This is a genomic window from Proteus sp. G4415 (assembly GCF_963896075.1).
GTDB lineage: Bacteria > Pseudomonadota > Gammaproteobacteria > Enterobacterales > Enterobacteriaceae > Proteus > Proteus mirabilis.
This window is the reverse complement of record NZ_CAWQOK010000104.1, coordinates 1-57,671: the sequence shown is the minus strand read 5'-3', so window position 1 is coordinate 57,671 and position 57,671 is coordinate 1. Positions and strand designations below refer to the sequence as shown.

Below are 57,671 nucleotides of genomic sequence, written 5' to 3'. Positions count from 1 at the left end.
AAATACTGTGCTACCCGCCACCAAAATAGGTAACGGGAACGCTGACAGAAAAATACTCGATGAAATAGTCTTAACCAACTAAAGGTTTTTTTATCACCAATATATTCAGCCTGTAAGCAATCTTTTAGTTCAGCAAGGGTAACCTTAGCTTGGGCATGCATAGTTAAATACCATCACCACACTCAAAGCCGGGTACAACACCATTAAAATGTTGATCCATATCGAATGACGGTTTTTCACTATCAGGACGACCGACAATGCGGGCAGGCACCCCCGCCACCGTAGTATGAGCCGGTACTTCATGTAATACTACCGAGCCAGCACCAATTTTAGCACCACGACCAATCTCGATATTACCAAGAATTTTAGCTCCTGCGCCAATCATTACCCCTTCACGCACTTTCGGGTGACGATCGCCCCCTGTTTTACCTGTTCCCCCTAAGGTCACAGATTGTAAAATGGAGACATCATTTTCAACCACCGCCGTTTCACCAATTACAATACCTGTCGCATGGTCGAGCATAATACCGTGTCCAATACGTGCCGCTGGGTGGATATCCACCCCAAAGGTGACTGATATTTGGTTTTGTAGATAAATGGCTAGCGCTTGGCGATTTTGTTGCCATAGCCAATGGGCAATACGGTAGGCTTGTAGTGCATGAAACCCTTTTAAATAAAGCAATGGGGTTGAATATTTATCTACCGCGGGATCACGTAGACGTACCGCGGAGAGATCACAAGCGGCCGACTCAATCATTGAGCTATCGTGACGATAAGCCTCTTCAACAATTTCGCGTACTGCAATGGCTGGCATAGTCTGAGTTGCCAGCTTATTGGCCAGCATATAGCTTAATGCACTACCTAAATTTTCGTGTTTGAGAAGTGTCGCATGAAAGAAACTGGCTAACATTGGCTCACAATCTGCCAATGCACGCGCTTCGCTTTTAATATGATCCCAGACTCTTGTTAGTTCTTCTAGCGACATACTCACTCTCATTTTTTACACGAAAGCCTAAGTAAATACTTAGGCTTTGAATTTTCAAACAAATGGATAGTTAAAACAGATACCCTAAGAATATTATTTAAAATAAACTGACTACAGGCTACTGTCTATCTCATCTTTGGTTGCTCGCCCTAATAAAGCCAATGCAGCCTCTTTTACATCTTTATGTTGATATAAAATTTGGTAAATCTGTTCGGTGATTGGCATTTCTACACCCACTTGTTCGGCTAATGCGCGAACTTCTTTGGTGTTACGATAACCTTCGACTACCTGGCCAATTTTCTCTTGGGCTGTATCAACATCTAAACCTTGACCTAGCATCATACCAAAGCGACGATTACGTGATTGATTGTCTGTACAGGTTAAAACCAAATCACCCAAACCAGCCATGCCCATAAAAGTTGCCGCATCTGCACCTAAGGCTTTACCTAAGCGGCTCATTTCGGCTAGACCTCGGGTAATCAGTGCGGTACGCGCATTAGCGCCAAATCCCATACCATCAGACATACCCGCACCAATAGCAATCACGTTTTTAACAGCGCCACCCAGTTGCACACCGATAAAATCAGGGTTTTTATAAACTCGGAAACTTTTACCACAATGAAATAGCTGTTGTAACTGCTCTAAAAAGAGATTATCCGTCGAGGCTACTGCAATCGCGGTGGGCAAACCCGCGGCAAGCTCTTTAGCAAAAGTAGGGCCAGATAATACTGCGAGCGGGATTTCATTACCTAATACTTCACGGGCAACATCTTGTAATAAGCGACCAGTATGTGCTTCAAGACCTTTTGTCGCCCAAACAACACGTGCATCCTGACGTAAAAAGGGTTTGATTTGTTGCAGTACTTCACCAAACACATGGCTTGGGATCACCACAAGAATATTACGGCTCGCTTCAATCGCTTTTTGCAAAGAAGCTTCCATATATAAACTATCAGGAAAGGAAACATCGGGCAGAAAGGCTTGATTACAGCGCGCTTGTTCTAATGCCGCAACGTGCTTGGGATCATGCCCCCACAGCACAACATCGTGCCCATTACGCGCTAAGGTAATCGCTAAAGCGGTGCCGTATGAACCGGCACCGATAACTGTCATAGAAGCGTTCATTAAGCTTCTTCAACTCCTGAGTTTGCTGCATCCTGTTGCTGTTGTTGCTGTAAATAGTTCATAAACAACGCATCAAAGTTAACAGGTGCTAAGTTTAATTGTGGGAAAGTACCACGACCTACTAAGTTGGTGATACATTCACGTGCATAAGGGAATAGTACGTTCGGGCAGTATGCACCTAAGCAATGTGCTAATTGTGTACCTTCGATACCTTCAACAGTAAAGATACCTGCTTGTTGTACTTCACACAGGAAAGCGGTTTCTTCTTCCATTGTTGCCGTAACAGTGACACGTAAGATAACTTCATATACATTTTCAGCTAGCGTATTAGAAGAAGTATCTAAATCTAATTTAACTTCTGGTTGCCACTCTTTTTGGAAAACTTGTGGGGCATTTGGCGCTTCGAAAGAGATATCTTTTGTGTAGATACGTTGAATTTGAAAAGTCATCTCTTGGTTTTGCTGTTCTGACATAATAATCTTACCTTTTTATATCCTTATTAAATTGAATAGCAGTAAGTATAGAACTCAATCTGCCCGCTCGTTACTTTTTACCTTTTGCCAGTGGTAAATTCTCACCACTCCAACCTGAAAGACCATCTTTTAAAATAAAGACTTTTTCAAAACCTAATTTGATAAGACTTTCAGCAGGTTTTGCACCCTCAATACCTGATGGTGATACCACAATCACCGGCTGTGATTTATATTTCTCCAGCTCAGCAATATTGTTACTTTTGATCTCAGAAGGCGTTAAATTGATAGAATCGATGATGTGTCCTTTACGGAACTCATCACGGCTACGGATATCAACACAAACCGCATTCTCTTTGTTTATCAAAGAAATCGCTTCTGTACGGGAAATATTTTTCGTTTTAGAAAAAAGGCCTTTAAAGGTCAATACAATGACCGCCACCAGCAGCGCAATCCAGATAAAACTTAACAGGGTGTGCCGGCTAAAAAATTGCATTACTTCTTGCAGCATAGGATGCAATCACTCTCGTTAGTTAAAAATAGTATTAAAGAGCCAAAGTATACCTTTGTCATGGCGCAATTACAGCCTATTCCTTCGTTTCTCTTTCAGTTTTTGCGGAAAGTTTCTCAACAATCATTTTTTTTATTGACGGATTTATGTACCATTAGCGCCGAAAAATCCTGTAAAACAGCGTTTAAAAGAGTCTCTCTTTTCACTTTACCGGATCTCTCTTCAGGTAAGCTATTAAGAAATCAGCATTCATCATCAAAGCCTGTGACAAAAATAGTCACTCGTACGTAGAATTTCACACCTGTCTGAGATACAACCACTATTTGTTATTTATTAAAAGTATTGAGAACACGAGCATGTCGCAAACAAATCAAGTGCCTAAAATTGGATTCGTTTCTTTAGGTTGTCCTAAAAATTTAGTGGACTCTGAACGTATCCTCACCGAACTGCGTACAGAAGGTTATCAAGTTGTTCCTACCTATGATGATGCTGATTTAGTCATCGTCAATACCTGTGGCTTTATTGATAGCGCAGTACAAGAATCTCTTGAAGCCATTGGCGAAGCACTCGATGAAAACGGTAAAGTTATCGTCACCGGTTGTTTAGGTGCCAAAGAAAATCAAATCCGTGAAGTTCACCCAAAAGTGCTGGAAATCACCGGCCCTCATAGTTATGAACAAGTGTTATCACATATTCATCACTATGTTCCCAAACCTTCCCATAACCCATTTACCAGCTTGGTTCCCGAGCAGGGCGTTAAATTAACCCCTCGTCATTACGCTTATCTAAAAATTTCTGAAGGTTGTAATCACCGTTGTACTTTTTGCATTATTCCTTCAATGCGAGGTGATTTAGACAGTCGCCCAATTGGTGAAGTGTTAAATGAAGCGAAAAGATTAGTCAATGCTGGGGTGAAAGAGTTACTGGTTATCTCACAAGATACTTCCGCTTATGGAGTTGATACCAAACATCAAACCGGTTTTTGGGATGGTATGCCCGTTAAAACCAGTATGGTCAGTTTATGTGAACAACTGGCAAAATTAGGGATTTGGGTACGTTTACATTATGTTTACCCTTATCCACATGTGGATGAGGTTATTCCATTAATGGCAGAAGGCAAAATTTTGCCTTATTTAGATATTCCGCTACAACACGCTAGCCCGAAAGTGCTGAAATTAATGAAGCGCCCAGGCTCTGTTGAGCGTACTTTAGAGCGTGTAAAACGTTGGCGAGAAATTTGTCCTGAATTAACGTTACGTTCAACCTTTATTGTCGGTTTCCCGGGAGAAACAGAAGAAGATTTCCAAATGCTATTGGATTTCTTGACTGAAGCTCGTTTAGATCGCGTGGGTTGTTTTAAGTATAGCCCCGTTGAAGGTGCGAAAGCGAATGAATTACCCGACCAAGTTCCTGAAGAGGTAAAAGAAGAGCGTTACCATCGTTTTATGCAACTACAGCAGCAAATTTCCACCGAGCGTCTGCAAGAGAAAATAGGTAAAGTTTTACTGGTTATCATTGATGAAGTGGATGAAGAAGGTGCTATTGGCCGTAGTATGGCAGATGCACCGGAAATTGATGGTGCTGTGTACCTTAATGAGCAGTTTGATGTCGAGCCAGGACAGATTGTACGTGTGCTGATTGAGCATGCCGATGAATATGATCTGTGGGGTACCATCGTCGAACAATAACTTATCCTGTGTACAGCGTGATAGCTATTCTATTGCGCTGTTACACATTGTGCTGCTTTTTTCCTCTTTCCGACTATTATTGCTTTATTATCATCTCTGAGTTCATTAGATTAACTGTTAGGTATTATCTGAAATTACGACTTTATTTCCTGTTAACTGGTCAGTTGATTAGCGACATGAAATAATCTTATAAACTGTTATTAAAGGTACTTTGGTCAGATGGCAGAGAAAAAGGATCTTCAGAACACAACACACCGTACTTACCGTGTATTTTCTTTACCGTTAATCACGCTACTGATTAGCACATCTCTGTTTTCTGCAACCAGCGCTTTTGCCAATACATTAACGGATAATCGTAGTCAGTTAAAAGATCTGCAAACCACCATTGCTGAAAAAGAAAAGCGCGTTCAAGAGCAACAAAAACAGCGCACGGCTTTACTTGGACAACTCAAATCACAAGAGACGCAAATCGCTAATGCCAGCCGCTCTGTGCATGAGACGCAAAACCGCTTACAAACCTTAGCTAAAGAGATCAAAACCATCACAGCAAATATTGCCCGATTGCAAAAGCAATATAACGAGCAACAAGCACTGCTAGCACGCCAACTCGATGCGGCTTACCGACAAGGGAAACATCAAGGTATTGAGTTACTGTTTCGCGGTGAAGAAGGTCAGCGAGAAGAGCGGATCTTAGCCTATTACAGTTATATAAATGAAGCGCGTAAACAGTCAATGGAGCAATTGGCTCAAACTTCCAAAGAGCTACAGGCAGAAAAAGACGCCCAACAAGCGAAACAGAACGAGCAAAAGCAGGTACTCACCAAACAGCAACAAGAGAAACAAAAACTAGATAATGCGCTAGCTGCACGTCAAAAAACATTAACGCAACTAGAATCAACCTTAAAAGAAGATCAACGCAATTTAGCCACCATGCGTGCTAATGAAACACGCTTAAGAAATAAAATTGCTCAAGCAGAGCGTGAAGCCAAAGCGCGAGCTGAGCGTGAAGCACGGGAAGCTGCTCGTATTGCCGCCAAGCAACGTGAAGCGCAACAGCGTGGTTCGACCTATAAACCCACCGCCGAAGAACGCTCTTTAATGTCCCGTACTGGCGGATTGGGTAAACCTGCAGGTCAGGCTATTTGGCCTATTAGAGGCAGTTTATTACACCGCTTTGGTGAGTCTATTTCCGGCTCGGGTGAATTACGTTGGAAAGGAATTGTGATCCCCGCGGCACAAGGCACTGAAGTAAAAGCGATTGCGGATGGTCGGGTGCTGTTAGCCGACTGGCTACAAGGGTATGGTTTAGTGGTCGTCGTTGAGCACGGTAAAGGGGATATGAGCCTTTATGGCTATAACCAAAGTGCGTTAGTCAATGTTGGTCAACAAGTCAAAGCTGGACAACCTATCGCCTTGGTAGGAAACAGTGGTGGACAAGAGCGCTCAGCGCTCTATTTTGAAATTAGACGCCAAGGAAAAGCAGTCAACCCAGTTCCTTGGCTTGGGAGGTAGTTTTGCATTTACTTGGCACATTACAACGAAATATCGCGCTAACACTTAGTTTAATGTTGCTAAGTTTTCTATTCAGTGCACCTGCTTTTTCGGCAAAGTTGGCCATTGTTATTGATGATTTTGGTTATCGAAAAAAAGAAGATAACCAAATCTTACAACTGCCAACAGCCGTTTCTATTGCCATCTTACCCAACTCGCCCCATGGTAAAGAGATGGCAACAAAAGCCCATGCCCAAGGACGAGAGATTCTTATTCATATGCCAATGGCACCCATTAGCAAACAACCATTAGAAAAAGATACCTTAAAGCCTTCCATGGATCAGGCTGAAATTAATCGCATTATTCAAAATGCAATTAATCGTGTGCCTTATGCTGTGGGTATGAATAATCATATGGGGAGTGCGATGACATCGGATAGGCAAGCGATGGATAGAGTGATCAAAGCCCTTAATCATTCTGATCTCTATTTTCTTGATAGTGTCACCATTGGCAATACGCAAGCGGCCACAGCAGCCAAAGCGGCTGGCGTTCCTTCTTTACGCCGGCATGTATTTTTAGATAATGTGCAAACAGAAGCAGAAACCCGACAACAGCTTAATCGTGCTATTAATTTAGCGCGTAAAAATGGTTTTGCCATTGCTATTGGTCACCCCCACCCTTCAACCGTAAGGGCATTACAACAGCAGTTGCCACTACTACCTGCCGATATTCAGCTAGTCGCACCCAGTGGTTTGTTAACCCCTTCACCAGACAGCCCAATGGTACAAGAGCCACCCGCTGTTATACCGCCAACAGAACAATCTAAAGAGCCAAAACCTGCAACATGGTTAAAACCAGCACAACAAGCCATTATTTCGATGAAAAAAAGTACTCTTATGAAAGTACTTACTAAAAAATTAATGACCTTCGAACAAGATAAGCAATCCCCTTCCCAGCATTTAGAAAGCAACAAAGATAAAGTCGAATAAATAAAAATATTTAGTGGAAAATATTCAGATCAAATTAGGTTACTTGAAGAAAAAGAAGATGATATTAATTTCTATTTTTTGAGAGGACTAGGCTAATTGTTTTGTTTATTATATCCCCAAAAGACAAATCCCAAGGTCTGCTAACTAAAGCTCGCCTCGGGACTCTAAGTAGATTGTTTAAGGGCGCATAACAACACAAGTTGCCAGTGGGGCCAAAAAACTGCTCTGAAAGGGATTATAGAAAAACATGGCGGAAAGTCAACAACCTTACCCATATACAGAAATAGTTAACTTAAAACAAAAAGCACAATGGATTGAAACAAGCCTATCTATTGAAAGACTGCTTCCTTATATGAGGAGCGCTGGTTATGATTACGAAAAAGCATTTCATCAATATCTATATAATGCTAGATTATCAAAATCTCTGTTGTTTCCATTACATATATTAGAAGTAACTTTACGAAATCGCATACAGTGGGTACTAAAAGAAGCATTCAATCGTGATGATTGGCATGAAGATCCTAACTTTATTGATATGCTCAAACCCAAAAGCAAAGATAGCCTACAAAAAGCAAAGTCAAACGCAAAATCAAACTCTATCGACGATGTAGTCGCTAGTAGCACATTTGAGTTTTGGACATTCCTACTTCACGCTGATTACAATAAATTTTGGCGAACTAATTTCTCTAAATTTAGCTATAGTAACCTATCCCTATCTCGAGGTGAATTTTTTGCTCTTATAAAGAAAATCAATGATTTTAGGAATCGAATCGCTCATTATGAGCCAATTTTAGACCAACCTTATAATGCACGCTATCAAGATATTTTAAAGGCTATAGGTTATATCAATAATGAAGTTCAAATTTGGGTGAAATCACATTCAACCGTTGAGTTAGTTATTGCATCGCAACCAGCACCATCTGGACAACCTAAACCCCTATTAAAAGATAAAGCGGATATCGATTTTACTATTGTCCAAAGTTCAGATGCCTTATTACCAATTCCTAAAAGCCGCTTTATCTATTGTGAAGACAAAGAGCTCATCGTAGATCTACGAGAAATTGCTCAATACTTCCTTTCCGCTGTTGATAAAGATAAAACTCTTATGATGGATCTTAGTACATTAACTATTGGTGACATCGTTACTAATAGAAGAATTAAAAAGAATATTGCTATTTTTGGTGATTCTGAAAGTTTTCTTCATGCAAAGAAAATATTTCAAAGTAAAAAAATAAAATATCTAGTTGTTACAAATTCAAATAATCTTGTTAGAGGAATAATAGAAAAACCTCATCGACAAATATAATACAAATCTATTTTACCCTCAATATAGGTATTTATTTAAAAGAGGTAGCGCCCTTTCACCGTTCAGGGCGCTTTATAACTCCTACTGCCAATCTAAAATTACTTTGCCCGATTGACCTGAACGCATAATATCAAAGCCTTTTTGGAATTCATCGATAGGAAATTGATGAGTAATAATCGGTGAGAGATCAAGACCCGACTGGATCAGCGCCGCCATCTTATACCATGTTTCAAACATCTCACGACCATAAATACCTTTAATAAATAATCCTTTAAAAATGACTTGTCCCCAATCAATAGCCATATCTGAGGGAGGAATACCCAGTAAAGCAATACGACCACCATGATTCATCGTACTAAGCATGGTGCGAAAAGCCGGTGGCGCACCGGACATTTCTAATCCAACATCAAAGCCTTCGGTCATACCTAATTCTTTCATCACATCTGTTAGATTTTCTTTGCTAACATTGACTGCTCGGGTGACACCCATTTTTTTAGCCAGATCAAGGCGGTATTCATTAACATCGGTGATCACCACATGGCGTGCCCCCACATGTTTACAGATTGCTGCCGCCATAATACCAATGGGTCCCGCACCTGAAACCAGTACATCTTCCCCCACTAAATCAAAAGATAACGCCGTGTGTACTGCGTTACCAAAGGGATCAAAAATAGCCGCCAGTTCATCCGGAATATTGTCAGGAATTTTAAATGCATTAAAGGCGGGAATAACCAGATATTCAGCAAAACAACCCGGACGATTTACGCCAACACCAATGGTATTACGGCATAAGTGTGTACGCCCACCACGGCAATTACGACAATGACCGCAAGTAATATGCCCTTCCCCCGAGACGCGATCACCAATATTAAAACCTTTAACCTCTTGGCCAATAGCAACAATCTCACCAATATATTCATGGCCAACCACCATGGGAACCGGTATGGTTTTTTGTGACCATTCATCCCAGTTATAAATATGAACATCTGTACCACAAATGGCAGTTTTACGGATCTTGATCATCACATCGTTATGACCAAGCTCAGGTACGGGTACATCGGTCATCCAGATACCGGGTTGTGCTTTTAATTTTGACAATGCTTTCATATTAGAACCTTATGCAATCACATTAAGTTGCTTACCGATTTTAATAAATGCAGCAACAGCACGTTCAATTTGTTCTGGGGTGTGTGCCGCTGACATTTGTGTACGAATACGTGCTTGCCCTTGTGGTACTACTGGGTAGAAAAAGCCGGTGACATAAATACCTTCATCAAGTAAATGTGCTGCAAATTGTTGCGCTAATTTGGCATCTCCTAACATCACAGGAATAATCGCGTGATCAGCTCCCGCCAAAGTAAAACCTGCTGCCGTCATTTTTTCACGAAAAAGTGCTGCGTTACGCCATAAACGAGCGCGCAGTTCATCCCCTGATTTCAGCATATCTAAAACTGCAATAGAGGCGCTCACAATTGCAGGGGCTAAAGAATTTGAGAATAGATAAGGACGAGAGCGTTGACGTAACCACTCCACCACTTCTTTACGAGCTGCGGTATAACCACCCGATGCGCCACCTAAAGCTTTACCTAATGTTCCTGTGATGATATCGACGCGATCTAATACATCACAATACTCATGGGTACCGCGCCCTTGTGCGCCGACAAACCCCACCGCATGCGAGTCATCCACCATCACTAATGCGCCATATTCGTCAGCCAAATCACAGATACTTTTTAGATCAGCAATCACCCCATCCATAGAGAACACCCCATCGGTGGCAATCATAATATGGCGGGCATTATCTGCTTTGGCCTGTTCAAGTTGGGCACGTAACGCCACCATATCGTTATTGGCATAGCGATAACGCTTGGCTTTACATAAACGAACACCATCAATAATCGATGCGTGATTTAGCGCATCAGAAATAATTGCATCTTCAGATCCCATCAGTGTTTCAAATAACCCACCATTGGCATCAAAACAAGAGGAGTACAAAATGGCATCTTCCATACCCAAAAATTCAGCGATGTTCTTTTCTAACGTTTTATGTAGATCTTGCGTTCCGCAGATAAAACGCACCGACGCCATACCAAAACCGTGGCTATCCATTCCCGCTTTCGCCGCTGCAATAAGTTGTGGGTGGTTAGCTAAACCTAAGTAGTTATTGGCACAAAAGTTAATAACATGACTACCATCAGCAACCGCAATATCGGCACTTTGCGAAGAAGTGATGATCCGCTCATTTTTAAATAAGCCATCTTGACGTGTTTGTTCGAGTTGTTGATTAATTTGTTGATAGAAAGAGTGAGTAGACATGCTTTCTCCTAAGGCAGAGACGAAAAGAGATAAGAGCTAGAGTTGACTATAATATAATCATTATTGTTTCTTATTTTATGCTTTTGTTCGATTAAAAACGACAAATGTAAATAAATAATGTTATTTATGTAATTAAGATCACTAATCATCACTGCGATTTTCAAGAATTTCACTCTACTCTTCTATGATGAATGCTACCGTTCACGCTGTTCAGTGTTATTATAGTTGCAGAGCTAATTTTTAGATTTTATATAAAGGGGTAGCCATATGATTATCGTCACTGGCGGTGCAGGTTTTATCGGCAGCAATATTGTTAAAGCATTAAATGATGAAGGTTATACCGATATTTTAGTGGTTGATAACCTAAAAGATGGCACAAAATTTGTGAATCTTGTCGATCTTAATATCGCTGACTATATGGATAAAGAAGACTTTATTGCCAGTATTGTAGCCGGTGATGATTTTGGTGATATTGATGCCGTATTCCATGAAGGAGCATGCTCTTCTACTACCGAATGGGATGGCAAATATATGATGGATAATAACTATCAATATTCTAAAGAGTTACTGCATTATTGCCTCGATCGCCAAATTCCTTTCTTATATGCCTCTTCTGCTGCCACTTATGGTGGCCGTACTGATCATTTTATTGAAGAAAGAAAATATGAAGCCCCACTTAATGTGTATGGCTACTCTAAATTCTTGTTTGATGAATATGTGCGCCAAATTTTACCTGAAGCACAATCTATGGTGTGTGGTTTCCGTTATTTTAATGTGTATGGCCCCCGTGAAGGACATAAAGGCAGTATGGCCAGTGTTGCCTTCCATTTAAATACACAAGTCAATGACGGGCAAAATCCCAAATTATTTGAAGGTAGTGAAACCTTCCAACGTGACTTTATTTATGTGGGTGATGTGGCTGCGGTTAATTTATGGTTCTGGCGCAACAATGTCTCCGGTATTTATAATTGTGGTACCGGCCGCGCAGAATCGTTCCAAGCCGTGGCTGATGCAGTTATCGCTTATCATAACGATAAAGATCTCTCTGTTGAGCATATTGAATTCCCTGAGAAACTCAAAGGTCGTTATCAAGCCTTTACACAAGCTGATCTGACAAATTTACGCAAAGCAGGCTACAGCGCCCCTTTTAAAACGGTCGCAGAAGGTGTTGCTCTTTATATGCAATGGTTAAATCAGGATAAGTAATCGCGGTTTATGAAAATTTTTGTGGTAGGGCCTTCTTGGGTTGGGGATATGATGATGTCCCAAAGCCTATATCGTACATTAAAAGCGTTACATCCTGCGGCAACTATTGATGTGATGGCACCCGCTTGGTGTCGTCCATTATTAGAGAAAATGCCCGAGGTCGATAATGCCATTGCTATGCCTTTAGGTCACGGTGCCTTAGCAATTGGTGAGCGTCGCCGCTTAGGTAAACAACTAAAAGCCAAAGGTTATACTCATGCTTATGTTTTACCTAACTCATTTAAATCTGCTTTAGTGCCTTTCTTTGCCGCTATTCCTAAACGTACTGGCTGGCGAGGAGAAATGCGTTATGGATTATTAAATGATTTACGCCCGTTGGATAAAGCCGCATTTCCATTAATGGTAGAGCGTTATGTTGCGCTTGCTTACGATAAACAGCAGGTACATTCAGCCGCTGATTTACCAAAGCCGTTATTATGGCCAAAACTGGCTGTCTCTGACAAAGATATCACTACCACACTTAAGCACTTTTCATTATCTACACAGCGCCCTGCTATCGGTTTTTGTCCGGGGGCGGAATTTGGTCCTGCTAAACGCTGGCCTCATTACCACTACGCGACATTAGCCCAGAAACTTATTAGCGAATATGGCTATCAGATTTTCTTATTCGGTTCACAAAAAGATAAGCCTGCAGGGGAAGAGATCAAACACGCCTTAACCCCCGATGCCCAAGCTGCTTGTATTAATCTGGCCGGTGAGACTTCTCTTGAGCAAGCCGTTAACCTCATTGCTGCTTGTAAAGCCGTGGTCAGTAACGATTCTGGCTTAATGCATGTCGCCGCAGCATTAGAGCGTCCATTAGTTGCCCTTTATGGCCCAAGTAGTCCCGACTTTACCCCCCCGTTATCTGATAAAGCCCGTGTTATTCGTTTAATTACTGGCTATCACAAAGTGCGTAAAGGCGATGCTGAACAAGGTTATCACCAAAGCTTAATCGACATTCAACCGGAACAAGTCTTTAGCGAACTCGAGCAATTACTCGCTACGGAGCCATCGCTATGAAGCGGGTACTGATTGTTAAAACCTCTTCCATGGGGGATGTACTGCATACCCTACCAGCATTAACTGATGCAAGAGCAGCATATCCTGAGATCTGTTTTGATTGGGCCGTTGAAGAAGGTTTTGCGCAAATTCCAAGCTGGCACCCAGCTGTTGATACCGTTATTCCTGTCGCAATACGCCGTTGGCGTAAAAACTGGTTTAGTGCGCTCATTCGCGCTGAACGTGCACAATTTCGTCACGCGATACAAGCACATCATTATGATGCGGTGATTGATGCCCAAGGTTTACTAAAAAGCGCTTTTTTAGTTACACGCTATGCGAAAGGCGCCAAACACGGCTATTCTCGTCAAAGTGCTAGAGAGCCTTTAGCGAGTTTTTTCTACGATATTCGCCACAATGTCAGTAAAAAAATGCATGCGGTAGAGCGTATCCGCCAGCTATTTGCCCTCAGCCTTAATTACCCACTCCCCACCACTCAAGGGGACTATGGTATAGCACAGCATTTTCTCTCATTACCCGCTATTGATAAACGCCCTTATTTAGTCTTCTTACACGCCACTACCCGTGATGAGAAACATTGGCTCGAAGCCCATTGGCGAGAGTTAATTGCATTACTGGCGAATTCAGGTTTACGTATCAAACTACCTTGGGGCGCAGAGCATGAACATCAGCGTGCAATACGCCTTGCACAAGGTTTTGACTATGTTGATGTATTACCCAAAATGTCACTCGCAGAAGTAGCTCAAGTGATTGCTGGAGCGCAAAGTGTCGTTTCTGTCGATACCGGATTAAGCCATTTAACCGCAGCCTTAGATAAGCCGAATATTACCCTCTTTGGCCCTACCGATCCGGGATTAATCGGCGGTTATGGTAAGGCACAAAGGTCGTTAAAAGCAGCAGGTGGGGATATTGGGGAGATCACGCCTCAAAAGGTTTTTAATATACTTAAGATTTAACCCAATACCCTAAAAGTTATTTATCTTTTAGGGTGTTATTTACTGCGGTTAGAACCTCATCAACAGTAATCAAATCCATCGAAAGTGCTCTATTTTCATCTTGTTGCGGGATCTTATGGATAATAGTATGAATATCGAGATCTTGATAAGGTCCTGTCCACTTTGGATTTGCGGTTACAAATAAACTTACTGTAGGTACTTGTAATGCTATTGCCAAATGTAGCGGGCCGGTGTCTCCCGTAACTAATACCGCCATGGTTTTTATTTGACTTAACAGATCAGGTAGTGAGGTTTTACCTACCAGATTTTCTATATTTTGATGATATCTTTCAGGTAATAAAGCAAAAAACTCTTCTGGCAATTCCAGCTCTCTCGATGAACCTATTAGCTTTATTTGTAATAATGGCGCACTATCAATTAATTTTTTCGCTAATTCCACAAAAGATCCAACAGGCCATCTACGCTCTTGTGTTGATGCTCCCATCTGAAAACCAACAATGCTATTGTTACTTTGAGCTAATGGTTCTATTTTACAAGGGAGCTCCATTCTAGTATCAGAACAATCAATTCCTAAATAACGAATAATATTTAATTTGCTTTGGATCACATGATATTGAGAGGGTTGGTGTTCAGCAATAATCCATTTTCGGAACCACTCAGGAATAACATGAAAAGTATTGCGTAAAATATATTGGCAACCTGCCATCAAGGCAAATAATACGTCATAAGGGAGGTGGGAATGTAAAATAATCGCTAACTCAGGTTTATACTTTTTAGCTTGTAAAGCCACCGGTAACAAGTTTCTGATCTTATTATCCCAATACACCACACTATCTATTTGCTCATAGTTTTCCACTAATAGCTTATTTTTTACACTAGAAACCAGTGTGATATGTGCATCAGGATAATGTGCACGAATTGCTCTGATGGCTGGGGTATTAAACATAAAATCCCCCAACGCTGTGGTTGAAAAAATAACAATACTGTTAAATTTGATATCAGATGAAAATGTTGCCGTTTTTTTCATCTTACCAAAGAGTGGGTTATAGAGATTTAGAAAATAGTGCACCCATTTTAATTTCTTTAACTTCATCTTATTTTGCCTGCACTTTATTGTGATAATACTCAGCCAATGTCATTCCCAGTACTTTATCTTGTAAGAAATTAAATAGTGTTTCTAAATCATGATATAAGCCATCAATATCTTGTTCTGTTCTAAAAGTAGGGCTTCCACCAGGCATAAACTCTGAAGAGTGCAACATAAATTCAATATGAGAGTGACCTTGGGCTAAAGATTTTTGTGCCACTTCAATCATCTGTTGTGCATTTCCCCCTTTAGGGCGTAACCAATTCACTGAAGGTGAGCGTTGTTTACCTCTTAGCTTATCGTACCCTTGCTTAATTTTATTCATAAAAGGGGAATGTTTATATTGAATACTCATTGGCACTTCAAGTAACGTTGAATCCCCTGCTTTGCTGATATCATTAACATCCATAAAGTACGCATGGCTTGGGAAATTACTGTAATTTGTACCGCCTGATTGTGCCGGATCACCTTTAGTAAAACGCCAATCGACTTTGGGTGTGACTGAGCAATCGACTTGATAACCAAATTCAATCAATAGCTGCGCATAAGTTTCATTAAATGCCCAACGCCCAGCACGGTGACTTAACATTTTTGTTTGTAGTTTATTTTCCAGTAAGTCAGTCATAAAGGCAATTTTGTCACGCATCTGCGATTTGGGGTATTCAATTAAATAAGGCTGATAATGGAGATCATTGTCCGTTAACGCAACAAGTGGGGGACTATTCCATGCATGAAGGTGCATACCAATTTCCCCAGTGTTACGGGCTATCACATCTTGTGCAAACTCAATATAGGCTTCATCTATTGCCATTTCATAGTTGGTTAGCCAAACGGGTTTAAATTGAAAACGTTCGCAAAGTTGCTGAAAACGGGGTAAAAAATGCGTATTTTGCGTAGTAATGTTATGCTCATTTTCCCAAAGATTATCGCCTTCGGTATCTAATGTGATAATAAATGCTGGTTTTTTCATGCATTCCCCGTCAACTTATGGATTATAGGCTCATAATTGTATCAATTGACTTATGTTACGCAGTAGAAAACGTCAATTCAAATAATATAAACAAGGTATGGTAGATGCATTCTACGGATTTGTTTACAATTAAAGTATCTCATTGAAGCTAAAGTAATTATGAATAATATAAATCAATCATTTAACAGAATACTGGTTATTAAACTTCAACATCATGGAGATATGTTATTAACGACACCTGTTATTAATTCGTTAAAATCAGCTTATCCTAATGCAAAGATTGATGTTTTATTATACAAAGAAACATTACCGATGCTTGAACATAATCCATTAATAAATCATATTTTTTATCTTGACCGAAATTGGAAATATCAAGGTAAGTTCACACGATTAAAAAAAGAGTGGCAACTAGGGAAAATCTTACAAAAACAGCAATATGACTTAGTGGTGAATTTAGCTGACCAATGGAAAGCCGCTATTTTCGCCTTAGTTACCAAAGCCCCAGTGCGCCTAGGGTTTGAATTTGAAAAACGGCAAAATAGTAAGTTTTGGCAAAAATGTCATAACATTATTGTCCCTACTGCTGAGCATGGACAATTACACACTGTAGAGCAAAATCTTTCTATTCTAGCCCCTCTTAATGTACCAATTATTTCTGATGTTACCATGGCATATAGCCACCAAGATAAACAATGGTTAGAAGAGACAATTAAAAAGCATCATATCCCTAAAAACTATATTGTTATTCAACCAACCTCTCGTTGGTTTTTTAAATGTTGGAATGAAGATAAAATGGCGACATTAATTACTCAGCTTCAGCAAGATAATTACTCAATTGTGTTAACATCAGGGCCAGAAGCGAAAGAGCTTGAGATGATAGAAAATATTTTAGCTCAGTGTCCTGATAAAACATCAATTAATGTATTAGCAGGAAAAACATCACTCTCTCAGCTTGCGGCATTAATTGATCATGCGGCTCTTTTTATTGGTGTTGATTCTGTAGCTATGCATATGGCGGCTGCATTAAAAACACCGCTAGTCGCACTCTTTGGCCCATCAAAACTAGAGCATTGGCATCCTTGGCAAGCCATTGGAGAAACTATTTGGGCAGGTAATTACGCTAAAATCCCCCACCCAGATCAAATAAAAACCGATACACAACAACGTTATCTTTCTGCTATTCCCGTTGATGCTGTATTTAATGCAGCAAAAAGGTACTTAAGCTAATGAACGCCCCTTTACGATTAGCCATTGTTAGACAAAAATACCGTCCAGATGGCGGTGCTGAGCGCTTTATCGCACGTGCACTTGATGCCTTATCTAGTGATGCACTAGAACTTAACGTCATTACTCGACAATGGCAGGGTGATACCCATCCTGATTGGCATATACATCTATGCAACCCCAAAAAATATGGTCGTATTAGTCGGGAGTCTGGTTTTGCTAAAACGGCTAGAGCATGCTGGCAAGAAAACCACTTTGATATTGTACAAAGCCATGAGCGTATCGCGGGATGTGATATTTTTCGTGCAGGTGATGGCGTACATCGTCGTTGGTTATTACAACGACAGAAAATATTACCTCGTTGGAAAGGACGTTGGTTATTTTATGATAGATACCACCGTTATGTGATGAATGCAGAACAACAGATGTATGCTGATCCAGCGTTAAAACAAGTTATTTGTAACTCACAGATGGTGAAAAAGGAAATTATTGCGGATTTTGGCCTCTCTGCCGATAAAATATCTGTTATTTATAATGCAATTGACCATAATGTTTTTGTACCAGCAACAAATTCTCAAAAACAGCGCTTAAAAACACAGTATAATATCCCTCAAGATAAGCCTTGTTTTATTTATGTAGGATCGGGATTTGAACGAAAAGGGTTAGCTGCAGCTATTTCAGCCATTGCCAATACATCGTCAATCTTACTTGTCGTAGGTAGTGATAAAAATCAGCCAAAATATGAACAACTTGCAACACAATTAGGCTGTAGACAGCGTATCTTCTTTTTGGGTATGCAAAAAAAGACGCTCGACTTTTATCAAATAGCCGATGCCTTATTACTACCAACGCTTTACGATCCGTTTCCCAATGTTATTCTTGAGGCGTTATCATGTGGTTTGCCTGTGATCACTTCAACCAGTTGTGGTGGGGCAGAATTTATTCAAAATGGTAAAAATGGGTTTGTTTGTGATGCGTTAGATATTCCTGCATTAACAGAGGCAATTGTGCAAATTCCAACAAACTCAGCATGGTCTGAAATGTCGCAAGTGGCGCGAGAAACCATCCTCCCCTATACACCGAAGCGATTATCAGACGAGCTTATTTCACTTTATAAACGGATATTAACTTTGTGAATCAACGACATATACTTTTTATTATTGATGGATTACCAGGTGGTGGCGCTGAAAATGTCACGCTCAGGCTGGCTAATGGTTTTCATCAGCAAGGATATCAAGTCACTCTTTTATCCTTACATAATAAATTGGCGTATGAATTACCTGATTTTATTGACTATATTGTTGATCATGATGAATACCGAGGTATCTTTAGAAAACTAACAGAGATATCTCGCAGAGCAAAATCTCTTGATAAGGTATTAACGCGACTTTTTGCACAAAAAGGTCGTCCTGCATTGGTACTTTCTAATTTACATAAGACAGACCGTATTGTTTGTCGAGCGAAACAACTAAGACATTGTAATGTTTGGTACTGTATTCATGGGATCTATTCACAATCTTATCTTGGTAATAAATCGGGTTTCTCTTATTGGTTAAAAAAGAAGAAAATTCAGCGAGTTTATAAAGATAAAAACCTTATTTGTGTTTCTAATGCGGTAAAAGACGATTTAATACATGCTATTGGCGTCGATGCACAGCAATTAAAAACAATTTATAACCCATTTAATATTATGGAGATCCAACATAAAGCCTCACAACCTAACCCGTTTGCAGGGAAAGCGTATATTTTGCATGTTGGGCGATTCCATGAAGTTAAACGACAAGATAGATTGATAAATGCTTTCGCTAAAGCCAATATACCTTGTCAACTTATTCTATTAGGAGAAGGTACTCCCGTTATTAAGCAACAATTACAGCAGCAAATTGCCCAACTCAATTTAAATGAAAAAGTCATATTAGCGGGTTTTATCGCCAATCCACTCCCTATCATTCAAGGTGCTAAAGTTGTTGCACTCAGCTCTGACAGTGAAGGATTACCAACCGTACTAATTGAAGCTCTTATCTGTGGAACGCCCATTGTAAGCACTCGTTGCCCTGGTGGCGTAAGTGAAATTATGACAGACGAACTGGCTAACTATCTTTCAGATATGGATGCAGACTCACTCGCAGATAAACTACGTCTCGCTTATTACGCACCACCTCAAATATTGCCATCATCTTATGCAAAATTTGAAATAAACCATATTTTAAAGCAGTATATCGCTTTAATTCCGTAATACACGCCGACTTGTTTTACACACTTTCTCCTACACAGTGTGGTACTATAGGCTTTCGTCCAGATAAGTGAATTTGATAGCATGTTGTTGCGTTTATATCAGGTACTTCTTTACCTTATTCAACCTCTGATTTGGCTACGTCTTTTATTACGCAGCCGCAAAGCACCCGCCTATCGCAAACGGTGGGGTGAGCGCTATGGCTTTTGTCGAGGCAAAGTCGCGCCTCATGGCATTTTATTACACTCCGTTTCAGTGGGTGAAACACTTGCCGCTGTACCTCTTGTTCGTGCATTACGCCACCATTATCCCGATTTACCTATTACCGTCACCACCATGACACCAACAGGCTCAGAGCGTGTACGCTCTGCATTTGGTGACGATGTGTACCATGTCTACCTTCCTTATGATTTACCCGGCTCAGTTAATCGTTTTCTTACAACGGTTGATCCTAAATTGGTGATCATCATGGAAACAGAGCTGTGGCCAAATCTTATCTCACAGCTTTATCGTCGCAAAATCCCATTGATTATTGCTAATGCTCGCTTATCAGAGCGCTCAGCAGCGGGTTATCAAAAACTAGGTAGTTTTGTCAAAACGATGCTGAGAAAAATTACCTTAATTGCTGCCCAAAATCAGGAAGATGGCGAACGTTTTATTGCTTTAGGGCTAAAACGCTCACATCTGCATATTACCGGTAGCTTAAAGTTTGATATCTCGGTCACCCCTGAGCTCGCTGCTAAAGCCGTGGCACTACGTCGTCAGTGGGCAGCACATCGCCCTGTCTGGATAGCCACCAGTACCCATGAAGGGGAAGAGGCGATTGTCTTAGATACCCATAAAAAATTACTGGCACAATTTCCTCAACTGTTGCTGATTTTAGTTCCCCGCCATCCTGAGCGTTTTGCAAAAGCAGAGCAACTTACCCAAGAGGCCGGCTTTAAATATACCCTACGCAGTAGCGATGCTATTCCTGATGCACAAACCCAAGTGGTGATAGGCGATACTATGGGGGAGTTAATGTTGCTATATGGTATTGCTGATCTGGCCTTTGTTGGAGGCAGTTTAGTCGAGCGCGGTGGACATAACCCATTAGAAGCCGCAGCCCATGCCATTCCGGTATTAATGGGGCCTTATACTTTTAATTTTAAAAATATCTGTGCCAAGTTAGACCAAGCAGAAGGGCTAATTACCGTCACTGATAGTGACTCTATGGCGACGGCTATCGCCTCATTACTCAATGATGAAGACTATCGCCGCTATTATGGACACCATGCCGTTGAGGTACTTCATGAGAATCAAGGGGCGTTATTGCGCTTATTAACCTTACTCTCTCCTTATCTGCCACCACGGAGTCACTGATGAGTGAAAATAAACGTCTCTCGGTCGTGATGATCAGTAAAAACGTTGCGGATGTTATTGAAGCATGTTTAGACTCGGTACAATGGGCTGATGAAATTATTGTTTTAGACTCAGGGAGCGACGATGCAACTTGCCAATTGGCCCGTGAAAAAGGGGCTAAAGTATTTAGCAACACCCCATGGCCGGGGTTTGGTAAACAGCGACAATTAGCACAGCAATACGCCACAGGCGATTATATTTTTATGATTGATAGTGATGAGCGTATTACCCCTGAGTTAAAAGCCAGTATTCAAGCCGTGTTACAACAACCTGAATCGGGTGTGGTTTATAATTGTGCTCGCCGTAACCTGTTTATGGGTCGTTTTATGAAACATAGTGGTTGGTATCCCGATAAAGTAACCCGCCTTTATGCTCGTGAACAGTATCAATATAACGATAATTTGGTTCATGAGTCATTAGAAACCCAAGGCGCAACCATTAAAACTTTACCAGGGGATCTGCTGCATCTTACTTGTCGTGATTTAATCGAGTTCCAACAAAAACAGCTAAAATACGCTAAAGCATGGGCACAAGAGCGCAATCAGCAGGGTAAAACTACCCGTTATAGCGCTATTATTAGCCATACGCTGGGGGCGTTTTTTAAAACTTGGTTACTGAGAATGGGTATTTTAGATGGAAAACAGGGATTAATATTGGCATTTGTTAATGCACAGTATACCTTTAATAAATACGCCTCATTATGGGAACTTAGCCGGAAAAACCGTGAATATGAAAAATAAAGCTATCTACCCTGGAACCTTTGATCCCATCACCTATGGGCATATTGATATTCTCACTCGTGCTGCGGGTATGTTTGACACGGTGTTATTAGCTATTGCCGCCAGCGCCCGTAAAAACCCTATGTTTAGTTTAGAAGAGCGTGTCGCTTTAGCAAAAGAAGTCACCCAACACCTGCCGAATGTGGAAGTTGTCGGCTTTTGTGAGTTAATGGCGAATTTTGCTAAAAAACAGCAAGCGACCATTTTGATCCGTGGCGTACGCTCGGTTTCTGATTTTGAATATGAGTGGCAACTGGCGAATATGAACCGTCATTTTGCTCCAGATCTCGATAGTGTCTTTTTGTTGCCTTCACAAAATCTCTCTTTTGTTTCTTCTTCACTGATCAAAGATGTGGCACGTCATGACGGCGATGTATCGACTTTTTTACCTGAAGTGGTTGCTACAGCAATGCTACAAAAACTCGGTAAGCGTTAATCGGTTATTTCACCATGTTGGCAATGTCGGCAAAAGAAAGTGCTACGTTGCCCCTGCTTAATACTTTCAATAGTATGACCACAAATTAAGCACGCTTTATCTTTGCGCCCGTAGACAAATAGCTCTTGGGCAAAATAACCTGGTTTACCATCAGATTGTAGAAAATCTTTTAAGGTGGTTCCCCCTTGCTCTATCGAGCGAGTTAATACCGCTTTAATGGCATTAACCAATACGTCACACTCTTGCTCGGTTAAGCTACTGGCTTTTCTATCTGGCATGATCCCTGATGAAAAGAGTGCTTCATTCGCATAAATATTGCCGACACCCACCACCAGTTTGTTATCCATTAGCCATGGTTTGATGGCGATTTTTTTATTTTTGCTTTGTTGATATAAATATTGCGCGTTAAATTGCGCCGAAAGCGGCTCTGGCCCTAAATGGGCTAATACGGAGCTGGTGGCTAAATCTTCACACCATAGCCATGCACCGAAACGACGCGGATCGGTATAGCGTAGTACCTTGCCATCACGAAACACTAAATCAATATGATCGTGTTTCTCTTCAGGCTGCTCTTCTGGCAAGATACGTACACTGCCGGACATGCCTAAATGAACAATGATCCACCCTTGATTTAATTCAATTAACAGATATTTAGCGCGCCGTTTAACACTTAAAATCGGTTCATCCAGCAAGGTTTTGATTTTTTCAGAAACAGGCCAACGTAATTTACTGTTACGCACTATCGCGTAGTGCAAGATATTGCCCACTAAATGAGGCTCAATACCTCGGCGACTGGTTTCAACTTCTGGTAATTCTGGCACAAGTCACTCCATTATTGTCACTTGAGAAATACAGCGATAACATCATTTTTATTGTATGATGAGCCATTCATCCCCACAAACCGCTAGAGCAATATAACATAAAGGACAGTGGCAGCTTATTATGATGTTGTTTAAAGACGATAGTAAAAAATCTTTATGGAATTTATCCATTATTGGACTTTACATTATATTGATCTACTTACCCGATATCACTCGCTATAAAAATATAGTGATGGGGCTAATTGGTGCAACGGCACTTTGGTACCTGGTGCGTGATTTTCGCACTATTGGTCAGATTTTTAAAAATAATCTCGCCTATGCGCTGTTTTTCTTATTGCTCGCCATTGGCTATTCAGTGGTGATTTCCGTAGAGCCAGCACTGAGTCTAAAAGAGATTAATAAGCCGATTTTAAATGGCTTACTGCTCTTTGCTATTGCGTTTCCCATTGTATTGTATAAAGAAACACCTACGGCAATTGCAAAGATGGTGATGGTGTCATTCGCCATGGGGTTATTGGTGATTATGGCAAAGGAGTTGGTGCAGTATTATTTGGAATATCAGCAAAATCTTTTGCCTTTTACAACAAAAAGTCAATTAGCGCATAGAGAAATCTCTTATGCACTACTATTTTTCTTTCCTATTATACTGGCCTTATGGGCATTGAAAAAAAATCATTCGATAATTAATTGGCTTTTATTAAGTGTGGTTAGCCTATTATTTTTATTTGCAATTTTAGGCACATTAGCGCGCGGGGCTTGGGTCGCATTAGCGATTAGTACATTACTTATCTTAATCATTAATCGCCAGTGGATATTTACTTTACTCAGCATGGGTATCTGCGTTGCGCTCTTTTTCGGTGTAACACAATTACCTAATAACCAATTTATTAACGCCAAACTTAAACATAAACTATCGCAAACCAATAGCGGACTAAGATTTGATGGTGGTACCCAAGGCTCAGCCTTAGATTTAATCTTAGAACAACCTATTAAAGGCTATGGTTATGGTAATCAGCTTTACCATAATGTTTATAATCAGCAAGTAAAACAGCATAAAAACTGGGTCTTTAAAAAATCCATTGGCCCCCATAATGTATTTTTAGCTTTCTGGTTTGCCGGCGGTATTTTGGGGTTAATAAGTCTACTCTATTTCTGCGCGTCTTTTATCGCTCAAGGTATTCAATTGATCCGCAAAAATCAGGGGATTATTCGCCAAGCAGCGCTGGTGTTATTAATATCGTTTTTAGGGGTTTATGTACTACGTGGATTATTTGAAAATGCCTATATTAATCAAGTGGGTATTTTATTAGGGTTAATGTTAGCATTGCGCTATTCATTATTAAACCAGCCTTTAGATACACCGAAAAAAGAAGACAAATCCGTTAGCTAATCAGTTTATTGATGGTATGTAAAATCGTCTCTGCCCGTTTATCCCAGTTGTAATAATTTTCAACTAATGAGCGGGCGTGATTGATTTTCTCACTGGTACGTTGTGGCTCTTCTCTTAGTAATTTAATTTGTTGGGCAAAACTCTGCGCATCACCACTATCAGCAAAACTCACCGCTTTTTCATCCACCACATCACGAATTGATGGAAAATCTGAAATAACCACCGGTTTTCTCATCGCCATATATTCAAACAGTTTTAACGGAGAGGTGTAGCGACTACCAATACTGGTTAAGGTTAAAGGCAGCACACAAATATCATGTTGAGCAATCGCCTGAAAGCGTTGTTTAGGATCGATAAAACCAAGAAAGTTAACTTTCTCTTTTACATCCATCTCCTTAGCAAGCAATTGTAGCCCTTTAATTTGCTCAGCCGTTCCACCAGCAATATTCAGTCTAGCGTTATCCAGATATTTCATCGCTCGCATCATGGTGGGGATCCCTTTCCATTTATGCAAACTACCTAGATAAAGTACCTCTGTTACATTATTGGTCGTAGCGGTTATATCTCTATGGCTATCTTTGTTGCTATCTGCGGCATATAAATCCACCCCATCGGGTACAATAGTAATAGGCGTGGTTACTTGATATTGCGAAATAATATCGTCCCTTAACAGCGAGGTCAGCACAAATACTGCCGTTGCGCGACTGTATACTAACTTCTCCATTTTTAGCAGTTTATGGTATTTCAGGCGATTTTTTTTCGTTTCAAAAGAGTGCGACTCTGCAAAAGATTGCGCAAAAATCTCATGGCTTTCGAAAAAAAGCGGAATATCTGCATGGTTCTCAGCCAGATAGCAGGCCAGTTTTAAATTACGCGTAAATAGTGCATCAACAGGGTGTTGTTTTAACCAACGTGCAATTTGTAATGAAAATAGCTTTTGCGAATTAAAGGGAAAATACCATTTACGTCTGATATCTCTTAGCGCAATTAACCGCGCATTGCTATGAATATCACGCCCGAGAATATCGCTATCTCGATACTGTCCTTTGGGGGTGACTAGCGTCACTTGTGCACCGGCACGGGCAAACGCATCAACGTTTTGCAATATTTGCAATGAAGCCACACGCAAATCGGGAACGGGATAAGGATCAAGATAGGCGATTTTCATCATTCTGTTTTTAATGCCTGTAGTAATCGTTGTGCTGAATGTTGCCAAGTATAGTGAGAAGCAATGCGTTGGCGTGCATTTTCACCCATCGCTTTACCTCTATCCGGCAATGCCCGAAGATGGTTGATGGCTTTCACCATCGCGGTTACATCACCTGGGGTTACCAATAATCCTGCACTTTGCTCATTGCCTACCACCTCAGGAATACCGCCGATATAGCTGGCAATCACCGGTTTTCCACATGCCATTGCTTCTGCAATGGTGATCCCAAATGCTTCATCGCCGATACTCGGAAAAACTCCCGCGTCACAAGCGGCATAAAACTCAGGTAACATTGCGTGCTCAACGGGTTGATGAAAAATAACTTGTTCAGCAACACCTTTTACCATCGCTTTATTTTTTAATTGTTCCAGCGCATCACCCGCGCCGATGATCAGCAACTTAACGTCTTCATCTCGCAATTGGGCTATTGCATCAATAGCAACACTTAAGCCTTTCCAACCGACTACACGCCCCGCAAATGCCAATAAAAACGTAGGATCACTCACCCCAAGCTGTTGGCGCAAAGATGTTGTCATAGGCTTAAACTTTGCCATATCAACACCATTATAGATAACCGCAGGAAATTGTTTAAAATGTTGCTGAATTTGCCAAGCATTAAAATGGCTACACGCAACCCAGGCAGAGATTTTTTTCGCCAGTTTACGATCGCCTTTAAAAAAGCTGGTGCCACCACTCATATAACAAAAACGTGTCGAGCAAGATTTGGGCATCATTGCAGGCCAAAAGAAATCAAACGGCTTAGTTAAAATAACCCAATCAAAATTTTGTCGAATAACATCTTGTTTAGCATAGCGAGCAAAACTATAACGTTCAACAATACGACGAAAACGACCACCGAGATCGATAACTTTCTCTCTTGGTGTATAAGGATAGGTATGAATATGAATTTGTCGGCCTGCTAGTTCATGCCTGACATCACCATTGCCCCCATAAAGATGTACCTCATGTCCCGCATCATGTAACTGTTTGGCAAGCTCCCATACTGCGGTTTGGATCCCACCATAAGACATTGTGATTGTGACATCAATTAAGCCAATCTTCATGAGTTACTGTTTCACCTTTATTCCATTTAAAATATCGCTAACGGCATGCCAAACATTGGCGACAGAAATATCAGACATACTATCTTCACGACTTGCATCGGCTAACGCAATAGGATGTTGGATAATATGACAACATGAATGTTGTAATGGCGCTAAATAACATCCGGGATGATAGCTGTGATACATAGCTACCATCGGAATACCTAACGCGCCAGCTAAATGCGTCGGTCCTGTATCAACCCCGATATAGAGCGACAAATGCGCCATAATGGCAGCATTTTCGCGCATAGAAACTTGCCCTGCTAATGCCAAACAATGCTCAGTACCTATTTTTTTCGCCAGTTCAATGGCGACTTGTTGGCTCTCTTTCCCACCTAATAACAGAAAATAGGCCTGCTCGTCATGAGTCATTATCTGTTTGGCTAACTGCAAAAAGTGTTCTATAGGCCAATCTCGGTAAGCTTTGGCAGGAAAACTTTGTAATTGTAAGCCAATAATGTGCTTATTAATTAATGCATTACTCTCTATAAACTGTTGGGCAAATTGCTTTTCTTCTGAACTAATAGAGTAGCGTAATTGCCAATTGGTTGGGTAAATTCCTAACGCATTAATTAATAAAGCACGCTCTTTTTGTGCCACCATTAACTCTTTAGGGTAAGCCACCCATGTTATGTCTGATTGCTTTTGGTTATTTTCAGCAAAAGCCACTACATGTTGTGATTGACGGCGGGCATACTGCACTAATGAATGATCATTTCCATATACCAAAGCTAAATCATAAGGTTTATGGGGTAACCATCCTCGCCAACGGGCGCGCTTTTTCGAGAAAGGCTTAACACTAAACATATCAGGATTGTGCTGCAAGATGCAGGCACTGCGTTTATGCGCCAATACATGAATACAGGCATTCGGCCAACGCTCTTTTAGTGCGTGGATCACCGGCGTGATCAGTAACGTATCACCAAAACGCGCAATTGCTATAACCAATATGTTTTTTGGATCCATACACTTTTTATTTAGTTTAAATGATACATTTACTTTCCAGACTATACACTAAAAAGCATTACAAATATTCATAAACAGAATGAAAATATAACATCAGATACAGGATAATTAGCCCTTAGCGACTTTATAGGATATCAATTATCGTGATTTATCTTTAAGGCTAATGGCGTTAATAAATATTTTTTCCATTTTATCTAGCATGTTATCTAAACCAAACTGAGCTTTGGCATGGGCTAATGACGCTTGCCCCATTTGTTGACGTAACTCATCAGAGGCCATTAATTTAGCAAGGTAATTGATTAGGGTTTCTTGTACTTGAGGTGCCAATGTAAAACCAGTTTTACCATCAATCACCGCTTCACTAATTGCACCTACTGTGGTTGATACCACCGGTAATCCGCAAGCCATCGCTTGCATAATACCTTGTGGCACCCCTTCGTTACCAAAAGAGGGTAAGGCAAATAAATCCATTGCATTTAAGCAATCCGGTACATCATTGCGGTTGCCTAAGAAAAAGACGCTCTCTTCTAACCCTGCAAGTTTAACCATTGGTTGTAAATTTTTACGTTGTGGGCCATCTCCGACGAGAAGTAGTTGCCAGTCAGGAAATTGCAGATGCAATGTTTTCCATGCTTCTATTAGGTATTTATGTCCTTTCCATACCCGCATTGTTGCCACAATCCCTAATGTAGGTTTATTAGGCACACCTATTTTTTCTCGTGCTTGCTGTTTATTTTGTGGCGAGAATTTTTCTAAATCGATCCCCGTAGGAACTGAGGTCATTTGACTGAGCGGAAAACGATTATATTGATGTAAGGTTTGGCGTAATTTTTCACCGGTAGTGACAATATGGGCACTTGAAGACAGGTAGAGCCAACGCGTGGGCAGTGAACGAGATACATCGGTAGATACATGGCGAGTACGTACTATGGCAGGAGAGTGGCGTAATGAAGCACAAGATAGCGCAACTAACCAAGCATCTGTCGAGCTATGGGTATTAATCACATCAAATTGCTGACGATGGACTTTTAACCAATTACGCAATGCCATCAGTGCAGATCCGCGTTTTTTTTCAATCGGTAATGTGACAACCTCAATACCATAGTCAGGGGCTGCTTTGGCAATTTTTGAGTTTGGACAGCAAACCAGTGTCACATGGTGCCCTCTTTGCACCATGCCTTGAGATTCTGTCAAAATGCGGATTTCTTGACCACCCCAACCACAAGACGACTCTGTATGTAAGATAGATAACACCGATTTACTCATCTGCAACTATTCACTCGATAGATAAAAAGGGCACTAGTATAACGAAAGAGTCAATAAAGATCATAATAGCTTTACTTTGTTATACTTAGCGCAAGCCAGATAACAAAAAACCCGACGCTAAGGTCGGGTTTTTTTTCAGAGAACTAAAATTATTTAATTTTAGCTTCTTTATAAGTCACATGCTGACGAACAACTGGATCGAATTTTTTCATTTCCAGTTTTTCTGGCATAGTGCGTTTGTTCTTCGTAGTGGTATAGAAGTGACCTGTACCAGCAGAAGAAACGAGTTTAATTTTCTCGCGAATACCTTTAGCCATTTTTCAGCTCCTTAGTACTTCTCACCACGGGCACGTAAATCTGCTAATACAGATTCGATGCCTTTCTTATCGATCACACGCATACCTTTAGCAGATACACGCAGAGTTACGAAACGTTTCTCAGACTCAACCCAGAAACGGTGAGAGTGCAGGTTTGGCAGAAAACGGCGTTTAGTCGCGTTTAATGCGTGAGAGCGGTTGTTTCCACTCACAGGACGCTTGCCGGTAACTTGGCAGACTCGGGACATGTCTATTCTCCAAAAATCTAATCAGCTCGAGCTTTAGTATCAGGTTTGGCCGCCTCGTCAGGCTTTGGAGCCCATCTCAGCAACTTTTAACGATTGAAAAACTGTGTAAACACCTCAGAAAAAACTTGCTGAGATAGGCTCTTCTCGCCAAACCCAAGATCCTCAAAGGTGGCGTAGTATACGCCCAATGGCCTCAACGCTCAAGACCCGTACAATAAAGATTGTCAATAATTTTAAAAAATATTGGCTATAACCAACCTCGTTCAGCAAAAGAAACACAGTTATCATGCCCTACCACAAGGTGATCAAGCACTTTTATACCGACTAATTGACAAGCTGTAAAAATTTTTTCTGTTATTTGCTTATCGGCAAGACTTGGTTCAGACAAACCTGAAGGATGGTTATGGGCTAAAATAATCGATGCTGCGTTCTTTTTAATCGACTGGCGAATAATTTCTCTGGGGTGAACTTCAACACGATCCACCGTTCCTTTAAACATTTCCTCACAATCGATCATTTGGTTTTGGTTATCTAAAAATAGCACGACAAATACTTCTCTATCACGCCAATTAAGTCGTTTTTGCAAATAACTTTTGGTTTCTGCGGATGAGGAGAGGATATTTTTATGCATAAACTTTGTTTTAATAAAGCGTTGAGCCATCTCATTAATGGCTTGTAATTGGGTAAATTTACCCACGCCTATCCCCTTAAAACAGCCTAATGTTTCATAATCCGCATTGATCACATGATAGAGAGAACCACACTTTCTAAGTAAAAAGTCTGCTAATTCTAATACCGATTTTTCATAGGTGCCTGTACGTAAAAAAATGGCCAATAACTCTGCATCCGTTAACGATTCTACACCATGCAACAGCAGTTTTTCTCTCGGTAAGAGTGTCTCTATGGTTGCGTTTTCCATTCTTTGTGCTCTCCCTTTTCGCCAAGCATTTAAACATCAATACGTTATAATTGGCCTATCTTGTTATTTTATATTTCAATTATTTAATTTTATCTTTCATGCAATATTTATCACAAAACAACTGTTGTTATATACAGTTAATTTACTATAAACTGTACAAGTTGAATGAAAAAGCCACAGATAAAATTTGTGCGAGGTAATACACAATAATTTATTTTATAAAACATCGTATTACATAGAATGCCTAACTCTGGCTTAGCTTGTGGTAAAATTATGGACATTTATTTATGCAATTAGGCATTTCATCATGACTACACTTCACGACAAAAAGATTATTCTGGGTATCAGTGGTGGTATTGCGGCCTATAAAGCGCCTGAGCTAGTCCGTCGTTTACGTGATAAAGGCGCTATTGTGCGCGTCGTTATGACGCCTGCAGCACATGCCTTTGTCACCCCGTTATCGCTACAAGCGGTATCAGGCTTCCCTGTTGCGGATGATTTGCTTGATCCTGCCGCAGAAGCCGCAATGGGACATATCGAACTAGGAAAATGGGCTGATCTGATTTTATTAGCCCCTGCTACCGCGGATTTGATTGCTCGTTTACGCATGGGGATGGCAAACGATCTGTTAACCACACTCTGTTTAGCCAGTGCAGCACCTATTGCGATTGCCCCAGCGATGAATCAACAAATGTATCGTGCGGCGATTACACAAGAAAATTTAACGGCTTTGGCACAACGAGGTTGTCTTATCTGGGGGCCTGACTCTGGTAGCCAAGCCTGTGGTGATGTAGGACCCGGTAGAATGTTAGATCCTCTTGAATTGGTGGCATTAGCTGAGCAACAATTTGCGACTCAACACGATTTTAAAGGTAAAAAAATCACCATTACCGCAGGCCCAACACGTGAAGCCTTAGATCCAGTACGCTTTATCAGCAACCATAGCTCAGGAAAAATGGGCTTTGCTATTGCGCAAGCGGCCGCTCAACGGGGGGCAGAAGTAACACTCATTGCCGGCCCTGTCACATTGCCGACACCTGCTTGTGTTAAACGTATCGACGTCGAAAGTGCCCAAGAGATGTATCAACAAGTGATGGATATTGCGCCATCCCAAGATATTTTTATTGGTTGTGCTGCCGTTGCCGATTATCGAGCCAAACAGGTTGCCCCTGAAAAAATTAAAAAACAAGGTGATGAAGTAACGATAACTATGATAAAAAACCCCGATATTGTTGCCAGTGTCGGAAAAATGGTTGAGCATCGCCCATTTGTTGTCGGATTTGCAGCCGAAACCCAGAATGTGGAAGAATATGCCCGCCGTAAACGAGAACAAAAACAACTCGATTTAATCTGTGCTAATGATGTATCACTAAAAGATGCTGGTTTTAATAGTGATAACAACGCATTACACCTTATCTGGGCAAATGGAGAAACGCGTTTACCGCATAGTAGTAAAACGCAACTGAGTCATCGCCTACTTGACGAGATAGCCAAACATTATGATGAAAAAAATTGACGTTAAAATCCTTGATCCACGAATTGGACAAGAGTATCCACTCCCTGCGTATGCAACAACAGGCTCTGCTGGTTTAGATTTACGTGCTTGCCTTGATGCTCCACTGGTATTAGCACCAGGACAAACTGAGCTGTTACCTACAGGTCTTGCTGTACATATTGCTGATGAAGGGTTAGCGGCAATGGTGCTTCCTCGCTCAGGCCTCGGTCATAAACATGGGGTGGTACTCGGTAACTTAGTAGGATTAATTGACTCTGATTATCAAGGTCAACTGATGGTATCGGTATGGAATCGTGGTCAACAAGCGTTCACTATTGAACCCGGCGAACGTATTGCCCAGATGGTTATCGTACCTGTTGTTCAAGCAGAATTTAATATTGTAGAAGATTTTACGGCAACAGAGCGTGGTACAGGCGGTTTTGGACACTCTGGTCGCCAATAAGCACGACGTCTTGCATTTATTTTAATATCAATGACGATATCACTCCCTTTGCACTAACACTTTTATTTAGTGCAAAGGTTTACTGATTTGTTTTGCTTTTAGCAGGGGCCTTATCAGTCATGGCAGAAGAAAAAGAAACCAAAAAGAAACGCAGAAATAGACGGGATGAAATACTACAATCACTCGCTCAAATGTTGGAGTCTAGTGATGGTAGTCAACGTATTACTACAGCCAAATTAGCGGCTACCGTTGGGGTATCTGAAGCAGCACTTTATCGACATTTCCCCAGTAAAACAAAGATGTTTGATAGCCTAATTGAGTTTATCGAAGATAGCTTAGTTTCGCGTATCAACTTGATTTTAAAAGATGAGAAAGAAACTATCGCGCGCATTCGCCTTATTCTTATCTTGATCCTTGGCTTTGCAGAGAAAAACCCTGGGCTATCTCGCATTCTTACCGGACACGCATTAATGTTTGAGCAAGATAGATTACAAGGGCGTATTAACCAATTGTATGAGCGAATTGAAGTACAACTTCGCCAAGTGATTAAAGAGCGTAAAATTCGCGAAGGAAGTGCCTTTTTACATGATGAAGCATTACTCGCTTCACAACTGCTTGCGTTTTGTGAAGGTATGCTAGCACGTTTTGTACGTACTGAATTTCGTTATCATCCTACACAAGAATTTGAAGCACGTTGGCCATTAATTCAGGCGCAATTACAGTGAGCAAGTAACAATGAAAGAGTGGACTCGTGACTTAACTCAATAATTTGAAAATGACATATATGCCGTTTTTTTCTTATTTGTGTTAACATGCGCTCTATTGATATCAGAGTATCTAAATAGATTTACTGGGAATGGCACTAAGCGATCCCCAATCTGTGACAGTGGCAACGCGCCTTGTCCCTACTGTAAAAGTCCTTTTTATCTTTCAATATCTGTGATAATTATCGCAGAAAATTCATTGTACTACTCACCCCGCCCATTATTGGGCGAGGGCTTTTTTTTACAGCTATTGAGCGATTTTATTGTATTTTTGCTTTTTTAATTAATGCCATAACGTTCACGATAGGCTTTTACTGCTGGCAAATGTGCCGATAATGTCTCACTTTCAGTTAAGTAGCTAATTAAATCATCCAAAGTAATAATTGAATAAACTTGGCATTGATAATCGCGCTCTAATTCTTGTATTGCAGAAAGCGAACCACGCCCTTTTTCTTGTCTATCTAAACTAAGCAATACCCCTGACAGCGTCGCATCATGTTGTTTGATTATTTCCATCGATTCACGAATAGCCGTTCCAGCGGTAATAACATCATCAACAATCACCACATTCCCTGTTAATGGACTGCCGACTAATGTCCCTCCTTCACCATGATCTTTAGCTTCTTTACGATTAAAGCAGTAAGGAACATCCATATCATGATGTTCAACTAAGGCCACTGCGGTCGTTGTCGCGATGGGAATACCTTTATAAGCCGGTCCAAACAGCACATCACAAGGCACATGATTATCTATTAATGTTTGTGCATAAAACTGTCCCAATAAAGCCAAGTCACGCCCAGTATTAAATAAACCTGCATTAAAAAAATAAGGACTAACACGACCTGATTTCAGCGTAAACTCACCAAATTTTAATACATTTTTTGCTAATGCAAGTTCGATAAAGTGGCGCTGGTAGGCTTTCATTTTTTTCTCCTATTAAGATTGCTTAATGACAGATTTTAGACATAAAAAAAGCGACTTTTCAGTCGCCTTAAAAAATAGAATTTATTGCTTCAGCGCCTCTTTTTGCGCTTCAAATATCTTTTCTAATCCCCCTTTCGCAAGGGCGAGTAAAGCAAGTAACTCTTCATGACTAAATGGTGCACCTTCTGCCGTACCCTGTACTTCAATCATACGGCCATCATCGATCATCACCACATTCATATCCGTTTCGGCTGCGGAATCTTCAACATATTCCAAATCGCATAATGGTTGACCATCAACGATACCCACAGAAACAGCGGCTACCATTGATTTAAGAGGGCTCTTTTTCAGCTTACCTTCTGCAACCATTTTATTTAAAGCATCCACTAACGCGACACAAGCACCAGAAATAGAGGCGGTGCGAGTACCCCCATCGGCTTGAATAACATCACAATCAACCGTGATAGTAAATTCACCCAAGGCCTTTAAATCCACAGCGGCACGTAGTGAGCGAGCGATTAAACGTTGGATTTCCATTGTGCGGCCAGTTTGTTTACCGCGAGCGGCTTCACGAGCATTACGACTGTTAGTGGCGCGAGGAAGCATGCCATATTCTGCTGTCACCCAGCCTTGCCCTTGTCCTTTAAGAAAACGAGGTACACCCTCTTCTACAGTGGCATTACACAAGACTTTGGTATCACCAAATTCAACTAATACAGAACCTTCAGCATGTTTTGTATAGTGACGAGTAATGGTAATCGGACGTACTTGGTCTGCTTGTCTGTCTGCTGGACGCATGGTGTTATCTCCGCTTTCTCTGACATATTGGGGGCGCATTATACGACCTAAAACGGCTTATGCCTATCCTTGTGTTGATACCTAGGGTTATAATCGTTACATCATTTACAATATTGAGACCCTATTATGATCCGTAGTATGACCGCTTTCGCTCGTCGAGATATCAAAAAAGAGTGGGGTAGCGCCGCATGGGAACTGCGTTCCGTTAATCAACGTTACCTTGAAACATATATCCGTTTACCTGAGCAATTACGTAGTTTAGAGCCTGTTATTCGTGAACGTCTACGTAATCGCTTAACACGCGGTAAAATAGAATGTAACTTGCGTTTTGAACTCAATGCTCACTCACAAGGTGAACTGACTTTGGATGAAAATTTAGCAAGGCAACTGATTGTTTCTGCTAACTGGGTAAAAAGCCAAAGTCATGAAGGTACTATCAGCCCATTTGATATTTTACGTTGGCCTGGGGTTATCTCAGCCCAAGAGCAAGATTTAGATGCCATTGGTAGCGAACTATTAGCAGAGCTTGATGTAGCTATCGATGCCTTTATTGCAAGTCGAGAAGCTGAAGGCCAAGCACTCAAAACGCTGATTGAGCAACGTTTAGATGCCGTAAGTGCTGAGGTCGTAAAAGTAAGAGCACAGATGCCAGAAATTCTCCAATGGCAACGTGAGCGCTTAACCAGCAAATTAGAAGAAGCACAAGTTCAAGTCGATAATAATCGTTTAGAGCAAGAATTAGTGATGTTAGCGCAACGCTTAGATGTCGCTGAAGAGCTTGATAGATTAGATGCCCACGTTAAAGAAACACGCAAAATTCTCAGTAAAAAAGAGGCTGTCGGTCGTCGCCTTGATTTTATGATGCAGGAGTTTAATCGTGAATCCAATACACTAGCATCCAAATCAATTAATACGGATGTCACCAATTCCGCTATTGAATTAAAAGTATTAATTGAACAGATGCGTGAGCAGATCCAGAATATTGAGTAAATTATCGCTTATATTTATTCAGTCTCACGACATCACCCAACATAGTAAGCCAGTATAAATGCTGGCTTTTTAAGTTACTTAAGTCATATTTTGATATCACTAAATAAAAGCGCAAGAGAATTTGGACGAGTTTAAAAAGCTTGTTTGGTTATACCTTAGCGCTGTAATCCCTCACCCAATATAAACTACATCAACAAATAGTTATCTCTGATCACTGAGTACAATTGCATATTTATTATTTAAAATGTACACTTAAGATGTACATTATAGGAGAAATATTATGCGTACATATACCTCGACACAAGCCCGAGCCAATATTTCAGAAGTATTAGATATTGCGACCCACGGTGAACCTGTTGAAATCACCCGCAGAGACGGTTGTTCAGCGGTTGTTATCAGTAAAACTGAATTTGAGTCATACCAGAATGCTAAGCTAGATGCAGAGTTTGATATGATGATGCAACGTCATGGACATACCGTAGAGGCACTGACAAATCGATGATATGGGTTAGCGCACAGGAAGTTATCGCTTTCCATGATCGTATATTACAACGTTTCCCAGGTGTGGCCGGTATGTCCGATCCTGGCAGAGCGGAAGCTCTTATTTACCGGGTGCAAAACCGTAAACATTATGAAGGCATTACAGATGTGTTTGAACTGGCAGCAACTTATTGGGTCGCTATCGCTCGAGGGCGCATATTTAATGACGGTAATAAACGTACCGCATTTTTTGTGACCATGACATTTCTCTATCGTAATGGCATCAGGATCCGCGATACCGACAATACGCTGGAAAACTTAACAGTGGAAGCGGCTACAGGTGAGAAAACCGTCGACCAGTTAGCAAAACATCTACAAAACTTGGTAGAGAAAACTAACTAAAATAGTTTTCATTAGCAAAATAAAGGCTCCTTTCAATATTTCATACCAAATATGACAAGGTGGCACAGCCCACTTCCCCTAAAATGAGATAGCTATAATTAGTTTTACCGCATTAAGGACAGCTAACAACTTTACCTCTCAATACCTCCCAATCCCAGTCCACTGAAAACTTAATTTTTACAATGTACACATTCAGCAAAAAAGCCTCTCCAGCACTGATTTCTGAAGTAACATGATTTTACGACGCAACTGGGTGAAAATGAAACTATAATTTCCTTATTCAATTAAAAATGAAAGTATTATTTCACTTTAATCTATTTGAGAATATCGAACAGTCACTTTACTCAAAGCCAAAAGTGAAGCTATACTTTCACTAACTGAAGATTTAAGAAAATATAGTTTCACTATGAATACCATCGAATCAACAACAAAGCGCACTGCTGTCGTTTTTCCAAAACATAAAAAGGTGTTAAGCATTTTGGGCGAGAACTTAACTCTAGCAATGAAGCGACGTGGTATTACCCAAGAAATGATGCATAATCGAACAGGATTGTCTAAACCAACGCTACGAAAAATCCTAAAAGGCGATCCTTCCGTTTCGCTTGGTCACTATGTCAACGTATTAGCCTCCTTAGGCCTCTTAGAAGACTTAACCAAAGTCGCCTTTGATGACGAATTGGGAAGAAAGCTGCAAGACATCCAATTGCTGAAAAAAAAATAAGGGTATCGCATTATGGAAATCTACGTTTATGCTGATTGGACTGAATCAACTGACCCTGTATTAGTTGGTACATTACGATCATCAGAAATTAGAGGCAAAGAACATTTCAGCTTTAGTTATGACAAAACATGGTTAACCTCCGATTATGTCCGCCAGATTGACCCTTCTTTAAAACTATTCGTTGGCGAGCAACATGCGCAGGACGATAAGAATTTCAAAATATTTCTCGACTCATGCCCTGATCGTTGGGGTCGACTATTAATGCAACGCAGAGAAGCGGTGGTGGCTAGGCAAGAAAAACGGCGAGCAAAAAGCCTATATGAGACGGATTACTTACTAGGCGTTCACGATTCATTTCGCATGGGAGCACTGCGCTTTCGTACATCTCCAAATGGTCCATTTTTAGATGATAACCATGAGCTTGCAGCACCCACAATAACCAGTTTACCCGAGCTACAACATGCCGCCAATAAAATCGAAGAAACTCCGGATTTAGATAATCCAGATTATCTGAAGTGGCTCAATATGTTGATCTCACCGGGATCATCACTAGGCGGAGCCAGACCAAAGGCATCAATAAGAAATCACGACGATAGTTTGTGGTTAGCTAAGTTCCCTAGCCGTCACGATGATTACGATATTGGCTTATGGGAGTTCATTGTTTATCAAATGGCTATTGAATCTGGGATCGAAATGGCTGAATCAAAAGCTGAGGCTATTGGCAAACATCATATTTTTTTAACAAAAAGATTCGACCGTACCAAAACAGGAAAGCGACTACACTTCAGTTCAGCGATGACTCAACTAGAGTACTTTGATGGTCAGGATAATGGCGCAAGTTACTTAGAGCTGGCTGAGTTTCTGATCCAAAACGGCTCGAATACTCAGTCAGATCTTGAACAACTTTGGACTAGAATACTGTTTAATATCATGGTATCTAATTGTGATGATCATCTTAGAAATCACGGATTCATTCTAGAGCCTACTGGTTGGCGACTATCTCCCGCCTACGATATTAACCCTATGTTATACGCCTATGGTCTACACCTTAATATTGATGACGTCAGCAATGCGCTTTCTACCGACTTGGCATTTGACGTCGCAGAGTATTTTCACGTTACCAAAAGTAAAGCGAAGTCCATATACCAAAGATTGTTCAAAGCAGTTTCACAATGGGAAAGCCTTGCCCAACAAGCGGGTATCTGCAAAGAAGAAAGAGAATTATTGAGGGACTGCTTTCGACTCGACTAGAACGCCATCGCACTTTTATGCGCATAAAGTGTGAAAGGTAAATTGATTACTGAACCATTCTTTTTACTAAACGGAGAAATACAGCGGCCAGAGATCTACACAAAGTTACTTTATAGGTAACAATTGATAGGGTTACTTCACGACACTCAGGCCTATTATTTTTTGGATACCAGAGTATTCATATTGCGCTTATTTCTATAAACATGGACATAAAATAAAGGATCCTTTCAATATTTCATACCAAATATGACAAGGTAGTAACATATTGAATTTTCGCTGATTAACATTGCGACGGATCACTCACCAATGCGAAGATAGCATTTATCATTCCGTTTAAAAGCAAATCTGTAACGCTATCATTTAGCTAGAGCTTGTCTAATAAACCCTTTATTTTTCGCCAACAACTGTGTTGCTTGTTGTGCATTTACGCCGGCTAAAATCATCAAAATCGCTGTTTTACAATGACGTTGGCATTGTGCTAGTGCGTGTTCAGCAGTAGCTCGATCACACTCTGTTGCTTGCATCACAATACGAATTTGGCGCTCAATTAATTTGGCATTAGTGGCTTCAACATCCACCATTAAATTACCAAACACTTTACCCATCTTTATCATGGCACCTGTGGTTATCATATTTAATATCAGTTTTTGTGCCGTGCCTGCTTTCATACGTGATGAGCCAGTTACCACTTCAGGCCCCACAATCGGCGTAATAGCAATATCGGCACGTTGCGCTATGGGACTATCAGGATTACAGCTAATTGCCCCGGTCACCGCACCTAGTGAGCGTGCATATTCTAATGCGCCAATCACATAAGGCGTTCGACCACTGGCTGCAATCCCAACTAGTACATCCTTAGCATTAAAATTAAGCTGGCGTAAATCCTCTGCCCCCAATTGGACATTATCTTCTGCATTTTCAACCGCTTGTAAAATGGCTTTGTGTCCCCCGGCAATTAAGCCAATCACCATATCATGGGGGGTTCCATAGGTTGGAGGACATTCACTGGCATCTAAAATTCCCAAACGACCAGAAGTACCTGCACCGCAATAAATTAATCGACCACCTTGAGAAAATGCTGTTACGACCTTATCCACCAGCCGTGCAATATGGGGTAATGTGGCTTCAACCGCAAAAGGCACTTTTTTATCTTCATTATTAATGACTTTTAGCATTTCAAGTGTTGAAAGTGTATCAATATGTTCGCTGTGATGATTGCGACTTTCCGTGACAAGATTGCTAAGGTCAATAGCCATTATTACTCTCCAAATATTATTAATTATTTGATTAAGACAAAGAAATTAACTGCTTTTATACCACTATTATTGGTAATATTTTCAAAATCATTATAAACGGTACTCTACATGACATTTATTAAATCTATTTCGACCTTTATCAGTCTAATAACACTTTTTTGCTCATTTTCTTTACACGCTAATTTCGAAGAGCAAGATAAAAAATTATTTGAAGATACCCGCAAAGAAGCACTAAACCATAATGCACTCGCTCAATATCAGTTAGCCGAAATGTATTTACTGGGGGATGGCGTAGAAAAAAACCTGCTAAATGCACAGCTGTGGGCAAATGAAGCAATAAAAAGTGGCTATGCCGATGCCTATGCGCTCCTTGCTGACATTTACCTCTTTAATGCCGACCCTTATTTTAAAAGCTATTATGTCGAAGCAAAAGAGTTAGCCACCACTGCCGTTAATAAAGGAAGCATGAGAGGAAAAATCAGCTTAGCAACCGCGCTTATTGCCCCTTTATCTGGTGAAGTAGATTATCAGCAAGCGATGGTATTACTTGAAGAAGCCACACAAGGACATCAACAAGAACTTGTTTATGCTCCCATTTGGTTAGGTATTTTATATAGTGGTATAGGTAATATTCCTGTCGATATGGAAAAAACCAATAAATTATTTGCACAAGCCAATGAAATGACATTTGAAGGATTTGCTCAAGCAATGGCCTCTTTTATGTTCTCAGGTCAATATCATATTATCGAGCCCAACAAACAAAAAGCAGATGCATTTATGAAACAAGCCTGTGAAGAAGCGAGAAAAGTTGGCAATGAATTTTATTGCCAACCAGAATTAAATTAACCGAAATTAAAGCTAATAAATGCCCCTAGCTCAGAAAAGGGATGGTTATGCTTATATCATCTCTTTTCTATTCATCTCGACGTGACACCTATTTTTTACAACGCCATACGGTATTCAATTACACCTGGTTTTTCAGCCACCCAATCATACAGACGTTGACCCCGTAAATTGGTTTCCTGTGTATGCCAGTACAAACGAGCACAATTACGCTGTTTAGCCTGTTGATTTACAAAATCGATTAATTTTTTCCCCACATGACAACCACGAGCTTCAGGTGAAACAAACAAATCTTCGAGGTAACAAAAATCACTTTCAGCCCAAGTTGAACGATGAAAAAGATAATGAACAAAACCCAGTATTTTTTTGCCATCTGTTGCAACAGCACAGTAAATCAGCTCTTTCTCATCAAAAAAGCGCGCCCATGTTTTTAATGTTATCTCTTCTGATAATTCAACGTTATAAAATTCCTGATAACTTAACCAATATGGTAACCATTGAGCATAATGCTCTTGCTCAATAAGTTGAACGGAAACTGCCATCGATATTGTGCTCATTTATTTACTTCCTTCTACTCTCATCAACGCGATAAAAAGATATCACTCGGCCTGTTATTGCTGTCATAGTACGTTTAATTCTGGCTCTTAATAAGGTACACTTTTTGTGTTTTTATAGGATCCACTTTATGAAACAGAAACCAACAGCTTATTTCCCTAACCTTGTATTAGAAGAAGGGTCTATTAGCTCACAAGTCTATTACGCCGTTAGAAAGGCTATTTTAGAAGGCGTTCTATCTCCGGGTAGCCGTCTACCGTCAAGTCGCACATTGGCTGAAATGATGTCGATTTCTCGCAATTCTGTTATTGCCGGATTTGAACGTTTAATTGATGAAGGCTATTTATTTACTCGTCGCGGGTCGGGCACTTTTGTTACGAATACCATTCCTGATAGCATTCATTCCAATCAGTGGGTTAAAACGCCCCTGCCGACGTCTTCATTGCATATCGATAATGAATTAGGAACACTTAATCCTAATTTGCAAAAGATGCATGCTTTTTGGCAACAATCACAACTAAATACCAATAGTCGCTTTATGTTTCATGTGGGTGTTGGGTGTATTGATCTTTTCCCCCATGAGCTTTGGGGAAGATTATTAGGACGAGTTTGGCGACACTCCAAAAAAGAACTCGCAACCTTTAACTCGCCAACAGGCTATACACCATTAAAAAAGATGATATGCCAATATGCCCAATCAACGCGTGGACTTAACTGTCAACCTGATCAAGTCATCATTGTCAATGGCACACAGCAAGCGATTAATCTTGCTACTCGAGTACTATTACAAGAGGGAGATACTGCTTGGTTAGATGATCCTGGTTATGACAGCGCTCGAGCTATCTTTACATCGTATGGTATAAAAATACACCCCGTTCGTTCAGATAGTGACGGTATGGATATTTCTCAAGCTATAGACCAATGCCCGCAAGCAAAACTGGTTTTCACCACACCTTCACATCAATTCCCTTTAGGTAATACTCTTTCACTTTCACGTCGTATTGCCTTATTAGAGTGGGCATCGTCCAATAACATGTGGATCTTTGAAGATGATTACAATAGCGAATTTCGCTATCACACTAAACCCATTCAAGCTCTACAAGGATTAGACAAACATCAGCGGGTTATTTATGCCGGAACCTTTTCAAAAATGATGTACCCAGGATTTCGTTTAGGCTTTTTAGTGGTACCTCCATCTTTAATTGACAGCTTTAAAGTCGCTAAATACTACACCGACTCTCATTCTGGTTTTTTAGAACAAGCAACATTAGCGCTATTTATATCTCAAGGACATTATGCTCGCCATGTTAGACGGATCAGAAAAGCCTGTTATGAACGTTATCTAACGTTAACCAATACGATAAAAAAGTATCTCTCTCACATTTTTCGTATTGAACCGACTGATTCTGGCATCCATATTGTCTGCTGGTTACAGTCTGGTTATACAGAAGAATATATTGTGAAAGAGGGACGGAAAATTGGGTTAGCCATACAGCCTTTATCGCGTTATTGTATTCAATCTTATCCTAAACAGGGTATATTATTAGGGTATGCCGCACACCATCCCTCTGAAATTGAAAAAAATATTATTTTGCTTGCTCAAGCTTTATCTAAATAAATAACATTTATTCTTATTTATCTTTTTCACTATAAAAATCGAATAAGATTTCTATTTACCCTATTTTATTTTTGGGGGTGCAATAATAAACCCAAGCTGGCGGTACATTTAACATCACACGTTTTTTCTCTAAATGAAAATAACGAGATAATGTTTTTTCATATCGAGTGGTATATTGAAACAACACAAAACAACCTTGGGTTTTTAATAATTCGCTATGTACCCGCTTTAAGATTTTTAACCCTAACCTTCTGTTAATAGACAAGAAAGGCAACCCAGAAATAATCATATTATAATGACTATCTAACTTTTCAGCCGACGCTGTATAGATGGTTAAACGGGGATCATTAATCTTATTCAGCTCATTAGCGAATGCTGGCTCTATCTCAAAAACATCTAATACCGAGTTTGATGACATACGTTTTAAGATCTGTTGCGTAATCACCCCAGTACCCGCACCTAATTCGGCGATTTGGATATCTTGTTGCCAATTTAATTTATTGAGCATTTCATAACATAACCAACGTGATGAAGGCGCAATAGTTCCCATTGTAGTAGGAGACAGTACAAACCGCTTTAAATATGAATAATAGGTTGATAATGGAAAGTAGGTTGATAAATCCATCTTGCGCCCCCTAAAGCTTTTATCTAGATAAAATAAAAATCAGATAAAATGAAGTACATTCATCGTTATTTTTTATTTATGAATTTATGTCATCTCACTAATGACGGATTTCAGTATAAAGCTTGGAGCTATCTCTAAGTAAATACGTTTTTCTTATATATTACACTATTTTACATTTTTCTATTTTTATCATTGTTTATTAGACAAGAATATAAATTTATTTATCAAAAAAATGAAATAAGTCATAACGGAATCATCTTAATCTTTTTTATAAATGATTTGTGCTTAATGTTCACTTAATTAATGGCGCATTATTTTTAACAAATTCGTGATATTTGTTCGTTCTGTGGTTTCCTTTTGTTAACTCTATGCAGACTATTAGAAACACTTCTAATTCTTTGGTAAATAATCAATAAATTCACTTGCACCTCTCTCTATATTTTGTCAGGTTAGTGTGAAGTCTCTCACTATTCCTACAGACAAAGACAGGGTAATTACAATGAAAAATGTTGGTTTTGTGGGCTGGCGTGGTATGGTCGGCTCCGTTTTAATGCAAAGAATGGTTGAAGAACGTGATTTTGATGGGATAAACCCTGTTTTCTTCACCACTTCTCAATTAGGTGAAGCAGCACCTGCTTATGGCAATCATCGTAGTACACTGCAAGATGCTTATGATATTGATACGCTCGCCTCACTCGATATCATTATCAGTTGCCAAGGGGGTGATTACACCCATGATATTTATCCCAAATTACGTCAAGCGGGTTGGCAAGGTTATTGGATTGATGCAGCATCTGCACTACGCATGAATGATGATGCGGTGATTATTCTTGATCCCGTTAATGGTCAACATATCCAAGATAGCCTCAATAAAGGTATTAAAACCTTTGTGGGGGGGAATTGCACCGTAAGCTTAATGTTGATGTCTTTGGGCGGACTTTTTGCTAACGATTTAGTTGAGTGGGCTAGTGTCTCCACTTACCAAGCCGCATCCGGTGCAGGTGCGCGTCATATGCGTGAATTATTGTCACAAATGGGTGCATTACATAACCAAGTGGTTAAAGAGCTAGAAAATCCAGCCTCGGCAATTTTAGATATTGAGCGCAAAGTCACTAACTTTACTCGCAGTGGTACTATGCCGACAGAGCAATTTGGTGTTCCACTGGCAGGTAGCTTAATTCCTTGGATTGATAAACAATTGGAAAATGGCCAAAGCCGTGAAGAGTGGAAAGGCCAAGCTGAAACCAACAAGATCTTAAACACCGGTTCAAATATCATTCCTGTGGATGGTCTTTGTGTTCGTATAGGTGCATTACGTTGTCATAGCCAAGCATTCACCTTAAAACTGAAAAAAGATTTACCGGTTAACGAAATTGAGCAATTGCTTGCCCAACATAATGATTGGGTAAAAGTAGTGCCGAACGATCGTGAATTAACAATGCGCGAATTAACCCCAGCAGCCGTAACGGGCACATTAAGTACCCCTGTAGGACGTATTCGTAAACTGAATATGGGGCCTGAATTTATTTCTGCCTTTACCGTGGGTGATCAGTTGTTATGGGGTGCTGCAGAGCCACTTCGTCGTATGCTGAAGATCTTAGCTTAAAACACAACGAATATTATAGATATAAAAACCCGCTAACCTATTGAATTAGCGGGTTTTGTTTGACTCAAGAAAACGTTATTAGATATCGATATTTTCTGCTTTTAGTGCATTCTCTTCGATAAAGGCACGACGAGGTTCAACAGCATCACCCATTAAGGTTGTGAATAACTCATCGGTCGCAATCGCATCTTTCACAGTGACTTGCATCATACGACGTGTATCTGGGTTCATGGTGGTTTCCCATAATTGTTCTGGGTTCATTTCACCAAGACCTTTATAACGCTGTACAGCAAGACCACGACGTGATTCTTTGGTTAACCATTCTAGAGCTTCTTCAAAGCTTGAAATCGCCTGACGACGTTCTCCACGCTCAATATAGGCCCCTTCTTCAATCAGGTTACCAATAATATCGCCCAAATTAGTAATACGTTGATATTCACTACTATGAATAAAATCGTAATCCAATTTATAGTCTGTATCGATACCGTAAGTACGAATGCGTAATACTGGCTCAAATAAACGATTTTCTTCGTTTTGTGTGATGGTATAGCTGTAAGTACTGCTTTGCTCTTCCGCGTTATTTAAACGGTTCACCAAGCCACTCATCCACTCTTCCACTTTCGCTTTATCAGAGAGATCATCTTCTGTCAGCGTTGAGTGATAGACCAAGCTATTTAACATACTCAGTGGATAGAGACGCTCCATACGACGAATAATTTTATGCGCAGCATGGTAGTCAACAACCAGTTTTTCTAATTGTGCACCATGCATAGCAGGGGCATGTTCACTGACGTAAAGCGCTGCACCATCCAGCGCAATAGACATCAGATATTCATCCATCGCATCATCATCTTTAATGTATTGCTCTTGTTTTCCTTTTTTCACTTTATAGAGAGGTGGCTGAGCAATAAAGATATGACCACGTTCGATAATTTCTGGCATTTGGCGATAGAAGAACGTCAGTAATAATGTACGAATGTGAGAACCATCGACGTCCGCATCCGTCATGATAATAATGCTGTGATAACGCAGTTTATCTGGGTTATATTCATCACGGCCAATACCACAACCTAATGCCGTGATAAGCGTTGCCACTTCTTGAGATGCCAGCATCTTATCAAAACGCGCTTTCTCAACGTTTAAGATCTTACCTTTTAACGGTAAAATCGCTTGCGTTTTACGGTTACGCCCTTGTTTTGCCGAGCCACCCGCAGAGTCCCCTTCCACTAAGTAGAGTTCAGAAAAAGCAGGATCACGCTCAGAACAGTCCGCCAATTTACCCGGTAAACCACCTAAATCGAGTGCGCCTTTACGACGCGTCATCTCACGTGCTTTACGCGCAGCTTCACGGGCACGAGCGGCATCAATAATTTTACCGACAACAATTTTTGCGTCAGTCGGATTTTCTAATAGATATTCCACCAGCTTCTCATTCATCAGCGTTTCTACCGCTGTTTTAACTTCAGAAGAAACCAGTTTATCTTTCGTTTGTGATGAGAATTTCGGATCAGGTACTTTAACTGAAATAACCGCAATCAGGCCTTCACGAGCATCATCACCCGTTGCACTGATTTTCGATTTCTTATTAAAGCCTTCTTTATCCATATAGTTGTTTAGCGTACGGGTCATTGCGGTACGGAAACCAACTAAGTGAGTACCACCATCACGTTGTGGAATATTATTGGTAAAGCAATAAACGTTTTCTTGGAAACCATCATTCCACAGCATCGCCACTTCAACACCAATGCCATCTTTCTCTGTAGAAAAATAGAATACATTTTGGTGAATAGGGGTTTTATTACGGCTTAAGTATTCAACGAATGCTTTGATACCACCTTCATAGTGGAAATGATCTTCGCGGTTATCACGTTTATCAATTAAACGAATAGAGACTCCTGAGTTTAAGAAGGAGAGCTCACGCAGACGTTTCGCTAAAATATCATATTGGAATTCAGTCTCACCTTTAAAGGTATCAAGACTTGGCCAGAAACGAACAAAGGTTCCTGACTTATCTGTTTCACCAATCACTTTTAAGCGATCGTCAGGTACACCTGAACGGTAAATTTGTTGATGAATTTTACCATCACGATGGATAGTCAGTTCAAGTTTTTCAGACAACGCATTAACAACGGAAACCCCTACACCATGCAGCCCACCAGAGACTTTATAGGAGTTATCATCGAATTTACCACCCGCATGCAGAACCGTCATAATCACTTCTGCTGCAGAAACGCCCTCTTCTTCATGAATACCCGTTGGAATACCACGGCCATCATCGCGAACAGAGACTGAGTTATCTGAATGGATAGTGACAATAATCTCATCACAGTAACCCGCGAGGGCTTCGTCGATAGCGTTGTCGACCACCTCGAAGACCATGTGATGCAGACCGGTTCCATCATCTGTATCCCCGATATACATCCCCGGGCGCTTACGCACCGCATCCAGCCCTTTTAATACTTTGATACTTGAGGAGTCATATGTATTCGACATCAACGTTTCTCGCTTTATTCCTATGGTTTAACCTCTATTTTGCCATGTTCTACGCTAAATAGCCTGCTATTTACATCTAGCATATCTTTAACTTGCCCAGAAGTGATTGCACTGACAAACACTTGAGCTTGCGTAGACTTTAAACGCTCGGCTAACAACTGGCGCCGATTTGCGTCTAATTCAGAAGCAAAATCATCGAGCAGATACAGGCATCTTTGCCCATTCTTACGAGTGAAATATTCACCTTGTGCCAGCCTTAATGCACACATTAACAACTTAAGCTGACCCCGTGACAACATATCTTCTACCGGAGTGCCGTTAGCACGAATACGTAAATCCGCTTTATGAGCACCTAACGAGGTATATGATAACACTTTGTCACGTTCAAATTGACGTTCTAGCAACTGTGCATAATCGGTTTCTTTATCCCATCCTCGTTGAAAACTGACTTTCAAGGTAAATTCAGGGAGAAATAATTGGCACGTTTCTTCAATATCTTTGGCGATATCTTCTGTATATTCAGCTCGCCATTGGCTTATCTGTTCTGTCAGTAAGATAAGCTCTTTATCCCAAGGTAAGAGTTGTCGATAAGACGACGCTTGCCTGAGTGCTGCATTACGCTGTTTTAAAACGCGTTTTAAATCTGACCATGCAGCAAAAAATCGAGGCTCATTATGAAAACAACCCCAATCGATAAAAGCACGACGATATTTAGGCCCACCATTAAGTAATGTGAACCCCTCAGGGGTGATTAATTGCATCGGTAATAACTTCGCTAACTCTGCAATTTTATGCCCATCGCTACCATCAATACGTACCGTACTGTTACCCTCGCGATCTTTACTTAAACCAATCGAGTAACCGCGACTTTCTTCATCAAGGCCACTTAAACGCCCATGTAAAATAAACGCATTTTCATCATGCTGGATCACTCGATTCGCTTGGGCACTACGAAATGCCCGTCCATGGCCTAATGTGTAAATCGCTTCAAGTATACTGGTTTTCCCACTCCCGTTTGGTCCTACAAGAAAATTAAAACCATCCGCTAATGGCAAATCAGCCTGTTCAATATTTCTAAAATGGCGGATCAATAAACGGGATAAAATCATATTAATCGTGATTACAAGCGCATCGGCATAACAACATAAGCTGCGGCTGCACTTGCCACATTCTCAACCTGTACACTTGAAACAGCATCAGTCAGTAATAATTTTACCTCTTCACACTTGAGTGTGTTTAACACATCAAGAAGGTAGCTCACATTAAAACCGATCTCCATCTCTTCCCCCTGATATTGAACATCAACAATTTCTTCTGCTTCTTCTTGTTCAGGGTTGTTAGCGGTAATTTTTAATTGTCCATTAGTGAGGTTAATACGCACCCCACGGAATTTTTCATTCGATAAAATCGCCGCACGAGAGAACGCTTGTTTGAGGATATCACAACCTGCGATAACTGTTTTAGTCGGATTTTTCGGTAATACGCGGCGATAGTCAGGGAAACGACCATCAACCAGTTTCGAGGTAAAAATAAAGTCACCTACATGAGCGCGTAAATTATTACTGCCAATTTGTAACTGTAATAAACTCTCACCACTGCCATCAAGTAAACGCATCAGTTCAATAACACCTTTACGTGGCACAATAACAGAATGTCCGGGTAAAGATTGTCCAATATCCATGGCACAGACCGCTAAACGGTGACCATCAGTAGCAACCGTGCGCAATTCCGTGTTTTCCGTTTCAAATAACATACCGTTGAGGTAGTAACGCACATCTTGATGCGCCATTGAAAACTGTGTGGATTCAATCAAACGTTTTAGAGTGGCTTGTGGCAAAGTAAATTCAACCTCACTTTGCCAATCGTCTAAATTCGGGAAATCAGACGCAGGGAGTGTCGATAAAGAAAAACGACTTCTTCCTGAACGAACGAGTAAGCGATCACCGTCTAATTCTACGCTGATTTCTGCTCCCTCAGGTAATCCGCGCCAAATATCAAAAAACTTACGCGCAGGAACAGTCGTTGCACCGATTTCATGAGATTGGCTAAGACTCACTCTTGCCATCATCTCCATCTCAAGGTCTGTACCTGTTAGCGATAAGGTATTCTCCGTCACCTTAAGCAACAGGTTGCCTAAAATAGGTAAAGTTGGGCGACCGCCTAAAGGGCCGCTGACTTGTTGCAGCGGCTTTAGCAGCTGTTCTCGTTCAATGATAAATTTCATAGCGCTAGGATGATAATGTTCTGATTAAGTTAGAAAAATCTTCTTTGATATCGTGACTTTCTTCACGCAGTTGCTCTATTTTTCGGCAAGCATGCAGTACCGTAGTATGGTCACGACCACCAAAGGCATCCCCGATTTCAGGCAAGCTGTGGTTTGTTAATTCCTTTGCCAGCGCCATTGCCATTTGCCTCGGACGGGCAACCGATCGGGATCGTCGCTTCGACAACAAATCCGCTACCTTAATTTTATAATATTCTGCTACAGTTTTCTGAATATTATCGATAGTAACGAGTTTCTCTTGTAATGCGAGTAAATCACGTAATGCTTCACGCACAAAGTCGATGGTAATAGCTCGACCGGTAAAATTTGCGTTAGCTATTACTCGGTTTAATGCACCTTCTAGTTCACGGACGTTAGAGCGGAGTCGTTTAGCAATAAAAAACGCCACTTCATCAGGTAACTGGATTTGATTTTCGTCCGCTTTTTTCATCAAAATCGCCACACGCGTTTCTAATTCTGGTGGTTCAATGGCTACAGTCAATCCCCAACCAAAGCGCGATTTTAATCGATCCTCTACCCCGTTAATCTCTTTAGGATAACGGTCTGAGGTTAAAATAATTTGCTGATTTCCCTCTAACAAAGCGTTAAAGGTATGAAAAAACTCTTCTTGTGAACGCTCTTTATTGGCAAAAAATTGAATATCATCAATTAATAGCGCGTCTACAGAGCGATAGTAGCGTTTAAAATCTTCAATAGCATTATTTTGTAACGCTTTTACCATATCTTGCACGAAACGTTCCGAATGCATATAAACAACTTTAGCATTGGCTTTACGTTCCATAATACTGTTGCCCACCGCATGCAATAGATGCGTTTTACCCAGACCCGTTCCCCCATATAAAAACAGTGGGTTATAAGCTCCTCCAGGATTATCAGCAACTTGTCTTGCGGCAGCTCTAGCAAGTTGGTTCGATTTACCTTCAACGAAATTATCAAATTTATGTTTAGGATTCACATTAGAACGATAATTAAGTTCAGGTAACTGGGATTGCGGTTGATTATCCCAGCTAGGACGCACAGGCTGGCTGTTAGTCGGTGTGGAATTAACCGCGGGATGTGTCACGGTTTTGGGAACACTCTCGGTGGTACGTGCTGATACAGGTTTATTCCCCACTTCAAAACGCAACGAAGGGACATCAGAACCACAAAAGTCGACTAATAACGCATTAATATTATTAATGTACTTTTCTCTTACCCAATCTAACACAAAACGATTAGGTGCATACAGTGCCAGCGTGTTATCGCTTAGTTCTGCCTGCAAGGGACGTATCCACATACTAAATTCAGTGGCAGGTAACTCATCCTGCAATCGGGCAAGACAATGCTGCCAAAGCGAAAGTGACACGGCGGACTCCCCTCAAAAACAAGACTAAAAAATAAACAGGAAAAATGTGATTAAACACTTAGGTACACAACACCGTTCCTCTTCAATTCTTAATAAGGAACAACTTTGATGACCACGATTTTTACATCGTGCTTCACGATCGCAGACTGGTTGTTCTGATCGTGACGGGGGATCATATCGCAAAATGAAACGAAGATCCTCTTTCTTTTACACAGTTTTTATGGTTTTTATCCACAGGCTTACCTATTTGTGATAATTCTCCGAAATAAATAGGTAAGGGAGTTCTAGTGTACTTGAGTCACCCTATAAATAGCAATTGGGGATAACTTTCTGTAAGTAAATTTCTGCTCTTCTTATAAAGGATGATCAATTATCTGCATGATGATCCACCAAAGATCCTTGCGCTTTCACCCTGAGTCCGTATAATCTTGCACCCTGCGTGCTTGTACCAACAATTCGCCCTTTATCTTCCCTTTTTAGGGTGTCGATAAGAGCGAGCGTTGCGCATAAGTAAGGATTGATAATCGGGTTTGCTAAAAAAGACGACAAAAATCGGTACTTAAAACGTCATCTTCATTGACGCATTTGAGTGATTTTATTACAATCCCGCATCTTTCCATCATTGATGCTGCGATTGAAGTACTGGTTTGTTTATTTATTGCACTCCTGTCTGTCAACGCATTTGCTGAATCAGTAATAATATAAAGTAGGTAGAAATCGCTATGAAACGCACTTTTCAACCGTCTGTACTGAAGCGCAACCGTAACCACGGCTTCCGCGCTCGTATGGCCACTAAAAATGGTCGTCAGGTTCTGGCTCGCCGTCGTGCGAAAGGCCGCGCTCGTCTGACCGTTTCTTCGAAATAATAAAAGCTAACCATTCCGTGGTTAAGCTCGCTTTTCCAAGGGAGTTACGTTTGTTAACTCCCAAGCATTTCAATTTTGTTTTCCAGCAGCCACAGCGTGCGAGTTCACCAGAAGTTACAATTTTGGGTCGCCAGAATGAGCTGGGGCATCCCCGCATCGGTCTAACTATCGCAAAGAAAAACGTTAAACGTGCTCATGAGCGTAATCGGATTAAACGATTAGCCCGTGAATACTTTCGTTTACATCAGCATCAATTACCTGCTATGGATTTTGTGGTATTAGTAAGGAAGGGGGTAGCTGAACTTGATAACCACCAATTGACGGAAGTGTTGGGTAAATTATGGCGTCGTCATTGTCGCTTGGCTCAAAAATCCTGATCTTGCTGATTAGGGGCTATCAACTGGGGATTAGTCCTCTGTTGGGGCCTCGTTGTCGTTTCAATCCTACGTGCTCTCATTATGGTATTGAGGCATTGCGCAGGTTTGGAATGATAAAAGGTAGTTGGTTAACAGTGAAACGCATATTAAAATGCCACCCTTTACACGAAGGTGGTGATGATCCTGTCCCACCTAGAAAAAACGACGATAACAGAGAAAATTAACGATGGATTCGCAACGCAATCTTCTATTCATCGCTTTACTGTTCGTTTCTTTCCTGATCTGGCAGCAGTGGGAGGGTGATAAAGTATCACAAAACACCACCACTACTACTCAGGTCTCGCAACAAGCGGACATGCCAAGCAGTGATAGTCTTGCTGTGACTGGTAACAGCAATGAGCAGGCAAAATTGATTACCGTAAAAACTGACGTACTTGATCTTCGTATCAATACTCAGGGCGGTACTATCGATGAGGCTGATTTGTTAGCCTATCCCGCCGAGCTTAATTCAAAAACCCCTTTCCGTTTACTGGAAACTACACCTCAATTCCTGTATCAGGCTCAAAGTGGCTTAATTGGCCCTGATGGTCCAGATCAGAAATCTCGCCCTGTCTACAGTGCCACACAACAAGAATTTATCTTAGGTGAAAACCAAGATGAATTACGTGTACCTATGACTTTTGTGAATGAAGAAGGCGTGAAATTCGTCAAAACCTTTATTCTGAAAAAAGGTCAGTATGACATTGGTATTGAATACAAAGTTGAGAACCCAACAGATAAAACACTGACAATGAACTTTTATGGTCAGTTAAAACAGTCTGTTAAGTTACCAGAACACCGTGATACTGGAAGTAGCAACTTTGCGCTACATACCTATCGTGGTGCGGCTTATTCATCAGATGAAACCAACTATAAAAAATATAGCTTTGGTGATATCGAAGATAAAAACCTTTCTATCACAACCAACAATGGTTGGATTGCGATGTTACAACAATACTTCGCAACCGCGTGGATCCCAGCTAAAGATAGTCAGAATAACAACTTCTACTCTATCACTTTAGATAATAAATCTATCGCACTGATTGGTTATAAATCAGCACCTATTACTGTTGCACCCAATAGCACACAGGATATCACTTCAACATTATGGGTCGGGCCTGAGATCCAGTCTGAAATGTCTGCAATCGCACCACATTTAGACCTATCTGTTGACTATGGTTGGTTATGGTTTATCTCTCAGCCACTGTTTAAGCTGTTGAAATTCCTGCACAGCTTTATCGGTAACTGGGGTTTCTCCATCATCATGATCACCTTTATCGTTCGTGGTATTATGTATCCACTCACGAAAGCGCAATACACCTCTATGGCGAAAATGCGTTTACTGCAACCAAAACTGGCGGCACTTCGTGAGCGTATTGGTGATGATAAACAACGTATGAGCCAAGAAATGATGGCGTTATACAAACAAGAGAAAGTTAATCCTCTTGGTGGTTGTTTACCGCTGATTATCCAGATGCCAATCTTCCTTGCCTTATACTATATGTTAATGGGCTCGGTTGAATTACGTCATGCGCCATTTATATTATGGATCCAAGACTTATCAGCACAAGATCCGTACTATATTCTGCCATTATTAATGGGTGTGACGATGTTCATCATTCAGAAACTGTCACCAACAGCAGTCACTGATCCGATGCAACAAAAAATTATGACCTTTATGCCGGTTGTATTTACTGTATTTTTCCTGTGGTTCCCATCAGGTCTGGTTCTGTACTATATCGTCAGTAACCTAGTAACCATTATCCAGCAGCAGTTAATCTACCGCGGTCTGGAAAAACGTGGACTACATAGTAGAGACAAAAAATAAGGTCACATCAGGAAAAACCTCTTCTTTGGTTACATTCAAAGAAAAGTGACATAAAATAGTGAAGGCGGTCTAATAGGCCGCCTTCTGTTTTTTTATTTTTATACGATTAATGATTATTCTGATTAAGCGAGTTCACCATGCATAGCACTGATACTATCGTCGCTCAGGCCACACCTCCTGGAAGAGGCGGTGTTGGTATCCTACGCGTTTCTGGCCCTAAAGCGGCTGTTGTAGCACAAACTATTTTAGGCAAAGTACCTAAGCCACGTTATGCCGACTATCTTCCTTTTCGCAATGAAGATAACTCAGTGCTTGATCAGGGTATCGCCCTTTTCTTCCCTAATCCTAACTCTTTTACGGGTGAAGATGTTTTAGAACTACAAGGCCATGGTGGCCCAATTATTCTCGACTTACTCTTAAAGCGTATTCTACAAATTCCCGGTATCCGTATTGCTAAGCCCGGTGAGTTCTCAGAGCGAGCCTTCTTAAACGATAAACTCGATTTAGCGCAAGCTGAAGCGATTGCCGATTTAATTGATGCCAGTTCAGAGCAAGCGGCACGCTCTGCGATTAACTCTTTACAAGGTGCTTTCTCCTCTCATATTAATGAGATGGTCGAGTCCTTAACCAATTTGCGTATCTATGTTGAAGCGGCTATTGATTTCCCTGATGAAGAGATAGACTTTCTTTCTGACGGGGTGATTGAGGGCAAACTCAATACGGTTATCAGTCAATTAGACGATGTTCGTGCGCAAGCGCGCCAAGGCAGCCTATTACGTGAAGGAATGAAAGTCGTCATTGCCGGGCGCCCTAATGCCGGTAAATCAAGCTTATTAAATGCATTAGCGGGAAGAGAAGCGGCCATTGTCACCGATATAGCGGGTACGACACGAGATGTATTACGCGAACATATCCATATTGATGGTATGCCATTACATATTATCGATACAGCAGGTTTACGTGAAGCCAGTGACGAAGTAGAACGTATTGGTATCGAGCGTGCATGGCAAGAGATTGAGCAAGCAGATAGAGTCCTCTTTATGGTTGATAGTACCACCACCGAGGCGACGACACCGGAAGAGATCTGGCCTGAGTTTATGGCTCGTTTACCTAGCACACTGCCGGTCACCGTTATTCGCAACAAATCAGATTTAACGGGTGAACCTGCCGAGATCACCTCGCAAGGTGACTATCCGATGATCCGTTTATCTGCCCGTGATGGAATGGGCATTGAATTACTACGCTCACACCTTAAAGAAGCCATGGGCTTTAACAGCAATACTGAAGGGGGCTTCTTAGCGCGCCGTCGTCATTTACAAGCATTAAACACAGCCGCTGAACACCTACAACAAGGCTATCAGCAATTGGTTTATGCCAAGTCAGGTGAGCTATTAGCAGAAGAGTTAAGACTTGCTCAACAAGCATTAAGCGAAATTACTGGTGAATTTACATCGGATGATTTATTAGGGCGAATTTTCTCTAGTTTCTGTATTGGGAAGTAACGACCAAACTTTACCTGCTATAGCGTGTAAATATTACTTTACCGGTTATAGCAGGTAATTATAACTCTACACGCTATAACCATTAAATCTTGATCTACACGCTATAACCGGTATATTAGATATTAACGCCTATAACCGGTAGAAGATGATGATCATAATTAATGCCTATCAACTCAGTGTGCATCTAAAAGATGTCCGATTAACAAAAAAACTGTCTCAAAGTAAAGTCGCCCAAAAAGTAGGGATCCGACAAGATACCGTGTCCAATTTTGAACTTAATCCTAATTCCACCAAACTAGAAACCTTTTTCAAACTGCTCTCCGCACTAAATTTAGAGATGGAAATTCATCCTAAAGATGCTAAAAATAATTTAGCACACAAAAGTGAATGGAAAGAGGAGTGGTAAATGGCGAGTCTTGATGTATATATGAATGAATACTATGTGGGCATCTTTACTAAAAAAAGCTCAGGTGCGCATTCATTCCAATATACTGAAGATTGGGTTAATCAACCAGGAAGTCGTCCCATCTCTCTTTCGATGCCATTACAGCTTCAAGAATATCAAGGAGACTGTGTCTATAATTTCTTTGATAATCTGTTACCTGATAATACTGAAATTAGAAATCGTATTGTGAGTCGCTATAATGCGAACTCAAATCAACCCTTTGACCTATTAGCGGCTATCGGTGCAGATACTGTTGGTGCATTAAGGTTACTTCCTAGTGGCAGTACGCCTGCGGATATCAAAAAAATAGAATATCAAAAACTCAATGATACTGAGCTTGAAAAAATTCTACTAGGATATAAATCCAATACTCCACTCGGTATGCTTAAAGAATATACTGATTTCAGAATTTCCATCGCTGGAGCACAAGAAAAAACGGCATTACTTTTAAAAGATAATCATTGGTGTGTGCCACATAATAACACACCAACTACCCATATTATTAAACTGCCAATTGGTGTTATTGAAAGTCATTCTTATACAATGGATTTATCCAATAGTGTAGAAAATGAGTATCTTTGTACCTTAATTGCCAAAGAATTTGATCTTCCCGTCCCCCACTGCTCTATTATTAAAACAAAAAATGTTAAAGCGCTTGCTGTAGAACGTTTTGATAGAAAATATTCATCTGATAAATCGTGGATAATACGTTTACCTCAAGAAGATTTTTGCCAAATTTTAAATATACCTTCTGCGCTAAAATATGAAAATGAAGGAGGGCCTGGCATTATCGATATTATGAAATATTTACTTGGTTCATCAAATGCCGATCAAGATCGTTTTCATTTTATGAAGGCACAAGTGCTATTTTGGCTTTTGGCTGCAACGGATGGACACGCAAAGAATTTTTCTGTTTTTATCAACCAAGAAGGACGTTTCCATCTCACTCCCCTTTATGACATTATGTCCATCTATCCCAATTTCGGAGGACGAGGACTTAATCCACGAGATGCAAAACTTGCTATGGGATTAAAAGCAAGCCGAGGCAAAAAATACGCAATAAAACAAATTTTTCCTCGTCATTTCTACCAAACAGCTGAAGCTGTCGGTTTCGATCCTTCATTAATGAGCGATATTCTTCGTTATTTTTATCAAGAAATGGACGATGTCATACAACGCGTAAAACAGCAATTACCCGAGGATTTCCCTTCTGAGATTAGCAATAC

General features: G+C 40.7%; 59 protein-coding genes (1 of these 59 running past the window's edge). 33 read left to right on the top strand and 26 right to left on the bottom strand.

Going from position 1 to position 57,671, the window contains the following annotated elements; genetic code table 11:
* From AACU95_RS12255 to AACU95_RS12235, 5 genes are all read right to left on the bottom strand, one after another.
* On the bottom strand, positions 1-161 hold the 5' portion of the coding sequence (locus tag AACU95_RS12255; protein WP_141192079.1) for a serine acetyltransferase. It extends 394 nt beyond the left edge of the window; 161 of the gene's 555 nt are visible here — the first part of the coding sequence; the start codon lies at positions 159-161; its stop codon lies beyond the left edge, outside the window.
* A gap of 2 nt (positions 162-163) precedes the next feature.
* Positions 164-985 (bottom strand): serine O-acetyltransferase, encoded by an 822-nt coding sequence (gene cysE / locus AACU95_RS12250; RefSeq protein WP_049196648.1) that lies wholly within the window; start codon positions 983-985, stop codon positions 164-166.
* A gap of 111 nt (positions 986-1,096) precedes the next feature.
* Entirely contained in the window at positions 1,097-2,110 is a 1,014-nt protein-coding gene (gpsA, locus tag AACU95_RS12245) for an NAD(P)H-dependent glycerol-3-phosphate dehydrogenase (RefSeq protein ID WP_004246453.1), read from the bottom strand.
* Positions 2,110-2,583: a protein-export chaperone SecB gene (gene secB, locus AACU95_RS12240; protein ID WP_004246454.1), complete on the bottom strand. Its 474-nt coding sequence runs from the start codon at positions 2,581-2,583 to the stop codon at positions 2,110-2,112. The genes gpsA and secB overlap by 1 nt, the downstream gene beginning before the upstream one ends.
* A 70-nt stretch (positions 2,584-2,653) precedes the next feature.
* Entirely contained in the window at positions 2,654-3,091 is a 438-nt protein-coding gene (locus AACU95_RS12235) for a rhodanese-like domain-containing protein (RefSeq protein WP_004246455.1), read from the bottom strand.
* A 3-nt stretch (positions 3,092-3,094) separates the two neighbouring features.
* Between AACU95_RS12235 and AACU95_RS12230 the strand changes: the two genes are divergently transcribed.
* The 5 genes from AACU95_RS12230 to AACU95_RS12210 all read left to right on the top strand — a co-directional run bounded on the left by AACU95_RS12230 (position 3,095) and on the right by AACU95_RS12210 (position 8,565).
* Complete coding sequence (locus AACU95_RS12230; RefSeq protein WP_071531011.1) at positions 3,095-3,382, top strand: hypothetical protein; 288 nt, start codon at positions 3,095-3,097, stop codon at positions 3,380-3,382.
* A 65-nt stretch (positions 3,383-3,447) separates the two neighbouring features.
* On the top strand, positions 3,448-4,779 hold the full coding sequence (gene rimO / locus AACU95_RS12225) for a 30S ribosomal protein S12 methylthiotransferase RimO (protein WP_063215412.1): 1,332 nt from the start codon (positions 3,448-3,450) through the stop codon (positions 4,777-4,779).
* Positions 4,780-4,998: 219 nt separating this feature from the next.
* Positions 4,999-6,291: a murein hydrolase activator EnvC gene (gene envC, locus AACU95_RS12220; protein WP_004246458.1), complete on the top strand. Its 1,293-nt coding sequence runs from the start codon at positions 4,999-5,001 to the stop codon at positions 6,289-6,291.
* A gap of 2 nt (positions 6,292-6,293) precedes the next feature.
* Positions 6,294-7,259 (top strand): divergent polysaccharide deacetylase family protein, encoded by a 966-nt coding sequence (locus tag AACU95_RS12215; protein WP_049201536.1) that lies wholly within the window; start codon positions 6,294-6,296, stop codon positions 7,257-7,259.
* 247 nt (positions 7,260-7,506) lie between these two features.
* A complete protein-coding gene (locus AACU95_RS12210) occupies positions 7,507-8,565 on the top strand; it encodes an Abi family protein (RefSeq protein ID WP_004249737.1) in 1,059 nt (352 codons plus the stop codon).
* Between the two features lie 81 nt (positions 8,566-8,646).
* Here the strand turns inward: AACU95_RS12210 and tdh are convergent, their stop codons facing one another.
* Complete coding sequence (gene tdh, locus AACU95_RS12205) at positions 8,647-9,672, bottom strand: L-threonine 3-dehydrogenase (protein ID WP_004246460.1); 1,026 nt, start codon at positions 9,670-9,672, stop codon at positions 8,647-8,649.
* A gap of 9 nt (positions 9,673-9,681) precedes the next feature.
* Positions 9,682-10,881, bottom strand: a complete 1,200-nt coding sequence (locus AACU95_RS12200; RefSeq protein ID WP_161737073.1) for a glycine C-acetyltransferase — start codon at positions 10,879-10,881, stop codon at positions 9,682-9,684.
* Between the two features lie 267 nt (positions 10,882-11,148).
* On the opposite strand from AACU95_RS12200, the gene rfaD reads away from it, so the two are divergent.
* Genes rfaD through rfaC form a run of 3 tightly spaced genes read left to right on the top strand, consistent with a single transcriptional unit; the run spans position 11,149 to position 14,105 of the window.
* Entirely contained in the window at positions 11,149-12,087 is a 939-nt protein-coding gene (gene rfaD / locus AACU95_RS12195) for an ADP-glyceromanno-heptose 6-epimerase (protein ID WP_012368661.1), read from the top strand.
* 9 nt (positions 12,088-12,096) lie between these two features.
* Positions 12,097-13,149 (top strand): ADP-heptose--LPS heptosyltransferase RfaF, encoded by a 1,053-nt coding sequence (gene rfaF, locus AACU95_RS12190; RefSeq protein WP_012368660.1) that lies wholly within the window; start codon positions 12,097-12,099, stop codon positions 13,147-13,149.
* The gene (gene rfaC, locus AACU95_RS12185; RefSeq protein WP_161737072.1) at positions 13,146-14,105 is read left to right on the top strand and encodes a lipopolysaccharide heptosyltransferase RfaC; all 960 of its coding nucleotides are present in this window, start codon (positions 13,146-13,148) and stop codon (positions 14,103-14,105) included. Before rfaF ends, rfaC begins: the two co-directional genes overlap by 4 nt.
* A gap of 16 nt (positions 14,106-14,121) precedes the next feature.
* On the opposite strand, the gene AACU95_RS12180 is transcribed toward rfaC, so the two are convergent.
* Both AACU95_RS12180 and AACU95_RS12175 read right to left on the bottom strand, forming a co-directional pair.
* On the bottom strand, positions 14,122-15,198 hold the full coding sequence (locus AACU95_RS12180) for a glycosyltransferase family 9 protein (RefSeq protein WP_141192078.1): 1,077 nt from the start codon (positions 15,196-15,198) through the stop codon (positions 14,122-14,124).
* Position 15,199: 1 nt separating this feature from the next.
* A complete protein-coding gene (locus tag AACU95_RS12175) occupies positions 15,200-16,162 on the bottom strand; it encodes a polysaccharide deacetylase family protein (protein ID WP_141192077.1) in 963 nt (320 codons plus the stop codon).
* Between the two features lie 159 nt (positions 16,163-16,321).
* Between AACU95_RS12175 and rfaQ the strand changes: the two genes are divergently transcribed.
* The 6 genes from rfaQ to coaD all read left to right on the top strand — a co-directional run bounded on the left by rfaQ (position 16,322) and on the right by coaD (position 22,235).
* On the top strand, positions 16,322-17,389 hold the full coding sequence (gene rfaQ / locus AACU95_RS12170) for a putative lipopolysaccharide heptosyltransferase III (RefSeq protein WP_049199802.1): 1,068 nt from the start codon (positions 16,322-16,324) through the stop codon (positions 17,387-17,389).
* Positions 17,389-18,522, top strand: coding sequence for a glycosyltransferase family 4 protein (locus AACU95_RS12165; protein WP_161737071.1), 1,134 nt, complete (start codon positions 17,389-17,391; stop codon positions 18,520-18,522). Before rfaQ ends, AACU95_RS12165 begins: the two co-directional genes overlap by 1 nt.
* Positions 18,519-19,622, top strand: coding sequence for a glycosyltransferase (locus AACU95_RS12160; RefSeq protein ID WP_036908579.1), 1,104 nt, complete (start codon positions 18,519-18,521; stop codon positions 19,620-19,622). Before AACU95_RS12165 ends, AACU95_RS12160 begins: the two co-directional genes overlap by 4 nt.
* Before the next feature lie 81 nt (positions 19,623-19,703).
* Positions 19,704-20,981 (top strand): lipid IV(A) 3-deoxy-D-manno-octulosonic acid transferase, encoded by a 1,278-nt coding sequence (gene waaA, locus AACU95_RS12155; RefSeq protein WP_004246472.1) that lies wholly within the window; start codon positions 19,704-19,706, stop codon positions 20,979-20,981.
* Positions 20,981-21,760 (top strand): glycosyltransferase family 2 protein, encoded by a 780-nt coding sequence (locus AACU95_RS12150; RefSeq protein WP_036908582.1) that lies wholly within the window; start codon positions 20,981-20,983, stop codon positions 21,758-21,760. Before waaA ends, AACU95_RS12150 begins: the two co-directional genes overlap by 1 nt.
* Positions 21,750-22,235, top strand: a complete 486-nt coding sequence (gene coaD / locus AACU95_RS12145; protein WP_004246474.1) for a pantetheine-phosphate adenylyltransferase — start codon at positions 21,750-21,752, stop codon at positions 22,233-22,235. The genes AACU95_RS12150 and coaD overlap by 11 nt, the downstream gene beginning before the upstream one ends.
* Here the strand turns inward: coaD and mutM are convergent.
* Positions 22,232-23,056: a bifunctional DNA-formamidopyrimidine glycosylase/DNA-(apurinic or apyrimidinic site) lyase gene (mutM, locus tag AACU95_RS12140; protein ID WP_020946521.1), complete on the bottom strand. Its 825-nt coding sequence runs from the start codon at positions 23,054-23,056 to the stop codon at positions 22,232-22,234. The genes coaD and mutM overlap by 4 nt on opposite strands.
* A gap of 121 nt (positions 23,057-23,177) precedes the next feature.
* Here mutM and rfaL point away from each other — a divergent pair, with 121 nt between their 5' ends.
* Complete coding sequence (rfaL, locus tag AACU95_RS12135; protein WP_087726301.1) at positions 23,178-24,446, top strand: O-antigen ligase RfaL; 1,269 nt, start codon at positions 23,178-23,180, stop codon at positions 24,444-24,446.
* Here the strand turns inward: rfaL and AACU95_RS12130 are convergent.
* The 7 genes from AACU95_RS12130 to radC form a co-directional block, all read right to left on the bottom strand.
* On the bottom strand, positions 24,439-25,617 hold the full coding sequence (locus AACU95_RS12130) for a glycosyltransferase family 4 protein (RefSeq protein WP_004249939.1): 1,179 nt from the start codon (positions 25,615-25,617) through the stop codon (positions 24,439-24,441). The genes rfaL and AACU95_RS12130 overlap by 8 nt on opposite strands.
* Positions 25,614-26,720, bottom strand: a complete 1,107-nt coding sequence (locus AACU95_RS12125; RefSeq protein ID WP_004246479.1) for a glycosyltransferase family 4 protein — start codon at positions 26,718-26,720, stop codon at positions 25,614-25,616. Before AACU95_RS12125 ends, AACU95_RS12130 begins: the two co-directional genes overlap by 4 nt.
* A gap of 3 nt (positions 26,721-26,723) precedes the next feature.
* Positions 26,724-27,725, bottom strand: a complete 1,002-nt coding sequence (locus tag AACU95_RS12120; protein WP_124740810.1) for a glycosyltransferase family 9 protein — start codon at positions 27,723-27,725, stop codon at positions 26,724-26,726.
* A 138-nt stretch (positions 27,726-27,863) separates the two neighbouring features.
* On the bottom strand, positions 27,864-28,991 hold the full coding sequence (locus tag AACU95_RS12115; RefSeq protein ID WP_012368651.1) for a glycosyltransferase family 4 protein: 1,128 nt from the start codon (positions 28,989-28,991) through the stop codon (positions 27,864-27,866).
* A 149-nt stretch (positions 28,992-29,140) separates the two neighbouring features.
* Positions 29,141-29,308 carry a 50S ribosomal protein L33 gene (rpmG, locus tag AACU95_RS12110; protein ID WP_004246483.1) on the bottom strand — a complete coding sequence of 56 codons (168 nt, stop codon included), beginning with the start codon at positions 29,306-29,308 and terminating at the stop codon, positions 29,141-29,143.
* A gap of 11 nt (positions 29,309-29,319) precedes the next feature.
* Positions 29,320-29,556 carry a 50S ribosomal protein L28 gene (rpmB, locus tag AACU95_RS12105; protein WP_004246485.1) on the bottom strand — a complete coding sequence of 79 codons (237 nt, stop codon included), beginning with the start codon at positions 29,554-29,556 and terminating at the stop codon, positions 29,320-29,322.
* Positions 29,557-29,803: 247 nt separating this feature from the next.
* Positions 29,804-30,475, bottom strand: a complete 672-nt coding sequence (gene radC, locus AACU95_RS12100; RefSeq protein ID WP_004249942.1) for a RadC family protein — start codon at positions 30,473-30,475, stop codon at positions 29,804-29,806.
* Positions 30,476-30,782: 307 nt separating this feature from the next.
* Here radC and coaBC point away from each other — a divergent pair, with 307 nt between their 5' ends.
* The 3 genes from coaBC to slmA all read left to right on the top strand — a co-directional run bounded on the left by coaBC (position 30,783) and on the right by slmA (position 33,158).
* The gene (coaBC, locus tag AACU95_RS12095) at positions 30,783-31,991 is read left to right on the top strand and encodes a bifunctional phosphopantothenoylcysteine decarboxylase/phosphopantothenate--cysteine ligase CoaBC (protein ID WP_020946516.1); all 1,209 of its coding nucleotides are present in this window, start codon (positions 30,783-30,785) and stop codon (positions 31,989-31,991) included.
* On the top strand, positions 31,975-32,433 hold the full coding sequence (gene dut, locus AACU95_RS12090; RefSeq protein ID WP_004246490.1) for a dUTP diphosphatase: 459 nt from the start codon (positions 31,975-31,977) through the stop codon (positions 32,431-32,433). The genes coaBC and dut overlap by 17 nt, the downstream gene beginning before the upstream one ends.
* 119 nt (positions 32,434-32,552) lie before the next feature.
* Positions 32,553-33,158, top strand: a complete 606-nt coding sequence (gene slmA / locus AACU95_RS12085; protein ID WP_004246491.1) for a nucleoid occlusion factor SlmA — start codon at positions 32,553-32,555, stop codon at positions 33,156-33,158.
* Between the two features lie 318 nt (positions 33,159-33,476).
* On the opposite strand, the gene pyrE is transcribed toward slmA, so the two are convergent.
* Both pyrE and rph read right to left on the bottom strand, forming a co-directional pair.
* Complete coding sequence (gene pyrE, locus AACU95_RS12080; protein ID WP_004246493.1) at positions 33,477-34,121, bottom strand: orotate phosphoribosyltransferase; 645 nt, start codon at positions 34,119-34,121, stop codon at positions 33,477-33,479.
* 81 nt (positions 34,122-34,202) lie between these two features.
* Complete coding sequence (gene rph, locus AACU95_RS12075) at positions 34,203-34,919, bottom strand: ribonuclease PH (RefSeq protein WP_004249946.1); 717 nt, start codon at positions 34,917-34,919, stop codon at positions 34,203-34,205.
* Between the two features lie 126 nt (positions 34,920-35,045).
* Between rph and AACU95_RS12070 the strand changes: the two genes are divergently transcribed.
* The 5 genes from AACU95_RS12070 (at position 35,046) to AACU95_RS12050 (ending at position 38,763) form a co-directional block, all read left to right on the top strand.
* Positions 35,046-35,909: a YicC/YloC family endoribonuclease gene (locus AACU95_RS12070; protein ID WP_004249947.1), complete on the top strand. Its 864-nt coding sequence runs from the start codon at positions 35,046-35,048 to the stop codon at positions 35,907-35,909.
* A gap of 280 nt (positions 35,910-36,189) precedes the next feature.
* Complete coding sequence (locus AACU95_RS12065; RefSeq protein WP_004246496.1) at positions 36,190-36,411, top strand: type II toxin-antitoxin system Phd/YefM family antitoxin; 222 nt, start codon at positions 36,190-36,192, stop codon at positions 36,409-36,411.
* A complete protein-coding gene (locus AACU95_RS12060) occupies positions 36,408-36,791 on the top strand; it encodes a type II toxin-antitoxin system death-on-curing family toxin (RefSeq protein WP_036895893.1) in 384 nt (127 codons plus the stop codon). Before AACU95_RS12065 ends, AACU95_RS12060 begins: the two co-directional genes overlap by 4 nt.
* A gap of 406 nt (positions 36,792-37,197) precedes the next feature.
* A complete protein-coding gene (locus AACU95_RS12055) occupies positions 37,198-37,512 on the top strand; it encodes a helix-turn-helix domain-containing protein (protein WP_004246498.1) in 315 nt (104 codons plus the stop codon).
* 12 nt (positions 37,513-37,524) lie between these two features.
* Positions 37,525-38,763, top strand: coding sequence for a type II toxin-antitoxin system HipA family toxin (locus AACU95_RS12050; RefSeq protein WP_020946511.1), 1,239 nt, complete (start codon positions 37,525-37,527; stop codon positions 38,761-38,763).
* Between the two features lie 356 nt (positions 38,764-39,119).
* Here the strand turns inward: AACU95_RS12050 and murQ are convergent, their stop codons facing one another.
* Positions 39,120-40,019, bottom strand: coding sequence for an N-acetylmuramic acid 6-phosphate etherase (murQ, locus tag AACU95_RS12045; RefSeq protein ID WP_141192160.1), 900 nt, complete (start codon positions 40,017-40,019; stop codon positions 39,120-39,122).
* Positions 40,020-40,127: 108 nt separating this feature from the next.
* Between murQ and AACU95_RS12040 the strand changes: the two genes are divergently transcribed.
* Positions 40,128-40,865, top strand: coding sequence for a tetratricopeptide repeat protein (locus AACU95_RS12040; protein WP_124740808.1), 738 nt, complete (start codon positions 40,128-40,130; stop codon positions 40,863-40,865).
* A 95-nt stretch (positions 40,866-40,960) separates the two neighbouring features.
* Here AACU95_RS12040 and AACU95_RS12035 read toward each other — a convergent pair whose 3' ends face one another.
* Positions 40,961-41,419 (bottom strand): GNAT family N-acetyltransferase, encoded by a 459-nt coding sequence (locus AACU95_RS12035; protein WP_124740807.1) that lies wholly within the window; start codon positions 41,417-41,419, stop codon positions 40,961-40,963.
* Positions 41,420-41,547: 128 nt separating this feature from the next.
* Between AACU95_RS12035 and pdxR the strand changes: the two genes are divergently transcribed.
* The gene (gene pdxR, locus AACU95_RS12030; protein WP_124740806.1) at positions 41,548-43,035 is read left to right on the top strand and encodes a MocR-like pyridoxine biosynthesis transcription factor PdxR; all 1,488 of its coding nucleotides are present in this window, start codon (positions 41,548-41,550) and stop codon (positions 43,033-43,035) included.
* Positions 43,036-43,090: 55 nt separating this feature from the next.
* Here the strand turns inward: pdxR and AACU95_RS12025 are convergent, their stop codons facing one another.
* Complete coding sequence (locus AACU95_RS12025; RefSeq protein WP_004249768.1) at positions 43,091-43,660, bottom strand: class I SAM-dependent methyltransferase; 570 nt, start codon at positions 43,658-43,660, stop codon at positions 43,091-43,093.
* A gap of 499 nt (positions 43,661-44,159) precedes the next feature.
* On the opposite strand from AACU95_RS12025, the gene asd reads away from it, so the two are divergent.
* The gene (gene asd / locus AACU95_RS12020; protein WP_004249769.1) at positions 44,160-45,266 is read left to right on the top strand and encodes an aspartate-semialdehyde dehydrogenase; all 1,107 of its coding nucleotides are present in this window, start codon (positions 44,160-44,162) and stop codon (positions 45,264-45,266) included.
* A 78-nt stretch (positions 45,267-45,344) separates the two neighbouring features.
* On the opposite strand, the gene gyrB is transcribed toward asd, so the two are convergent.
* The 4 genes from gyrB to dnaA are packed head-to-tail and all read right to left on the bottom strand — an operon-like array spanning position 45,345 to position 51,388.
* The gene (gyrB, locus tag AACU95_RS12015; RefSeq protein ID WP_004246504.1) at positions 45,345-47,759 is read right to left on the bottom strand and encodes a DNA topoisomerase (ATP-hydrolyzing) subunit B; all 2,415 of its coding nucleotides are present in this window, start codon (positions 47,757-47,759) and stop codon (positions 45,345-45,347) included.
* Between the two features lie 20 nt (positions 47,760-47,779).
* Positions 47,780-48,868 (bottom strand): DNA replication/repair protein RecF, encoded by a 1,089-nt coding sequence (gene recF / locus AACU95_RS12010; protein WP_004246505.1) that lies wholly within the window; start codon positions 48,866-48,868, stop codon positions 47,780-47,782.
* Between the two features lie 11 nt (positions 48,869-48,879).
* A complete protein-coding gene (gene dnaN, locus AACU95_RS12005; protein WP_004246506.1) occupies positions 48,880-49,983 on the bottom strand; it encodes a DNA polymerase III subunit beta in 1,104 nt (367 codons plus the stop codon).
* 4 nt (positions 49,984-49,987) lie between these two features.
* Positions 49,988-51,388, bottom strand: coding sequence for a chromosomal replication initiator protein DnaA (gene dnaA, locus AACU95_RS12000; RefSeq protein WP_004246507.1), 1,401 nt, complete (start codon positions 51,386-51,388; stop codon positions 49,988-49,990).
* Between the two features lie 722 nt (positions 51,389-52,110).
* Between dnaA and rpmH the strand changes: the two genes are divergently transcribed.
* The 7 genes from rpmH to AACU95_RS11965 all read left to right on the top strand — a co-directional run.
* Entirely contained in the window at positions 52,111-52,254 is a 144-nt protein-coding gene (gene rpmH / locus AACU95_RS11995) for a 50S ribosomal protein L34 (protein ID WP_004246509.1), read from the top strand.
* Positions 52,255-52,271: 17 nt separating this feature from the next.
* Positions 52,272-52,631, top strand: coding sequence for a ribonuclease P protein component (gene rnpA / locus AACU95_RS11990; RefSeq protein ID WP_004246510.1), 360 nt, complete (start codon positions 52,272-52,274; stop codon positions 52,629-52,631).
* Positions 52,595-52,855, top strand: a complete 261-nt coding sequence (yidD, locus tag AACU95_RS11985; RefSeq protein ID WP_012368639.1) for a membrane protein insertion efficiency factor YidD — start codon at positions 52,595-52,597, stop codon at positions 52,853-52,855. Before rnpA ends, yidD begins: the two co-directional genes overlap by 37 nt.
* A gap of 2 nt (positions 52,856-52,857) precedes the next feature.
* Positions 52,858-54,498, top strand: a complete 1,641-nt coding sequence (gene yidC, locus AACU95_RS11980; RefSeq protein WP_004246512.1) for a membrane protein insertase YidC — start codon at positions 52,858-52,860, stop codon at positions 54,496-54,498.
* A gap of 137 nt (positions 54,499-54,635) precedes the next feature.
* Complete coding sequence (gene mnmE, locus AACU95_RS11975; RefSeq protein WP_004246513.1) at positions 54,636-56,000, top strand: tRNA uridine-5-carboxymethylaminomethyl(34) synthesis GTPase MnmE; 1,365 nt, start codon at positions 54,636-54,638, stop codon at positions 55,998-56,000.
* Positions 56,001-56,148: 148 nt separating this feature from the next.
* Positions 56,149-56,406, top strand: coding sequence for a helix-turn-helix domain-containing protein (locus AACU95_RS11970; protein WP_004249771.1), 258 nt, complete (start codon positions 56,149-56,151; stop codon positions 56,404-56,406).
* Positions 56,407-57,671 (top strand): type II toxin-antitoxin system HipA family toxin (locus tag AACU95_RS11965; RefSeq protein WP_161737070.1); only part of this gene is annotated, 1,265 nt, incomplete at its 3' end.

Excerpts from the sequence above, each read along its gene's own strand:
- cysE (WP_049196648.1), bottom strand. The coding sequence starts at position 985 with ATGTCGCTAGAAGAACTAACAAGAGTCTGGGATCATATTAAAAGCGAA.
- gpsA (WP_004246453.1), bottom strand. The coding sequence starts at position 2,110 with ATGAACGCTTCTATGACAGTTATCGGTGCCGGTTCATACGGCACCGCT.
- secB (WP_004246454.1), bottom strand. The coding sequence starts at position 2,583 with ATGTCAGAACAGCAAAACCAAGAGATGACTTTTCAAATTCAACGTATC.
- AACU95_RS12235 (WP_004246455.1), bottom strand. The coding sequence starts at position 3,091 with ATGCTGCAAGAAGTAATGCAATTTTTTAGCCGGCACACCCTGTTAAGT.
- AACU95_RS12230 (WP_071531011.1), top strand. The coding sequence starts at position 3,095 with ATGCAATCACTCTCGTTAGTTAAAAATAGTATTAAAGAGCCAAAGTAT.
- rimO (WP_063215412.1), top strand. The coding sequence starts at position 3,448 with ATGTCGCAAACAAATCAAGTGCCTAAAATTGGATTCGTTTCTTTAGGT.
- envC (WP_004246458.1), top strand. The coding sequence starts at position 4,999 with ATGGCAGAGAAAAAGGATCTTCAGAACACAACACACCGTACTTACCGT.
- AACU95_RS12210 (WP_004249737.1), top strand. The coding sequence starts at position 7,507 with ATGGCGGAAAGTCAACAACCTTACCCATATACAGAAATAGTTAACTTA.
- tdh (WP_004246460.1), bottom strand. The coding sequence starts at position 9,672 with ATGAAAGCATTGTCAAAATTAAAAGCACAACCCGGTATCTGGATGACC.
- AACU95_RS12200 (WP_161737073.1), bottom strand. The coding sequence starts at position 10,881 with ATGTCTACTCACTCTTTCTATCAACAAATTAATCAACAACTCGAACAA.
- rfaD (WP_012368661.1), top strand. The coding sequence starts at position 11,149 with ATGATTATCGTCACTGGCGGTGCAGGTTTTATCGGCAGCAATATTGTT.
- rfaF (WP_012368660.1), top strand. The coding sequence starts at position 12,097 with ATGAAAATTTTTGTGGTAGGGCCTTCTTGGGTTGGGGATATGATGATG.
- rfaC (WP_161737072.1), top strand. The coding sequence starts at position 13,146 with ATGAAGCGGGTACTGATTGTTAAAACCTCTTCCATGGGGGATGTACTG.
- AACU95_RS12180 (WP_141192078.1), bottom strand. The coding sequence starts at position 15,198 with ATGAAGTTAAAGAAATTAAAATGGGTGCACTATTTTCTAAATCTCTAT.
- AACU95_RS12175 (WP_141192077.1), bottom strand. The coding sequence starts at position 16,162 with ATGAAAAAACCAGCATTTATTATCACATTAGATACCGAAGGCGATAAT.
- rfaQ (WP_049199802.1), top strand. The coding sequence starts at position 16,322 with ATGAATAATATAAATCAATCATTTAACAGAATACTGGTTATTAAACTT.
- AACU95_RS12165 (WP_161737071.1), top strand. The coding sequence starts at position 17,389 with ATGAACGCCCCTTTACGATTAGCCATTGTTAGACAAAAATACCGTCCA.
- waaA (WP_004246472.1), top strand. The coding sequence starts at position 19,704 with ATGTTGTTGCGTTTATATCAGGTACTTCTTTACCTTATTCAACCTCTG.
- AACU95_RS12150 (WP_036908582.1), top strand. The coding sequence starts at position 20,981 with ATGAGTGAAAATAAACGTCTCTCGGTCGTGATGATCAGTAAAAACGTT.
- coaD (WP_004246474.1), top strand. The coding sequence starts at position 21,750 with ATGAAAAATAAAGCTATCTACCCTGGAACCTTTGATCCCATCACCTAT.
- rfaL (WP_087726301.1), top strand. The coding sequence starts at position 23,178 with ATGATGTTGTTTAAAGACGATAGTAAAAAATCTTTATGGAATTTATCC.
- AACU95_RS12130 (WP_004249939.1), bottom strand. The coding sequence starts at position 25,617 with ATGATGAAAATCGCCTATCTTGATCCTTATCCCGTTCCCGATTTGCGT.
- AACU95_RS12125 (WP_004246479.1), bottom strand. The coding sequence starts at position 26,720 with ATGAAGATTGGCTTAATTGATGTCACAATCACAATGTCTTATGGTGGG.
- AACU95_RS12120 (WP_124740810.1), bottom strand. The coding sequence starts at position 27,725 with ATGGATCCAAAAAACATATTGGTTATAGCAATTGCGCGTTTTGGTGAT.
- AACU95_RS12115 (WP_012368651.1), bottom strand. The coding sequence starts at position 28,991 with ATGAGTAAATCGGTGTTATCTATCTTACATACAGAGTCGTCTTGTGGT.
- rpmG (WP_004246483.1), bottom strand. The coding sequence starts at position 29,308 with ATGGCTAAAGGTATTCGCGAGAAAATTAAACTCGTTTCTTCTGCTGGT.
- rpmB (WP_004246485.1), bottom strand. The coding sequence starts at position 29,556 with ATGTCCCGAGTCTGCCAAGTTACCGGCAAGCGTCCTGTGAGTGGAAAC.
- radC (WP_004249942.1), bottom strand. The coding sequence starts at position 30,475 with ATGGAAAACGCAACCATAGAGACACTCTTACCGAGAGAAAAACTGCTG.
- coaBC (WP_020946516.1), top strand. The coding sequence starts at position 30,783 with ATGACTACACTTCACGACAAAAAGATTATTCTGGGTATCAGTGGTGGT.
- dut (WP_004246490.1), top strand. The coding sequence starts at position 31,975 with ATGATGAAAAAAATTGACGTTAAAATCCTTGATCCACGAATTGGACAA.
- slmA (WP_004246491.1), top strand. The coding sequence starts at position 32,553 with ATGGCAGAAGAAAAAGAAACCAAAAAGAAACGCAGAAATAGACGGGAT.
- pyrE (WP_004246493.1), bottom strand. The coding sequence starts at position 34,121 with ATGAAAGCCTACCAGCGCCACTTTATCGAACTTGCATTAGCAAAAAAT.
- rph (WP_004249946.1), bottom strand. The coding sequence starts at position 34,919 with ATGCGTCCAGCAGACAGACAAGCAGACCAAGTACGTCCGATTACCATT.
- AACU95_RS12070 (WP_004249947.1), top strand. The coding sequence starts at position 35,046 with ATGATCCGTAGTATGACCGCTTTCGCTCGTCGAGATATCAAAAAAGAG.
- AACU95_RS12065 (WP_004246496.1), top strand. The coding sequence starts at position 36,190 with ATGCGTACATATACCTCGACACAAGCCCGAGCCAATATTTCAGAAGTA.
- AACU95_RS12060 (WP_036895893.1), top strand. The coding sequence starts at position 36,408 with ATGATATGGGTTAGCGCACAGGAAGTTATCGCTTTCCATGATCGTATA.
- AACU95_RS12055 (WP_004246498.1), top strand. The coding sequence starts at position 37,198 with ATGAATACCATCGAATCAACAACAAAGCGCACTGCTGTCGTTTTTCCA.
- AACU95_RS12050 (WP_020946511.1), top strand. The coding sequence starts at position 37,525 with ATGGAAATCTACGTTTATGCTGATTGGACTGAATCAACTGACCCTGTA.
- murQ (WP_141192160.1), bottom strand. The coding sequence starts at position 40,019 with ATGGCTATTGACCTTAGCAATCTTGTCACGGAAAGTCGCAATCATCAC.
- AACU95_RS12040 (WP_124740808.1), top strand. The coding sequence starts at position 40,128 with ATGACATTTATTAAATCTATTTCGACCTTTATCAGTCTAATAACACTT.
- AACU95_RS12035 (WP_124740807.1), bottom strand. The coding sequence starts at position 41,419 with ATGAGCACAATATCGATGGCAGTTTCCGTTCAACTTATTGAGCAAGAG.
- pdxR (WP_124740806.1), top strand. The coding sequence starts at position 41,548 with ATGAAACAGAAACCAACAGCTTATTTCCCTAACCTTGTATTAGAAGAA.
- AACU95_RS12025 (WP_004249768.1), bottom strand. The coding sequence starts at position 43,660 with ATGGATTTATCAACCTACTTTCCATTATCAACCTATTATTCATATTTA.
- asd (WP_004249769.1), top strand. The coding sequence starts at position 44,160 with ATGAAAAATGTTGGTTTTGTGGGCTGGCGTGGTATGGTCGGCTCCGTT.
- gyrB (WP_004246504.1), bottom strand. The coding sequence starts at position 47,759 with ATGTCGAATACATATGACTCCTCAAGTATCAAAGTATTAAAAGGGCTG.
- recF (WP_004246505.1), bottom strand. The coding sequence starts at position 48,868 with ATGATTTTATCCCGTTTATTGATCCGCCATTTTAGAAATATTGAACAG.
- dnaN (WP_004246506.1), bottom strand. The coding sequence starts at position 49,983 with ATGAAATTTATCATTGAACGAGAACAGCTGCTAAAGCCGCTGCAACAA.
- rpmH (WP_004246509.1), top strand. The coding sequence starts at position 52,111 with ATGAAACGCACTTTTCAACCGTCTGTACTGAAGCGCAACCGTAACCAC.
- yidD (WP_012368639.1), top strand. The coding sequence starts at position 52,595 with ATGGCGTCGTCATTGTCGCTTGGCTCAAAAATCCTGATCTTGCTGATT.
- yidC (WP_004246512.1), top strand. The coding sequence starts at position 52,858 with ATGGATTCGCAACGCAATCTTCTATTCATCGCTTTACTGTTCGTTTCT.
- mnmE (WP_004246513.1), top strand. The coding sequence starts at position 54,636 with ATGCATAGCACTGATACTATCGTCGCTCAGGCCACACCTCCTGGAAGA.
- AACU95_RS11970 (WP_004249771.1), top strand. The coding sequence starts at position 56,149 with ATGATCATAATTAATGCCTATCAACTCAGTGTGCATCTAAAAGATGTC.